Origin of the sequence: Chryseosolibacter histidinae, assembly GCF_018598225.1 — a bacterium.
Lineage (GTDB): Bacteria > Bacteroidota > Bacteroidia > Cytophagales > Cyclobacteriaceae > Chryseosolibacter > Chryseosolibacter histidini.
This window is the reverse complement of sequence record NZ_JAHESF010000002.1, coordinates 288,358-346,028: the sequence shown is the minus strand read 5'-3', so window position 1 is coordinate 346,028 and position 57,671 is coordinate 288,358. Positions and strand designations below refer to the sequence as shown.

Genomic DNA, 57,671 nt, shown 5'->3' with positions numbered 1-57,671 from the left:
ATCTGCCGCGAAGAGCATGTGCCGGTGCTCATGCACGTGGAAGAGATGACACAACCCCAGGGCCACTCCACTTCAGGCTCGCATGAACGTTACAAATCCAAAGAGCGGCTTGCATGGGAGGCGGCGCACGACTGCATCCGCAAGATGCGCGAATGGATCATTGACGAAGTGATGGTGCTGCCCGAAGAAGTAGACCAGGTAGAAAAAGAAGCGAAACAATCGGCCAAGCAGGCGCGCGACCGTGCGTGGAAAGCTTTTACGGAAGATATCAAAAAAGATCAGCACGCAGTAACACAGATCCTGGAGCAAGCAGAGAAGGAGAGTGCCCGCGCTTCAGAGATCGAAGAGATCCGCATCGAGCTGATCAAGTCGATCAATCCCACCCGCCTCGATACGATGAAGGCAGCGAAGAAAGCGTTGCGGGTGCTGCGCTATGAAGAGCAGCTCGAGTCACGTGCGGCACTCATTCGTTGGATAGAGAAGGCAGAGATCGACAACCACAGCCGCTACAGCTCACACCTCTACAGCGAATCCGACGAATCGGCATTGAAGGTAGAACAGATAGATCCTGTCTATTCAGAGACCTCTTCTATTGTTGATGGCCGTGAGGTATTGCAGATGTGCTTTGATGCGGCGCTCGCACGCGATCAGCGGGTGCTGGCCTTCGGCGAAGACGTGGGCAAGATCGGAGACGTGAACCAGGGATTTGCCGGGCTTCAGCAGAAATACGGAGACCTGCGCGTTACCGATACCGGTATCCGTGAGTGCACGATTATCGGGCAGGGCATCGGCCTTGCTTTGCGCGGATTGAGACCCATTGCAGAGATCCAGTATCTCGACTATTTCATTTATGCGCTTCAGACACTGTCTGACGATCTCGCATGCCTGCACTACCGCACCAAGGGAGGGCAGAAAGCTCCGCTGATCATCAGAACGCGCGGCCATCGTCTCGAAGGCGTCTGGCACGCAGGCTCGCCCATAGGCATGATACTGCACAGCCTTCGGGGCATCTATGTGCTGGTGCCGCGTAACATGACCCAGGCTGCAGGATTCTACAACACCATGCTGAAGTCGGATGATCCGGCCCTGATCATAGAATGCCTGAACGGCTACCGGCTCAAAGAAAAGCTTCCTGATAACATCGGCGAATTCACCCTTCCACTGGGTGTGCCTGAAATACTGAAAGAAGGATCGGATGTGACCATCGTAACGTATGGCTCGATGTGCCGCATTGTGATGGAAGCCGCGGAGGCGCTGGAGAATGCCGGCGTGTCGTGCGAAGTGATCGATGTGCAAACCTTGCTGCCGTTCGATATCCATCACCGCATCGTTGAGTCGGTGAAGAAAACCAGTCGTGTTGTGTTTGCGGATGAGGATGTGCCGGGAGGCACTACTTCATTCATGATGCAGCAGGTGCTGGAAGTGCAGGATGCTTACCGCTATCTCGACGCCAAACCGCTGACCATCGCCGCCAAAGAGCACCGGCCCGCCTATGCTTCTGATGGCGACTACTTCACCAAACCCAGCGCAGAAGATGTGTTCGAAGAAGTATACACCCTGATGCGCGACTGCGACCCGGAAAAATACCCGTCGCTTTATTGAAGGAGCACTGAAAGGCAAAAGTCGGAGCATAACCCCGACTTTAAACTTTAAATCTTAAACTTTAAACTTACTTCTTCCTGATCCTGGAAAGCTCGAACTCCGGGGTTTCGATCACGTTACTTTTGTTCAGCGCCTGGTCCTTGATCTGCACCCTCAGTTTTAACACCCTGGTGGAGAAGATAGACGTGAAGTCAAGGGAGTTCATGGTATAGCGGAGTGTTCCCTCCAGCGGCCCGGTGCGGTCAGACAACAGGGTGAAGCGTGCATCATAGGTCTGGCCAACGTTATTGCGCAGATCACAGCCGTCCGTTCTCCAGTCGTATTCGGCAAACCCGCTGGCGTCGGCTTTTGGATTTTGTGGATCCTTCACCAGAAAGTCAACTTCGATGTTGTAATGATCGGGGTTCACATTGAAATAAAGCGTGTCTTCGATCTCATAAAATCTTTTGCCCAAAAAGCTGATGGTATCGGTGAACTTGATGAGCGGATCGAACTTGGTAGGGTCAGTGGTGCTCCTCAGCACATTGAGGTCTTCACCTTCAATGAGGATCTTCCTGAAGTTATATACCGTGCAGGTGTAAGGAAAATTGTAGGGCGGTAAAACGGTGGAGAACCCAGCTTTTTTTCTTGTTCTCGGAAAAACCAGTTTGCCCTGGTTTGGATTGGGGATATCGATGATGTCCTGCATCTGGATCGACAGCGAGTAGGTGTTCACGGGCGTGAGCTGGCCGTTGTTTCCCAGGAAGAAGAAGGCATCGTTATAAGGAAAGCTTCTGTATTCAGGATTGCTGGCGTCCAGCCCCAGGTCACCATCTCCGTCTTTGAAATTCAGGTATAATATGAGCGAATCGCGATCGGGGAAAGGACCATCAACATATTCGATCTTCTCAAAATCGATTTCAGGTACAACGGGATATTGCGGCGGGTCGAAGCACGATCCAAAGACGACGATGCCAACAAAAAACGCTAGACCCTTTACTATCTTCATGCTCATGTATACTTAGACTGCTTAAATTACGTAACCGTTGGATACTTTTAAAAGTTTTGAGTTACAAATATACGCGGTAAACAACAGCTTTCCTGGAGGATATCGTTCCTGACGGCTCCATTTTCATACCTGCAACAATGGTGCCTCTACTTGTTTATAGCCTGAACTCTGAGGTTTCGATTATATTACTCTTATTCAGCGCCCGGTCTTTGATCTGAACCCGGAGCTTAAGCGTACTGGTAGTGAAGGTTTCCGTGAACGCAAGCGAGTTCATCACGTAGCGCAGTGTTCCTTCCAGGGGACCGTTGCGGTCAGACAGCACGGTGAAGCGTGCGTCGTAGGTCTGACCCACGTTATTACGCCGGTCGCAGCCATCCACTCTCCAGTCATACTCAACGAACCCCTCCGCATCAGCGTTCGCATGCCGCGGATCTTTAACAAGGAAATCGACTTCTATGTTGTAGTGATCAGGGTTCACCTTGAAGTAAAGGGTATCCTCGATCTCATAAAACGTTCTTCCCAGATAGCTGACGGTATCGGTAAACCTGAGCGCGGGATCAAATTGGGCGGGATCAGCCTCGCTTCTGAGCACGTTGAGGTCTTCATCTTCAATGAGGATCCTCCGGAAATTATATACGGTACAGGTGAACGGAAAATCGTAGGATGGTAAATAACCGAAATCCGCTTTTTTTGCTGTTCTCGGAAAAACTAATTTGCCCTGATTTGGATTGGGTATATCGATGATATCCTGCATCTGGGTGGACAGCGAGTAAGTGTTCACGGAAGTGAGCTGGCCTTTGTTTCCCAGGAAGAAGGAAGCGTCGTTAAAGGGAAAGCTCCTGTACTTCTCATTGCCGGCGTCGAGGCCCAGGTCACCGTCTCCGTCTTTGAAATCCAGGTACAGGATGAGCGAATCGCGTTCGGGGAATAAGCCGTCAACGTATTCGATCCTGTTAAAAGTGATTTGGGGAGCAGCGGGGTAGCGTGGCGGATCAAAGCACGATCCAAGGATGATGGTGACAACAACAAACGCTAAACCCTTTACTATACTCATATTCAGTTACTTAGACTGCTTAAATACGCAACGGTTGGATACTTTTAAAAATTTTGAGTCACGGCTATATTCGGTAAACGATAGCTCATTTGAGGATATTGCGCTGGACCTGTTCCGTTTTCAGGCCCGCAACAATGATATCTACAAGCGTTTCATAACACACCTGGGGTTACAAGCCGATAAAATTCATTCCCTGCAGTCCATTCCTTATCTGCCGATCTCGTTTTTTAAACATCATGCGGTGAAAACGGGCAGCTGGAATACGGAGACCTTGTTTGCCAGCAGCGGTACCGCCGGGGCAACCACCAGCACCCACCATATCAAAGACCTGCAATTCTACCGGAAGCATTCCGTGAAATGTTTCGAGCACTTTTTCGGTGACATCCGCGATTACCACTTCCTGGCGCTGTTGCCCTCATACCTTGAAAGAGACAATTCTTCGCTGGTGGCCATGATCGATTTTTTCATCCGCCAGAGCGGGTCGCCGCATTCGGGATTTTACCTGAACAATATCCCCGAGTTGCTCTCGGATCTTGAAAAACTGAAAAATACGGGAAGGAAGACCATTCTTTGGGGCGTTACGTTCGCCCTGCTCGACCTGGCCGAGACCATCAGGCCCGATCTGAGCCATTGTATCGTTTTTGAGACCGGGGGAATGAAAGGACGCCGCAAAGAGATCACGCGGCAGGAGCTTCACGAGGTGCTGAAGCAAGGCCTGAACGTGCCCAAAGTATATTCGGAATACGGTATGACCGAATTGCTTTCGCAATCGTATTCCAAAGGTCACGACCGGTTTTACTGTTCCCCCTGGAAAAAAATTATCGGGCGTGATCTTTCAGACCCCCTTGAAAAAGGGTTACAAAATGAAACTGCCGGGATTAATGTTGTAGACCTCGCTAACTGGCATTCTGTGGCCTTTATTGAGACAGAAGATCTTGGCAAGGTTTCTGATGATGGATCGTTTGAAGTGCTGGGAAGAATGGATAACAGCGATATCAGAGGCTGTAATCTGCTGGCTGGATAGTGAAAAAGGATTAGTTGAACAGCCAAATCAAAGGACGGACGACGGTAATTTCCGGCCAGTTTGTTTTGTAGATAAAGTATTTTATTTTTGTTGAAACACTAGCCAAACTAACCAATCCTGATAAAATGAAAAAGATCGTTGCTTTTATCGCTCTGGTCGCTTTTTTAAGCGCTTGCAGCCAGTACACTTGCCCTACTTACAGCAAGAAAGAGGCACCGAAGAAGCAAACCGCTGAAAACAGGATCTGATCTTAAGCTTTCTGATTTTCAGAGGTATTTCTCTACGTCCTGTGGCGATATCTCCTCGCCACTCATGATCACCAGACGCTCAACAACATTTCTCAGCTCCCGGATATTGCCTGTCCAATCGTGAGCCTTCAGCGCATCGATCGCTTTGGCATTGATGGCTTTCTTCTTTGCGCCGTATTCTTCGGCGATGTCGTTCAGGAATTTGTCCGTGAGCAATGAAATGTCATCTTTCCGTTCGTTGAGCGCGGGCACTTTGATCACGATCACGCTCAACCTGTGATACAGATCTTCTCTGAAGCGGTTTTCCGCGATCTCTTTCCGCAGGTCTTTATTGGTTGCCGCCACTACCCGCACATTCACCGTAATTTCCTTGTCACCACCAACCCTGGTGATCCTGCTTTCCTGTAAAGCCCTGAGCACTTTGGCTTGTGCCGACAGGCTCATGTCTCCGATCTCATCCAGGAAGAGGGTGCCGCCTTCCGCTAATTCGAATTTGCCGATGCGTTGTTTAATGGCCGAAGTGAAAGATCCTTTCTCATGTCCGAACAGCTCGCTTTCAATGAGCTCTGAAGGAATGGCAGCGCAGTTCACCTCCACCATGGGACCGTTGGCCCTTTTGCTGTTCTCATGCAGCGATTTGGCCACCAGCTCCTTTCCCGATCCATTGGGGCCGATGATCAGCACACGCGCATCCGTAGGGGCCACTTTGTCGATCATTTGACGCATCTCCATCCCAGGTTCTGATTCGCCCACCATTTCGAACTTGCGCGATATTTTTTTCTTCAGGTTCTTCGTTTCCCGGATCAGCGATGTTTTGTCAAGGGCATTGCGCAGGGTGATCTCGAGCCGGCCCAGGTCAAAAGGCTTTTGCAGGAAATCGAAAGCTCCCTTTTTCACGGCCTCCACGGCGATGTCTATATTGCCATGCGCCGAGATGATCACAAAGTTGGTGCTGATGCCTGCTTCTTTTGCCTTGTCCAGCACTTCCAGTCCGTCCATTTTCGGCATTTTGATATCGCAGATGCAAAGGTCGTAGCTTCCCTGCTCCAGCTTCTTAAAACCTTCCGCCCCGTCGCCAGCTTCATCTACTTCGTGCTGCTTATCTTGCAAGATCTCCTTAAGGATGGCGCGGATCTTGGAGTCGTCTTCTATGAGCAATATTTTTGACATGATCTGGAGGATAAATGAAGGCGTAAAATAAAGAAACCTTCCACGTTTCAAAAACCTGGAAGGTTTGTAAAAAGAAAAGCAAGTCTGTAAGCCGGGTTCTGTTCCTCCTCGGTTGAGCCGAGAGGGTCCTCATCATTTATCTGGTCCTGGTCTCACGATCAGGATCAAGCAATCTACCCACCCCGGTTATCCTGCCGAAGCAGAATAAGAAAACGAGCAGCTTCATGCCCGGGGCTTATTTGATCTTTCAACGCGTAAGGTTTACCCTGCGCCCCGCGTCGCCGCGGAACCGGTGAGCTCTTACCTCACCTTTTCACCTTTTCCCGTCCTGACAAGTCAGCACAGGTAGTTTGTTTTCTGTGGCACTTTCTGTTCCTCCGCCTAAACAGAGGCCCTTCCCGTTAGGAAGTACGATGCTCTGTGTTGCCCGGACTTTCCTCCCCATCCCGGCTGAGACGAGGCGATGAGGCAACTTGCTTTCCTCACAAAAATACGAAAATCGGTAAATCAGTAATCAGGTAATCGGTGATCAGTAATCAGTGATCGGTCAATTCAGTCTTCCGGTAGGGACGCCCTACCGATTACCGGTCACCGAATACCGATTACCATTAATGCACGTCCTGGCCGGTGAGCTTGTATTCGTAATGGTCAGCGAGCTGTGCCACCTCCTGAATCATTTCCTTCACCTGCACCTCCGAAGCCGAAGATGAAAGGCAGGAGGCCTCCACTTTTAAATAGCCGTCTTCCACCACAAACTTGCTGTAGTCGAAGTTGCCATTCTGCTCCATCAGCATCTTCAGGTCAAGGCCCGGGCTGAATTCGCAAACCTTGGACGTGAAGATCGCCTGGTCGCGGCCTGAAACAGGGCTCTTCTGTGAAATGGCCAGCACAGTCTGGAACCGGCTGGCATCAAGCGGCACCACGATCACCGATTTGGTGTGATCATAGTCGGTAAATTGTCCACCGATCTGGTCGGCGTATTGTTTAACAGTATTGATCAAATTCATGGGCAGATTGGTTTTTTGTTCATGGAAGTTAATCAAAACCCAGGGGAAGTGGGGGATGCCCGGGTAATTATTTTAGAACTGGAGGGCATGAAAAGCCACTCCTTTGCGGGAAAATTCAACAGCAGGTGCCGGGATCTTGATGGTGCTGGCAATAAAAATGAGTGTTTTCAGCACCTTTGATCGGGTTCTGATGGCGGTCAGGTCGAGGTCAATGGAAAGGTAATACTGACGATAGGCATCATAGCCCGATGCCGCGTTCTGGTCGTCCCTGGCGTACACCATGCCCTGTGCGCCGTATCCCGCGGCGAGGTTAAGCCATCGCGGAAAACGAATGAATTTATCCATATCGGCCGAAAGCCAGTAGGTCTGTCCGTTGTAATCTTTCAATATCTCACTGGTGCGACTGTCACCCAGCACTTCCGGGCGCAGCGCCGCATAACCTGTGCGCCGGAATGAGAATTTGGGAACGATCCTCACCTCATTCCACAGGCGTTGTTGCCCAAGGAAGAAAGCAGATCCTGCTGCGTCTGCCACAAGATCGCCGGTAGAGGCGCCATAGGCATCTGAAAAACCATCGAAGACCTCAACGGGCACCAGCACAAGAAAACCGGTAACTGCGCCCCACAGGTCTGCCTTTTGCGCGGGAACGTTGCTCCACTTCAGCGCCGCGGCAGTGCCATAGCTGAAATAGAATGCAGAATAGAAATGTCCCAGCTTGTCAACCTGTTTCCATTCGGCGTTATCATTGAAGAACCTGAACGATTGCTGCTTTGAATCACTGTACCAGAGGTGGTAAAGACCGGCCATGGTAAGGCCGTAGCCGGTGGCGGAGCCGATGATGAAGGTGTTGAATCTTTTTCTGTTGATCTGCAGCGTATCGCGTTGCTGTGCCAGGGTGGAAAGCGGCAGCAGCAGGAAGAGGAGCACATGAAGAACGTTTCGTTGCTTATTCGCCGCCATCGTCGTCTTCCTTGGTGGCTTCTTTGTTGTTATTGCTGCCCGCGTTGTCGTCTTTCTCTTTTTCTTTCTCTTCTTCCTTCTGTCTTCTGCTGCGGGCCGTGCGCCATAAATCTTTCAGCTCATTGAAGCTTTGGGTGTGCGTAAGGCTCACGCCTGTAGTCACGGAGTTGGCCGTGCCCATGCTGTTGAGCAGCGGGTTGATGTTGGTGCGGTTATACATTTTTACCCTGAGCTTGCCATCGGCCGTCAGCAGGTAGTCTACGGTCCAGTCGCCGGCGATGCTGTTGAGATTCTGGGTGTTCTGGCTGTTGCTGTTGCCCTGGTTGCTGTAGTAGGTGCCGTCGCGGGTTACGCGTAGCCTGCCGTTGAGGAACGAATAGGACACACGCAACTGGAAGGTATTGAACTGCTCTTCGTTCATCCGGCTGAAATCGACATCGATCTCGAGGTTCTCATCCATCTGGCTGATGAAGTTGCTCAGCTGGTTCGAGAAGAGCTCGCTCACACTGTTGATCACATCGGTGCCGCTGGTGTTGAACGATTCCGGGGGCGAGAACCTTCTGAGCATGATGAGGCTGAACACCTGGCGTTTCAATTCCTGTTCGTCAAGCTTGTTCTTGAAAGCCTGGAATTCGAAATCGAGTCGTACCGGCTGTGTTTCGCCCTCAACGATCAGGCTCGGGGGCAGATCTCTTGCCACAATATCGAATTTGATCTCTGACGAAAGCATCGGCCCTGTCACATTCAGCAGTACCTGCACCGGATATTTCCGCCGGAGCTGTGGAGCGTTCTGAAGATTCTGGTTGGTGAGGATCGGCCCGAAAAGCGCAAGCTGGTTATACGAAGCGGCGATGTCCAGGTTACCCTTGTAAGCATCTCCGTACCATGTAATGCGGCTTCCCTTTTTGATCTCGAATTCTTTGTTGATGATGTCGTAGAGTGTAAAGTTGTATCGCCCTTCCGTGAACTCGAACGGACCGAACATGTTGAACTCCCCTTTGGTATCGAGCTGCAGCTGGATCTCGCCATTGCCGCGGCCATAGATGATATCGCCTGCTTTCAGGTCGAAGATGATCTCGCAAAGAGCATCGGGTGTTACGTCGAGGTTGAAATCGAACGTGATGCCCGTCAGGTCGAGCTTCGACGATACATTCTTGGTAAGGTTGCGCTGGAAGGTGGTGTCTGAGAAGTTGACAAACTTGATGAATTCTTTTTTCTCCACTTCTGACACACCGCCGATGGGAATGGCGATCCGGGTGTTCTTGTCGGTACGCGCGTTGGCAACGAATTTTAGATTGGATACGGGCCCGATGATCTCCAGCCCGCCCGTGGCGTATCCCTGCCCATAGAAAAGGCTGTTGTCTTTCAGGGTAGTGTTCAGCACCTGGAAATTCCTGAAAGCCACATCGATGTTGAGCCGGGTGCTTTTGAAATCCTGGTGGGTGATGGTGCCATTGAGCTTCGCCTTGTTGCGCAGCACGTCGAGCATCTCGATGTCCTTGAAGTAAATGGAGTTGGGAGAAAGGCCTACAATACCCGTGAACTGATAGAGCGTTTTCAGGTAGTTCACCATGATCTGCCCGTCTGATACAGTGCCTTCCCCGAGAAGGGCGGGAGATTCTATACGGCCGGAGATACGGTAATCGCCGGTGATGGTGCCGCCGAGGTTGGAGAAGATCTCGTCGAAGAAAGGTTCGATGATCTTCAGGTTCGCTTTTTCGAGTCTGGCTGTGATGTCGAGCGGACTCGATTCGTATGACGGGTTATAAAAACCGTTCACGTTGACGATACGGCTTTCGTTGCGGTCTATAAAAAAGTTGATGAGGAACTTGTGCTCCAGCGTATCCCACTGGTTCTTACCCGTAATGTCGCCGATCAGGAACTTATCGATGGTCAGGCTGTCGATGCGCACATCGTTCTGAACGTAGGGATCCTTATAGTAGTTGGTGAGGTCGAACAGCGCTTCAAGCCTTCCGGAGATCTCCCTTCCGGTGATAGGGGTGAGGATGGAGAGGTCGAGGTTGCTCACCTGCAGCGACAGTTTCTCTTCAGGGTTTTCCGAGATCATGCCGTTGAACAGCACAGACTCCTGCTCGTGTCTGAAACGCAGGTCTTTCACACCGATGTTCTTCTTGTAGAGGGAGATCAGGTTGTTCGGATCGATGTTCCATCTTTTTTCCAGCAGGTTGATGGTGGAGGGCAGCATGCGGATCTGCGTGCTGTCTTTCAGAAAGTCCACCGCGCCCTTCAAGCGCACGTAGTTGGTCTGCTCTTCCTGGTCGGCATCGAGACCGAAGTCGATGTGGTTCTTGTTCCAGATCGCTTCCGCGATGAAGTTCTTCGTCTTCAGGTTTTTGCTGAGCAGCTGCCGCTCGGAATTGACAAAGGCCATGGCCAGCACGCTGGTACTGTCGGCGATCTTCGAAGCCGTTAATTCAGCTTCGGTATTCAGGAAAAGTGTTTTGTTGTAACCCAGCGAATCGATGGAGGAGTATGCCTGCAGAATGGTGGTGTAGCCGCTGGTGAACTTGCCTTCGATCTTTGTTTTATCTGAAACGAACAGGTCTGCCTTCATCAGGTCTATAAGCGGCGCCACGTGTTTCAGGTTTACCGTGAATACCGCCTGATACGACTTCGGCCTGTAGTTCTTCGTTCTGTAATATTCGTTGATGGCCTGCTTATCGTTCTTGATGTTCAGCATGATTTCCTGAACCAGCTTTTGAACGTCTTTCGAAATGTCTGACAGCAGAAAATCGCCGTGGGCTTCGGCATCTATCAGCGTTGATTGAATGTTGATCGACCGCTGCGCCTTGTTTTTGTCGGCTGCCAGGTGAATGTTTGACAGTGTGAGTCGCTGGTCGTCATAATGAATGGTGAAATCCTGTAGGTCGGCTGTTCCCATGAGGCTGTCGATGTCAAGCCCTTTGGTATTGATATCGAGCCGGGAGTGCAGAAATACGTTGTGGTCGGTAAAGTGAAGCTTATGGAGGTACGCCGTGTCAACTTGTGCCTGCACCTTAATGATGTCGGCGCCTTTTCTCAGGTCAACAGAACCCTTAGCGGAGAACTGCAGGTTTGGATCGTCTATCTTAAAAAAGCCGTTGAAGAGCTCCGAAGCAAACCGGGCGTTGGTTTCGATGTTGGTGTAATCATAGCCGCGGATGCCGATGGACCTGACCTTTCCGTTGAGGGTGAAATCGGCGGTCTGAAGCGTGAGGCCAGACCCCTTCACCTTGCCATCGAGGTTTACCTTCTGAAAATTGGTGGTGTCTTTCAAGTATAACCCCAGGTCGAAATCCTTGAGTGCCAGCGCGCCGCTGTAAACAGACCTGTCGAAGTCTTTTTCGTTCACCTTAAAGTTGATATCGGAGGTGATATTGCCCAGGTTGCCGGAGAAATTGCCCTTGGCAACAAAGTCGTTGGGGTAGCCCAGGAACTGCCCGTCGAGCGAAACACGGCCGATGGGGGTAAGCCGGCTCATAAAATCGCGGTTGATGGCAAAGCCCAGGTCGTTGAACTCGAGCCTTGAATTTTTCAGGTCGAGGATAATAAAGGTTTCGCTCAGGTCGGGCAGGCCTTCCATGTCAAGCGATCCGCGCAGCACTGTATTGCCGGCGGCCACTTCCATGTCTGTGAACTTGAAGTTGTTCACCCGGCCGTTGAAGATGCCATTGAGCGTGATGGGCTGCGTCATCCTGGCGGCCTCCGGTGCAAAGAGCGCGAGGTCTTCCGGCTGAAGGATGGTGTTCTCGAGCCGGGCATGGATGTTTACTTTGTCGATGAAGTCGCTGAGCTCGCCCTGTCCGTTGAAGGTGAAGATGATCGAATCGGTGATGATGCTGTTATTGGCCTTCAGCTTGAGGTCGGTAAATTCCATCCGCTGCTGCGAGATCAGGAAGAAGGTGGAAAGCTCCTTCAGGGCAAGTTTGCTCTGCTGGTCGGTTGCCAGCATGGTGGTCACGTTGAACTGAATGGTGTCGCCCAGGATCAGGAAGTTCTGGAGCTGGCTTTCGTCGATATCCAGGGTGAACTGATTGTAGTTGAATCCGGTTTTGATGGAATCGCGGAATTGGTCCACGTAGCTGAAGAGGCTTTTGTTCAGCACGGTCTCGCCGATGTTGATCCTTGGGCTCCGGCCCGGGGTGGTTGATTGGGATGCGAAATGTTCGTTGATGCGGTTTACAAAAACATTGATGTTCAGGTTCTGCGAAGTATCGCTCCCTTCGGGGATCTTGGTGAAGAGCACGTGGGCATTTTCGAGGTAAACACCGTCGATGTTCACATCTTGTTGCTGCAGGAGCTGGGTGAGCCTGAAGTTAATGACGATCTTTTGGGCGGCGATCATCTGGTTGCCGGCGGGGTCAAAAACAGTGACTTCTTCCAGCTCGAGCCGGTCGAACCACAAAAGCCTGAAATTCTTGATGGTGGAGGTAAATCCGGTGATCCGGGAGAAGCTGCCCAGGTATTTGTCGATCAGGGCATCCTGCACGGCTGGGATCTGGAGCGTCAGAAAAGCGGATATGACCAGAAACACCAGTCCCGTGATGGTATAGGCAGATATTTTCCGAATCCTATTTTTAATAACTTGCCGGTTCATTTTTAACTCATGCGTCCCGTCATCCTTGCCATTGAGTCATCATGCGATGAGACTTCCGCCTCTGTGATCAGAAACGGCAAGGTACTCAATAATATTATTGCCTCACAGGCAGTTCACCAAAAATACGGTGGTGTGGTGCCTGAGCTGGCGAGCCGTGCACATCAGCAAAATATTGTGATGGTGGTAGACCAGGCCATGCAGGAAGCCGGGGTCCAGTCTACCGACCTCGATGCCATAGCGTTCACCCGCGGGCCTGGTCTCATCGGATCGTTGCTGGTGGGCGTATCGTTTGCCAAGGGTATGGCCCTGGCCCTCGACATCCCACTCATCGAAGTGAACCACATGCAGGCCCACGTGCTGGCACACTTCATCGAAGATCCTAAACCCGGGTTTCCATTCCTCTGCCTCACCGTAAGCGGTGGCCACACCCAGATCGTGAAGGTCACCGATCCCTACACCATGGAAGTGATCGGCCAGACCCAGGACGACGCCGTGGGGGAAGCCTTCGACAAAGCTGCCAAGATCATGGACCTTCCTTATCCCGGTGGACCACTGATCGACAAGTACGCACAGCAGGGAAACCCCAGGGCATTCAGGTTCTCACAGACCTCCATGCCGGGCCTGGACTTTTCGTTCAGTGGCATCAAAACAGCGTTCCTGTATTTTCTGCGCGACGCCGTGAAGACAAACCCTGATTTCATCAAACAAAACCTCGCTGATATCTGCGCCAGCCTGCAGCATCACCTCGTGTTTATGCTGCTGACCAGGCTGGAACAGGCCAGTGCGCAGACCTCTATCAAAAACATTGCCATTGCTGGCGGCGTATCGGCCAATTCGGGGCTTCGGAAAAGTTTACAAGAATTGGGTGAAAAACGAGGATGGAGTGTCTTCATCCCCAGGTTCGAATACTGCACCGATAACGCCGCCATGATCGCCATGGCCGCACACTTTAAATTTCTGAAAAAAGATTTCTGTACATTAGAGGTTACACCCCTGGCAAGAATGCCGGTCTGATCTGTCTGTTAAACGGTGTTATATCCATGAAAGATATCTTCAAGGCTGGCGATGTCAAGCAATACCGCAAAGTGGTGCAGACCAGCGATGTTGCAGCGTTTCATGGTGAAGTGGTGCATCCGGTATGCTCCACCTTTACACTGGCTCGTGAGATGGAATGGACAACCCGCCAATTCGTGATCGACCTACGCGACGCCGACGAAGAAGGGGTGGGCACGTACATCAGCATCGAACATAAAAGTCCGGCTTTTGTCGGCGAAGAAATTATATTTACGGGCAGAATAGAACAACTCAGCGGCCATGAGCTGATCTGCAGCTGCGATGCGCATGTAGGCACGCGGTTGATCGCCACGGGAAGAACGGGGCAGAAGATCCTGAAAAAGGAAAAGATCGAAAAACTGTTTAACCCTGTATCCCGTTAATGGAATCCACCGTAACAGGTCAGGAGCAATTAAGAGATGAGCAAAGAACGATTTTCAAATAACATCAACATCCGGAACCGCCAGGCGGGGTTTGAGTATGAGCTGCTGGATAAATATGTGGCGGGCATCGTGCTCACGGGCACGGAGATCAAGTCGATACGCGAGGGCAAGGTGAACCTGCAGGATGGTTATTGTTACATCAACAACGGAGAGATGTTTGTGAAAGGGGTGAACATAACACCTTATGCACAGGGCACACATTACAACCATGAGGCCACGCGCGAGCGCAAGCTGCTTCTGAAAAGATCCGAGATCAGAAAAATGGAAGGCAAGATCGAGGAGAAAGGACTGACGCTGGTACCCGTAAGGTTGTTCATCAACGATCGCGGTTTCGCAAAAATGGAAATAGCGGTAGGACGTGGCAAGAAACTGCACGATAAACGCAACAGCATCAAAGAGCGCGAAGCCAAACGCGAGCTTGATAAAATGAAGTTTTAACACCAGGCAGATGGAACCAATCGAATTCGGTATTTGCCGTTTGAGCGTGGTCTCCGTCAGGAAAGAACCTGACGATCGCGCTGAACAGGTAACACAGCTGTTGTTCGGAGACCATTATGAGGGCATCGAGCTCACCAAGGACCGCAAGTGGCTGAAGATAACCATCAACTTCGATCAGTACACCGGCTGGATCGATGCGCGGCAACATCAGTCCATCTCAAAGGAGTACTACGATCACATCAACATCGCGGAGTTCAAGATCACGACCGACGTAACGGCCAGCCTGCTTTACAACAAGAGTCCGCTCATGATCCTCATGGGCAGCATCATCCCCATCTCCAGCGCGGAGCTTTTCAAGATGGAAGAACAGTTTGCCTTTAATGGCGAAGCGAAGAACCTGGGACAAAAAAGGGAGTTCGATTTCGTAAGGACGGTAGCCCAGAAGTATCTGAATGCCCCGTATCAGTGGGGAGGAAAGAGCCCTTTCGGGATAGATTGCTCGGGGTTTACCCAGATGGTGTTCAAGATCGCGGGATACAGGCTTTCACGTGATGCCTGGCAGCAGGCGACACAAGGTAAGGCCATCGGCGCATTGCACGAGGGCGGCCCGGGAGACCTGGCATTCTTCCGGAACCCTGAAGGCAGGATCGTACACACCGGCATTTTGCTCGGCCCTGACAAGATCATTCATGCTTCGGGCAAGGTGCGGATCGACCACCTTCATGAAGAGGGTATCCTGAATGCCGACACCAAAGTTTACACCCACCAGCTTTCGCACCTCAGGCGTATCCTCGCAGCGTAAATTTAAGGTGGATTCTTCGTTCAATTCGCCAAAACAAGCCCGTCAGGCCCTTTGTTAGTTCAAAGATTGGGCTTATCTTACCATCATGAATAGTAGGGTATTGGTGTTGAATCAGGATTTTAGCCCGCTGATGGTCTGTTCAGTGGAGCGGGCATTTATTCTCGTGTATCTCAAAAAGAGTGAATTGGTGCGCCCCGCTAACGGACATAAGTTGCATTCGGTAACACAAACCTATCCGATGCCTTCGGTAATACGCTTGAATCGATATGTTAACGCCCCTTACAAGGGCGTTAATCTTACCAGGCAAAATATATTCAAACGCGACAATAACGAGTGCCAGTATTGCGGCACCAAAAAAGAGCTCACCATAGATCATGTCATACCCAGGGCACGGGGCGGCAAAGATACCTGGACGAACCTTGCAACGGCCTGTAAAAAGTGCAATGCCAAGAAGGGCGACTATACACCGGACGAAGCCGGCATGCCGTTGCGAAAAAAACCTTACAAACCTTCTTATTCAATTTTTCTCAGAGACCATTTGAACGGGCAAGGCAGCGAATGGGATGCCTTTCTCAGCGATCAGGGTCATTAACAAACCACAATGTTTAGTCTTTCAAAAAAAACTGCTGTTATCACCGGAGGTGGAAGTGGAATAGGTAGGGCTGTGGCCGAAGTTTTTGCACAGCAAGGTGCTACCGTATTTGTTCTCGAATTAAATGAAGATGCTGCCAAAGAAAGCCTGAAGAGCATCAGCGCAAAAGGTGGCAAAGCCTATAGCTTCGCCTGCAATGTTGCCGATCAGTCGGCTGTAAAGAATGTGATGGCAGAGATCGTTCAGCAGACCGGGCGTGTAGACATCCTCGTGAACAGCGCCGGCATTGCCCACATCGGCAAGCTGGAGAACACCGCTGAAGCAGACCTGGAAAGGATCTTCCAGGTGAACGTAAAGGGAGTTTACAACACCATGTTCGCCGTGATCGAGCAAATGAAGAAGCAGGGGGGCGGCGTGATCCTGAACCTGTCTTCCGTTGCGGCAGCAGTGGGCATCGCAGACCGTTTTGCATATTCCATGAGCAAAGGTGCCGTGCTTACCATGACCTATTCAGTAGCCAAAGATTATATCCAGCACAACATCCGCTGCAATTGCATTTCGCCGGCCCGTGTGCATACCTCTTTCGTAGACGGCTTTCTGAAAGCCAACTATCCCGGAAAAGAACAGGAAATGTTTGAGAAGCTTTCCAAAACCCAACCCATCGGCAGAATGGGCAAGCCCGACGAGATCGCAGCACTGGCCCTGTACCTGTGCTCAGACGAGGCCTCGTTCGTGACCGGCACCAATTATCCGATCGACGGTGGATTTATTACTTTAAACACATAAACACTTGACGCTCTCCGGCAGGAGAGTTATTTCGCAGTATGAAACTTTTACGCTTTGGTGAACCCGGAAAGGAAAAACCCGGAGTCCTTGTTGACGAAAAAATCCTTGATGCCTCTTCCTTCGGTGAAGATTTTGGCGAACGCTTTTTTGAGACCGACGGATTATCACGATTGAAGAAATGGCTGGACACCAACCAGTCGACACTTCCCGTAGTGAGTGGCGTGCGTTTCGGCGCCCCTTTCACAAGACCTTCCAAGATCATTTGTGTGGGATTGAATTACTCCGATCACGCCAAGGAGACCGGTGCAACGTTACCCACGGAGCCGATCCTGTTCTTCAAGTCCACCACAGCGCTCACTGGCCCCAACGATCCCGTGGTGATACCCCGCAAAAGTCAGAAAACGGATTGGGAAGTAGAGCTTGCCGTAGTGATCGGCAAAAAGGCTACCTATGTGAGCGAGCAGCAGGCCCTGGATTATGTGGCCGGATACTGCCTGCACAATGATTACAGCGAAAGGGAATTTCAGCTCGAACGCAATGGGCAGTGGGTGAAAGGAAAAAGCTGCGACACCTTTGCGCCCATCGGACCTTACCTGGCAACGAAAGACGAAATAAAAGATCTGGATAACCTCAGGCTCTGGCTTTCAGTGAACGGCAAGAAATACCAGGACGGCAACACCGCCAACCTCGTTTTCAAAGTTCCGTTCCTGGTAAGTTACATCAGCCAGTTCATGACCCTGCTTCCGGGAGATGTGATCTCGACAGGAACACCCGCCGGTGTAGGCCTCGGCTTCAAGCCCCCGATCTACCTGAAAGCCGGAGATGTGGTGGAACTTGGCATCGACGGCCTGGGAACACAAAAGCAGATTGCGCAAAACCATTCATGATCCCATTCCACCGTTGTCAATGACCATTGATTCACATCAGCATTTCTGGAAATATAATCCTGTGAATCACGGATGGATCAATGACGAGATGCAGAACATCCGCCGCGATTTTTTGCCCGACCAGCTTGGACCATTATTGCGTGAACATCACATCGATGGCTGTGTTACCGTGCAGGTAGACCAGACCGAAGATGAAACGATGTTCATGTTGTCTCTGGCCGAACGCTATGATTTTATCAGGGGCGTGGTAGGCTGGATCGACCTCCGCTCACCAGATCTTGAAGAACGGCTGCAGCACTTCAGGCAGTTTCCCCGCCTGAAAGGATTCCGCCACATCGTTCAGGGCGAACCGAAAGGTTTTTTGGCTGATCGCAAATTCATTGAAGGAGTGAACAAGCTAGCGCGTTACAATTTTACGTACGACCTGCTCATCTATCACCATCAGCTTGAAGAAGCGCTGGCTTTCGTCAGGCAGGTACCCGATGTGAAGATCGTGGTGGATCACATCGCCAAACCATCGATCAGAACAGGAGAGAAAACACACTGGGAGCTGAATATGGCCGCGCTGGCCACTTTTAAAAATGTGTATTGCAAGGTCTCGGGTATGGTGACGGAAGCGCGCTGGAAAGACTGGAAGCAGGAAGATTTCAATCCTTACCTCGACGAGGTCTTTGAAACGTTTGGTACGTCACGGGTGATGTACGGATCAGACTGGCCCGTGTGTCTGGTGGCGGCAAGTTACGGTGAGCAGCTTGCCATTGTGCAACAATACATCGCGGCACTATCAGAGTCAGAAAAGAAATTGGTTCTTGGTGAAAATGCCAAAACATTTTATAATCTTTAATTATGGATCTGAACCTCAAAAACAAAGTTATCATTGTTACCGGTGGCGCGAAGGGGATCGGTGAAGGTATCGTAGAAGTTCTGGCTGCCGAAGGTGCTATACCGGTGGTGGTGGGAAGAAGCGAGTCTGACAACCTGAAGGCGCTGGAAAAAATTAAAGGTGAGAAGTTTCAGGTTGGCGCCGAGCTTACACGTCCTGAAGAGTGTGAGAAAGCGGTTCAGGCAGTGGTAAAGAAATTCGGGCGTATAGAAGGGCTGGTGAACAACGCAGGCGTCAATGACGGTGTGAACCTCGAACATGGCAGCTACGAAGCTTTTATGGCTTCGCTGCATAAGAACCTGGTACACTATTACCTGATGGCACACTATGCGCTGCCACAGCTCAAGGCGTCGAAAGGATCTATTGTGAATATCGGCTCCAAGACCGCAGAGACCGGGCAGGGGGGCACATCGGCATACGCTGCTGCGAACGGTGGCCGCAATGCCCTTACCCGTGAGTGGGCTGTTGAGCTGCTCAAATACGGTGTGCGTGTGAATGCGGTGATCGTGGCGGAATGTTATACGCCGTTGTATGATAAGTGGATCCAAACTTTTCCGAATCCGGAAGAGAAGCTGAAGAAGATCACGGAAAAAATTCCGCTGGGCAACCGCATGACCACGGCCGAAGAGATCGCCAACATGGTAGCCTTCCTGTTGTCAGAGCGGTCGAGCCACACTACGGGGCAGCTGATCTATGTAGACGGCGGATATGTACACCTCGACCGTGCCATCAGTAATTAATCTGTTTTTAGAAAATACTTTTCAAAATTCACTATGCCAATCGTTAACACAGAAACGCCCACCATCCCGCAAAGTGTAGGCAAGCGCTCTTACATCATCCCCTTCATGCTGGTGACCAGCCTCTTCTTCCTGTGGGGAATTGCCAACAGCTTGAACGGTACGCTGATCAAACATTTTCAAACCGCGCTCAACCTGAACCTCGGGCAGGCGGGCATCGTGGACTCCGCTTTTTACATCGGGTATTTTGTGATGGCGTTGCCCTCGGCGTTTTTGATGAACCGCATTGGCTACAAGAAAGGTATTCTCATCGGTTTGTTCCTCTATGCTGCCGGTGCGTTGCTGTTCTATCCCGCCGCTGAAATGAGGGTGTACGGCTTCTTTCTTTTTGCATTGTTTGTGATCGCCTGCGGACTGGCATTCCTCGAAACAGCCGCTAACCCGTACGTTACGGTGCTGGGCGATCAATCATCCGCCGAAAGCCGGATCAATTTCGCACAATCCTTCAACGGCCTTAGCATCATCTTTGGTCCTGTGGTAGGAAGCCTTTTCATTTTTTCAAGTGTTGAATATTCCAACGACATGCTTAATGCCATGCCGGTGGCGGAAGCTGAGGCCATCCGCATCGCTGAAGCCGAGTCGGTGCAGCTGCCCTATCTCATTATCGCGGGCGTAGTGCTGCTGGTAGCCTTTCTGTTCGCCATTACGAGAATGCCCGAGATCTCTTCGGCTTCGGAAAAAGAAGCGTCGTTCAAAGGCATCACGCGTCACCGTCACCTCATGTTCGGTGTGATGGCGCAATTCTTCTATGTGGGTGCACAAGCTTCATTGTGGGGATACTTTATCAACCTGAAACTGCACTTCGCCAAAGATCAGCACCTGACCCTTGTTCAGTGGCTGTATCCCATCGCTGAAAATATGACCCCGACGCAGATCGCAAGCTTTCACGCTTCGTTCGCCCTGGTGCTTTTTATGATCGGACGTTTTGTGGGCACGTGGCTGATGACAAAGATCAGCGCCAACAAGCTGCTCTCCGCCTATGCTGCGGCGTGCGTTGTTCTGATCACCTATGGTTTGATGAGCTCCGGACTTTCAGCCGTGATCGCCATCAGTCTGACCTACTTCTTCATGTCTATCATGTTCCCCACCATATTTGCCTTGTCCATCAAGGGTCTCGGCAGCCAGGTGAAGCTTGGTTCGGGTCTCGTGATCATGGCCATCGTGGGCGGCGCTGTGTTACCTCCGTTAACCGGATGGCTCGGTCAGGCTGGTGTTGAAAACGCGCTGATCATACCCCTGTTGTCATTCCTTGTGATCCTGTTCTTCGGAATGACAGGCTACAAAGTGAAAGGCACATGAAGCGGTATTGCCTTGCCCTCGATCTGAAAGATGATCCGGCGCTCATTGCCGAGTACGAAGCGTATCACAGAAAAGTGTGGCCTGAGATCCTGGCAAGCATCACTACCTCCGGTATCACCAGCATGGAGATCTACCGCGTGCGCAACCGCCTGTTCATGATCATGGAAGTGAACGATTCATTCTCTTTCGAAAAAAAATCGAAGGCTGATCTTGCCAACCCTAAAGTGCAGGAATGGGAACGCCTGATGTGGAACTACCAGCAAGCACTGCCATCGGCCCGCCCCGGCGAGAAATGGATGCTGATGGAAAAGATCTTTTCCCTTTAGAAATAACGGCGCTCAACAACCCTCAAAGGAGTTTGGAACCCTTTGAGGGTTGTTTTTTGTTAAAATATACCAATCGGTATATTTTGTAAAAACTTTCTATATTTGCCCCGTCATGACCAAGGCCGAGCGCACCCGTCAGTTCATCGTTGAGAAAACAGCGCCTTTGTTCAATACAAAGGGTTATGATGGTACATCCCTGGCCGATCTTACCGAGGCTACAGGCCTGACCAAAGGCGCTTTGTATGGGAATTTCGCCGATAAGGATGAGATCGCGGAAGCCGCTTTCCACTATTCCATGAAAAAAGTGAAAGCGCTGATGAAGCAGGAGATGGAGTCGGTAAAAACATATAAACAACGCCTCCAGGCCTTGCTGAGCTTTTTTGCACGCTACGTCAATAAACCTCCTGTAGCGGGTGGATGCCCTTTGTTAAACACCGCCATTGAAGCCGATGATCACCGCACCTCCATGCGCAGGGTGGTCACCAAAGAGCTGATGGCAACCATCGATTTTATTGCTTCACAGTTGGAAGGAGGGGTCAAAGCAGGGGAATTTATTTCTACCATCAAACCGCGTGAATTGGCCTATGTGTTCTTCTGCTCTGTGGAAGGAGCGTTGATGTTCTCGAGGGTTGAGCGATCGAACGAGCCGATGGAGATCGTCGTCAAACATTGCAAGAAAATTTTGGATCAAATAAGTCAATAAATTATGCAACAAAGAAGAGTAGTGGTCACCGGCCTTGGCGCCCTCACACCCCTGGGTAACAGTGTGCCTGAATTCTGGAAGAACCTGATCGACGCCAAAAGTGGTGCCGCACCCATTACTAAATTCGATACCACGAAGTTCAAGACGAAGTTCGGTTGTGAGGTTAAAGGTTTCAACGCCCTCGACCACTTTGAAAGGAACGAGGCGAAGAAGATGGACCCCTTCGCACAATATGCCATGGTATCCACAGCTGAAGCGCTGAAAGACTCGGGACTCGATCTTGATAAGGTAGACAAAACACGGGTAGGCGTCATCTGGGGATCGGGCAACGGCGGCTTTTACACCTTTCAACAGGAGATGATCGAGTATGGCAGAGGTGATGGAACTCCGCGCATCAACCCATACTTCATTCCCAAGGTGATCGTTGACATTGCTTCGGGCTGGATCTCCATCAAGTATGGTTTTATGGGACTGAACTTCACAACGGTGTCGGCGTGCGCAACATCGACCACGGCCATCATCGACGCCATGAACTACATCCGGTGGGGTAAAGCCGACGTGATCGTTACCGGTGGCTCAGAGGCAGCCATGAACGAGGCAGGCATTGGCGGCTTCGGCTCCATGAAGGCGCTGTCAACCCGCAATGACGATCCGCAGACGGCATCACGGCCGTTCGATGTTGACCGCGACGGTTTTGTGATGGGCGAAGGTGCGGGCGCCCTCATCCTGGAAGAATACGAGCATGCCAAAAGGAGAGGAGCGAAGATCTACGCCGAAGTGGCGGGTGGAGGCATGTCTGCGGATGCATATCACCTTACAGCTACCCATCCTGAGGGCGCCGGAGCGGCCCTGGGCATGAAGTGGGCGCTGGAAGATGCGAACCTCAAACCCAGTGAAGTAGACTACCTGAATCCTCACGCCACTTCCACACCGCTGGGCGACGTGAGTGAGATGAAGGCCGTCATCAAAATTTTTGGTGAAAGGCCCGATCATCTTCACATCAGCGCTACCAAGTCCGCCACCGGGCATATGCTGGGCGCGGCAGGTGCGGCGGAGGCAATCATCTGCATCAAGGCAATCGATGAAGGTATCATTCCTCCCACCATCAGCACAACCACCATCGATCCTGCAATGCCTTCAGGGCTCAACATTGTGCTGGGCAAAAAAATGAAGAAAGACGTGAAAGTGGCATTGAGCAACACCTTCGGCTTCGGCGGGCATAACGCCAGCGCGGTGTTCAGGAAGGTGGATAATTAAAAGCTTTATGATTTTTTGTGTCCTTCGTGCATTTTCGCGAAAGATCAGTTTACGTGCCACGAAGGACACAAAAAAACGAAGAAATGAGTAAGCAATAGCTTATTTACCCTCGTTGAAGGACTCCAATCCATAGATAACAGCCTGGGCTTCACTTCTTACTTCTGATCGATAGATCATGGTAGCAACAAATTGATCATCCGGGTATGTAAATGTATAACGGTCCCTTTCCAGTTGCTGGCAAGATATCAGCGGTTTGTATTTATGCCACCAGAGATCAAAAAGTCGGAGCCTTAACCCGGCCTTCCTGTCTGTATCCATCGGCACATAAACAATGATATCAGTGTTGCTGGTGAAGAAATCATCAAGTACAGCTGCAATCGTCTCTCCAATCCTGGTGTCTCCAGGGAGATTGGAGGGATCAATGTGTGCTGGGATTGTCAGGCAATCAAAACCGAAAGAAAAGACCTTTACTGTGACGCCTGGGAACGTAGGTGTTATGTCGGTAAAGTAGACTTCGTAACCAATTTGATGTGAGGTGAGGAATTTGTATCCTTTAGCTGAGGTTACCAGTTGATAAGGGGTGAGCAAATTTTATGTCTGATTTAATTTCAGAAACTTTACCTTCCCTGATTTTTTGATGAATGTGATTCTTGTCAGAAACGATTTTTTTAATTCGTCTGATAATTTCAGGATGGGTAATATTTATAATTTTCTCAGCCATTAACAGAAAACTTACTCTAAAATAATTCTTTTATCTCTTTTATAACCTCGAAGAAGAACAATAAGTTTGTCTAAAATTAAATTTCCATGTATTTCGGTTCTTCGGAATTTAATTTTGTGAAAACAGCTAATGACAGCCTTTAGCACGCTGGCAGCTATAAAATCTTCAGAACTTCATTGTGAAGACGGTCTTAACATCGGGCTCCGATTCCACGGAAAGTGAGCCGTTGTGCATCTGCATGATTTGCCGTGACAGACTCAGTCCGATGCCGGAACCTGTGCGCTTGGTAGTATAGAAGGGAACGAAGATGTGCTCCAATGCCTCTTTGATAATGCCAGGGCCGTTGTCTATTACTTCAATCTTGACGGCATTTTCGTCATAGCGACCGGTCAGCTCAAGCCGGGGGTCAGGTGTTTCATTCAGCGCCTCGATGGCATTCTTCAGCAGGTTGATGAGCACCTGCTCGATCATCTCCACGTCTGCCTGGATGGTGAGGTACTCAGAGCCCCACTCGTAGTGAAAGTCGATCTGCGTTTTGCGCAGCTCGGTTTTCATCAGCTGGGCCACCTTTTCGATCAGGTCTTTGATCCTTACCGTCGACATCTTGGGTTTCGGCAGCGAGGTGTATTCACGGTAGGCATCGATGAATTTGATGAGGCCCTTGCTCCGGTTCTCGATGGTGCTCAACCCTTCCCGCAGGTCATCGGCGCCTTCGTCTTTAAGCTCATAGTGTGTTTCTTTCCGCACCATGTCGTGGTCAAGGATCTCACGCAGTGTTGATGTGAGCGACGAGATGGGCGTGATGGAGTTCATGATCTCATGGCGCAGCACACGGGTCAGGTTCTGCCAGGCCTCCAGCTCCTGCTTCTGCAATTCAGGCTGGATGTTCTGCAGGGTGACGAGCTTCACATCGATGCCCCGGATGCGCAGCTCCGTAGACTGGATGGTGAGGTACAGCTCGTTGCTGCTTTTATATAGCTCGCTTTTGCCGGCTTCAACGCTATTGACAGCGTGATATAATTTGGGATTGATCTGGATCAGCTCCTTGATGTTCTTAATGGAAGTGATGCCCATGAAACGTTTGGCGTTGGCGTTCATAAGCTGCACGTTGCCGTCGATGTCGTACGAGAGGATACCGGTGCGCACTTGCTGTACAACGGAGTTGAGGTATTGCCAGTGCTCTTCCTTCTCTGACCTTGCCTTGCGGAAGGCTTCAAGCACTTCGTTGAAGGCCACGTTCAGGTCTTTAAAACTTTTACCGAGCTTGTTATCAGACGTGAAACCCGATATGAAGTCCGAGTATTTTACGGATTCGAGGAAGCGGGTGAGCTTGCGGTTCGTCTGGCTGATGAAACGGAAGATCTCCACCAGCTGGATGATGATGATCACGAAGGTGAGGATCGCCGCAAAAAGCATATTGGGCCTTGCGATCATATACATGAACAAGGCCATGGAAAGCCCCAAGAAAATTACCCGAAGGGTGACCCGCGTACGGAAATCGTTGAATCCGAATTTCAACCGAAGTTTGAAGTTTAAAGTTTGAAGTTTAAAGTTACGGATTCTCTGACATCCTTGGGTACGGTCCCGAACTTTAAACTTTAAACCTTAAACTTGTAACTTTTAACTTACAACCCGTACTTCTCCAGCCTGCGGTAAAGCGACGACCGGGTGAGGCCGAGCTCTGAAGCCGCCTGTGTGATGTTGCCGTTGTATTTCTTCAGCACTTTACGGATGAGGAGCTTCTCCACCTCTTCGAGGTTGTATTGTTCGAGGCTCAGTTGGCCGTCTTCTTTGCCTGACGAAGGGGTGAAATTAAAATCTTCAGGTTGGAGCACACTGCCATTGCTGAGGATCACCGCCCGCTCGATGGCATGCTGCAGCTCGCGGATGTTGCCGGGCCAGGGGTGCTTGTGCATCCGGGTAACGGCGCCATCGCTGATCTTGGACACGCTCTTTTCGTATTTCGCGGCATAATGCTTCAGAAAATGATTGGCCAGCAACGGAATATCTTCGAACCGTTCGCGCAACGGTGGTATTTCGATCTCGATGGTGTTGATCCGGTACAAAAGATCCTGCCGGAAGCGATTCTCCTTCACCATCTCATACAACGGCATGTTGGTGGCGCAGATGAGGCGGATGTCTATGGGCGTATCTTTGTTGGATCCCACGCGGCTCACTTTCCGGTTTTGCAACACCGTGAGCAACTTGGCCTGCAGGGGCATGGAAAGGTTGCCGATCTCATCGAGGAAGAGCGTACCTCCGTTGGCGAGCTCAAATCGGCCGGCGCGGTCTTCCTTGGCGTCAGTGAAGGCGCCTTTTTTATGGCCGAAGAGCTCACTTTCAAATAGGGTCTCCGTTATAGAGCCCAGGTCTACGCTGGCGAACGACTCATTCTGGCGTGAAGAGTTCCGGTGAATGGCCCGGGCGATAAGCTCCTTGCCGGTACCGTTCTCTCCCAGGATCAGCACGTTGGCATCGGTCTTCGCTACACGGTCTATGGTCTGGAAGATCTTCTGCATCGCCGCGCTCTGGCCGATGATCTCGTTGTAACGTTCATTGAGGGCCTGGTTGATCTCCTGGTTCTTGATCTTAAGGTTTTCGATCTCATCGCGTGATTCGCGAAGGCGCATGGCAGAAAACAGGGTGGCCAGCAGCTTTTCGTTCTCCCATGGCTTCAACACAAAATCAGTAGCGCCTGCCTTGATCGCTTTCACCGCCATCTGGATATCGCCGTAGGCAGTGATCAGCACTACTACGGCAGAGGGATCGAGGCCCAGGATCTTTTCCAGCCAGTAATAACCTTCACTGCCGCTGCTCACATCTTTGGTGAAGTTCATGTCGAGCAGGATGACGTCATAATCTTCATTGTTCATGAGGGCGGGAATGGCCTCGGGATTTTTTTCTATATCCACCTGAGTGAAATGCCGCTTGAGGTGCATCTTGGCGGCTTTGAGCAGGTCTTCGTTGTCGTCTACGATCAGGATTTTTCCGTGTTTGTTTTCGGCCATGGTTATAGGTTTTTGAGCATTCGGGTGCCTCGTTTTCGAAACAGGCTGTCCGCTAATGGGCAAAGGGCATACCGAAAGAGTAAAAACGGCCAATCGTCGAAAAAACGGGTTTTCAGGGCATTTTCCAATGAAATTCCATGTTCGCATCCGGACATGCTCGTTCAGATGTGAACGAGAACGGTATATCAGCCACAGCCATTATGCAGGAAAAGGGCTTTCAGTCACTTGGCACGTTTGTTGGCAATGCCGTATCGGTCGCAGTGATCATTACGTACGCGTTGCGGCAGGCACACAACCCCGATTAACTTAGAAAGAATGGACAAGCAGATCAAAAAGAAAAAGTGGACGCTTAAAAAAATTGCTACTTATGGCGGTATAGCCCTGTTCACCATATTTGTGGGCTACCAGTTTATTTTTGCCGACCGGCGTAACAAGCTCAAAATAGAAAAAGACAAGATCACCATCTCTACGGTTGAGCGCGGCATCTTCCAGGAGACCATACCGCAGACGGGCATTGTAGAACCGAGCCGTACCATTTATCTTGATGCTGTTGAAGGTGGAACGATCAAACGGGTAGTAGCCGAAAGCGGCGCTATGCTGAAAAAAGGCGATATTATTCTCGAGTTAAGCAACCTTAACCGCGAGCTCGATGTCTTAGGCAGGGAAGCTTCATTGAATGAAAGTATCAACCGCGTTCGTGAAACGCGCCTGGGCATTACCCAGAACGACCTGCAACAGCGCCAGGAGCTTGCGCAAATAGATAATATGCTGGCGATCCTCGGACCGCAGTATGCCCGGCAGAAGCAACTTTTTGAAAAGAAGCTCATCGCCAAGCAGGACTTTGAAAAGACTGAAGCGGATTATAAATATTATACTGAGCGCAGAAGGATAACCTATGAGGTTTATAGAACTGATTCGATCGACAGGTTCAGGCAGCTGACCCAGATGAACTATTCCGAGCGCAAGATGACCCAGAGCCTCGAGGGTGTGGGACGGATCCTGGATAACCTGGTGATCCGCGCTCCTATGGATGGTCAGCTTTCAAGGCCCCAGCTCGATCCTGGTCAGGCCGTCAATGCCGGCCAGCGGTTAGGACAGGTTGATGTTGTTGGCAGTTACAAGGTAAGGGTGCCCATCGATGAATTGTACCTTCCGAGGATAGCGGTGGGTCTTCAGGCAACCACAACTTTCAATAACAAGGATTACCTGCTTGAGATCGCTTATGTCTATCCGACCATTATAGGCGGGCGTTTCGATGTGGATATGAACTTTGTGGGGGAGACTCCTACAGGAATTCGCAGGGGACAGTCGCTGAGGCTGCGGATTCAGCTCAGCCAGTCTTCAGAAGAGTTGTTGCTGCCGGTTGGTGGCTTCTATAAAGATACCGGTGGAAACTGGGTGTTTGTGATGGAAGACGGTAACCGGGCGGTGAAAAGGGACGTCAAACTTGGCAGAAAGAATCCCGAGCACTTTGAAGTGCTGGAGGGCCTGAAGCCGGGTGATAAGGTGATCACTTCATCGTATGAGAATTTCGGAAACAACGAAGTATTGATCCTGAACTAGTAACCTTTTCAGGAACAGAAAGTACTACAGGAATAAAACTAATTGCATCAATTTGTAATCATTCTAATAAATCATAATCGTAAAACGCCATGATCAAACTGAAAAACCTCGAAAAAGTCTACACGACAGAAGAAGTAGAGACCACCGCCCTGAATAATATCAACCTTGAGATCAAGGATGGTGAGTTCGTAGCCATTATGGGACCTTCCGGTTGCGGAAAGTCTACGCTGCTGAACATTGTGGGCTTGCTCGACAACCCTACGAACGGCGAGTACTACTTCGGCGAGCACGAAGTGGCAAAATATTCCGAGCGACAGCGTGCCCAGCTGCGTAAAGGTTCTATCGGTTTCGTGTTCCAGAGCTTCAACCTGATCGACGAGCTTACGGTGTTCGAGAATGTTGAGCTTCCGCTGCTGTACATGAAAGTTCCTTCATCTGAGCGCAAGACCCGTGTAGAGGAAGTACTGGAGCGCATGAACATCATGCACCGCAGAAATCACTTCCCGCAGCAGTTGTCAGGTGGTCAGCAGCAACGTGTTGCGATCTCCCGTGCCATCGTAGCGAAACCTAAAGTGATCCTGGCTGACGAACCTACCGGTAACCTCGACTCGGCTAACGGCGAAGAAGTAATGAAGCTCCTTTCCCAGCTGAACGAAGAAGGTACAACCATCGTAATGGTGACCCACTCACCCTATGATGCCAACTACGCACACCGCATCGTGAACCTGTTCGACGGTAAGGTAGTAACAGAGAATATCAAGGAGCATTTCCATATCTAAGAACCGACAAAGTGAACGTCAGGCGGATTGTGGCGGTCAAGTAACGCATGACTTCCCTTTTCTTGAAGACCTTTCAGCTCAGTCTGAGAGGTCTTTTTTGTTAATATGGTTTCCCGTAGATTTCGCGGATATACGCAGATCTCTGCATTATTATTTATCTGCGTTCATCAGCGCGATCAGCGGGAAATGTATTTATGAACACTCTTTTGTTCGGTAGTGAACAACGCTTATTCATTAATTCCCTTAATCCTGCGTTTTTAGCCACGATTCCCCCATGGCATATTTCTTGGCCATAGCATGCAACCTCGATGGCAAACATTGAGTCTTAGTGGCAATTTCAAACAAACCCCTGCATGATCAAGAACTATTTACGCATCACCTGGCGCAACATGATGAAGAACAAGCTGTTCATTTTCATCAATGTGCTTGGCCTCTCAGTAGGTATTGCCAGCTGTATTGTTGCTTACTTTAACTGGGAATTTGACGCCAAATTCGACACGCATCACGCGCATTATAACAACATTTACCGCGTGTCTTCCATCCGGGAATTTGACGGACGCACCACCCTCTATGGATTTGCGCCAACGCCTATGGGACCGGTAATAAGGGCCAATGTGCCTGATGCCGATAAGGTGGTGAGGTTCTCGCCCGTATCTTCCAATGTAAAGCGCGAGGATGATCTTTTCAGGATAGACATCGGACACACGGATGAGGGATTCTTCGATATTTTCACCTTCGAATTTATCAACGGCCAACCTGCTGCCTTAAAGGAGAAGTCGAAGATCCTGCTAAGCGATGAAATGGCCATCAAACTTTTTGGCACAACCGATGTTGTCGGGAAGCAGCTCACACAGATGATCGGAACCAACACCCGTGAGATCGAGATCGGAGCCGTGTTCAAAAAGCAGCCCTCGAACTCCAGCTTCATGAACGATGCCTTCATGCATTATGACAATTATTTCGACCTGCTGCCCAATGTGAAAGAAGACGATTGGAAGAGCCGCAATACGGTGTTTGTGCTTGTCAACGATCCTTCGCGGGTAAACGCCATCGTAAAACAGATCCAGGTGTACAAGGAGAACAACAACAAGGTGCGTGAAGATTTTCAGATCAGGGAGTTTGTGCTGGATCCTTTTGCGGGCATGGCACAACGTGATTCTGCTAACGACACATGGTCGCAGACGCGGGAAGGAAATCCAACCGCCGCCGTTATTGCTCCCGGCATCATGGCCATTATGGTGTTGCTCATCGCCTGCTTCAACATGACCAACACAGCTATTGCCATTTCTTCCAGGAGACTGAAAGAGATCGGTCTGCGTAAAGTAATGGGAAGCATGCGCAGCCAGCTGATCATACAGTTCATCGGTGAAATGGTTTTCATTTGTTTCATCGCGCTGGTGATCGGGCTGGTGTTGGGTGAAGTGCTGCTCGCATCATGGAACGCACTGTGGACGGAGATGAAGCTCACGTCGCATTATATTGACGATCCCGGTTTCCTGATCTTCATCATCAGCATGTTGGTGTTCACGGCGTTGCTTGCCGGCAGCTATCCCGCATTCTACATCAGTGGTTTTGAGCCCGTGAGCATCCTGAAGGGCAAGCTGAAATTCGGCGGTACCAATTATTTTACACGAACACTGCTAGCGCTGCAGTATACGATCTCTCTCATCGGCATCATCAGTGCCTTCGCATTTTACCAGAATTCAATTTACCAGCGCGATTTTGATATCGGTGTCGATCAGAACGGCATCATCACGGCTTATGTCAGCAACCAGGGCGAATTTGAAACTTATCGCAATGCCCTGTCACAGAACAAGGACATCATCTCCATCGCAGGTTCGAAGCACAGCATCTGGTCGTCGTGGTACAACGATCCGGTGAAACATGAATCGAAGCAGCTCGAAGTGGATATTATTGAGGTGGGTGATGACTATCTGAAGACGATGGGAATGGAGTTGACGGAGGGTCGCGACTTCCGCAAGGATTCAGAAACAGACCGGAAAGAATCGATCATCATCTCGCAGAAATTTGCTGAAGAGCTTGGCTGGACGCAGTCGGTAGGCAAGGAAGTGATCTGGATGGATACGGTGAAATTTTATGTGATCGGTGTCGTGAAAAATGTGTATACCAATGGCCTGTGGCGTGAGATGCAGCCGCTCATGATCCGGTATACAACACCCGACCAATATACACACGTGATCGTCAACGCTCCGGCGCTGAAAATAACGGATGTGAACAAGTTCATGGAAAGCGAATGGAAGAAGATCTTTCCCAACCAGCTTTACAACGGTTGGTATCTCAACAGTGGCATGGCGGAGGCGGTTCAGGTAAATACCAACATCGTGAAAATGTTCGTGTTCCTGGGCCTGGTAGCGCTGGTTTTGTCGGCCACGGGATTATTCACACTCGTGTCGCTGAACATCATCAAACGCATGAAAGAGATCGGTGTGCGCAAGGTGCTGGGGGCATCCATCGGCAACATCACGCGCATCATCAATACGGAATTTGCCATCATCCTGCTGGTGTCTTCCATTCTCGGATCGGTGGCCAGTTATTATATGGTAGATCTGCTGATGGACAGCATCTGGGATTATTATCAATCCACCACTTCCGTTACTTTTGCGTTCTCCGTGTTCCTTATGTTCCTGATCTCGGGCATTGCCATCGGGTACAAAGTGTTCACTGCGGCGTCTATGAACCCCGTTAATACGTTGCGTAACGAGTAATATTAGTATAAAAATTATAATCAGTAATCAGGTAGCCATGCTGAAAAACTATTTTAAAGTTGCCATTCGCAACATCCTGAAGTATAAATTCTTCTCGTTGATCAATATCCTGGGAATGACCATCGGCATTGCGGCCTGCCTTCTCATTGTATTGTATGTTACCGATGAGCTGAGCTACGACCGTTTTCACGCCAAGGCTGAGAACATTTACCAGGTGGGGTTGCATGGCAGGATCGGTGGCCAGGACATACGCACTACCACTACCGCTCCACCCATGGCCGAAGCGTTGGTGAGGGAAGTGCCGGGTGTTGCCGAGGCTACCCGTATCGCCAATTACTGGGGCGCTTCCGTAGTGAAGTATGAGGATAAAGCCTTTACAGAACAGAAGCTGTTCTATGCCGACTCCAATTTTTTCAGCTTCTTCAGTTTCAGGATCCTGGAAGGCGATCCGAAAACGGCGCTGCTGGAGCCTAACTCGGTGGTGATCACCAAAAGTATGGCCACAAAATATTTTGGAGAACAGTCCGCCCTCGGTAAAATGCTGACCATCGGTAACGAAAACCAGGCTTACAAGGTAACAGGCATTACCGAAGATTCGCCGCTGAATTCTCATTTCAGATACAATTTACTTTTGTCATCAGCCTCAGGCAAACACCTGAAGAGCACAGAATGGCTGAACAACTACCTGTATACCTATTTTGTGCTCGATCATGGAGCTTCGCTTCCGGCGGTGCACGAAAAATTTGGCGAGCTTGTAATGAAATATGTAGGACCCGAAGTAGAGCGATTTATGGGCGTATCCATCAAACAATTGAGGGAGAAAGGAGATGACTTCGGCTACTACAGCACAGCCCTCACGGACATTCACCTCAGGTCAACTTCGCGTGATGAGCTTGAGCCGGGTGGCGATATTATGTCGGTTTATTACCTGGGAGCTATTGGCATTTTTATCATCGTCATTGCCTGCATCAACTTCATGAATTTATCTACCGCGCGTTCTGCGGGACGGGCTAAAGAAGTGGGGCTTCGCAAAACGCTGGGCTCGCTGCGGGGCCAGATGGTGGGACAGTTCCTGGCCGAGTCCACGTTGTACAGTTTTGTTACGGTGATACTGGCGGTGGTGGCGTGTTACTTTCTGCTTCCATATTTCAATCTGTTGTCGGGCAAACAGCTTGGCATGTCGGCATTTGCCAGTGCACGTTTCATTCTATTGTTAGCGGGCCTGGTTGTTTTTGTTGGATTAGTAGCCGGAAGTTATCCCGCCTTTTACCTCACTTCGTTCAATGCGGTTGAAGTACTGAAAGGTAAAGTTCGCTCTGGCATGAAGAGCAAAGGTGTGAGAAGCACGCTGGTGATATTTCAGTTCGCGCTTTCCATTTTCCTCATCATTTTCACAGCTGTGGTGTATCAGCAGATCACTTATATGCAGCAGCGAAACCTGGGCATCGATAAACACAACGTGCTGATCGTCTCAAGTACGGGCCGTCTGGGGAATAATGAAGAGGCCTTCAAAAATGCGCTGGCATCACAGACGGGCATCGTCAGCTCAAGCTATACCAACAACAGTTTTCCTGGCGTGAACAGCACAACTGTTGCAAAATCCACCAATTCAGACCAGGACCATATGATTGGGGTTTATTATGCCGATCATGATCATCAGGAGGTGATGAAGTTCAGGATGAAAGCAGGCCGTTACTTCTCGGAGGATTTTCCCTCGGACTCGTCAGCCATTGTGCTGAACGAAGCCGCTGTTAGAGACTTCGGCTACACCAATCCCCTGGAAGAGTATGTGACCTTCTCCGATGACGGCAAGCCGCGTAAACTGCGGATCGTGGGCGTATTTCAGGACTTCAATTTCGAATCGATGAAGCAAAAAGTTCGGCCATTAGCCATACGGTTAACCACGAAGTCGTACCAGATGATGATCCGTTACGAGGGAAGCTCGCAGCAGGCGGTGGCTTCTGTAGAAAAGCTCTGGAAACAATATGCGCCGAACGAGCCGTTGGACTACAGTTTCCTGGATCAGAATTTTGACGAGCTGTTCCGTGCCGAGCAACGCCTGGGGGTACTGTTCAGTGTGTTCGCAGGGCTTGCCATCTTCATCGCCTGCCTCGGATTGTTTGCGCTGGCGGCCTTCACGGCTGAACAACGCACCAAAGAGATCGGTATCCGCAAGGCAATGGGTGCTACGACTACAGGACTCACCATACTGTTGTCGAAAGAATTCACCAGGCTTGTACTGATCGCGTTTGTGCCCGCGGCGGCATTTGGTTGGTACATGGTGGATTACTGGTTGGGCAATTTCGCTTACCGGGTAGACATTAGTCCGTTGATCTTTATCGGCAGCGGCGTGGTGGCCATTGTGATCGCGTGGCTTACGGTGAGTTTCCAATCGATCAAGGCTGCGGCGGCTAACCCGGTGAATTCCCTCCGATACGAGTGATTTCGTAGAAATACATTTTCATATAAAGAAAGGCGCTTTTTGGCGTCTTTTTCATTGTTTTTCAGGCGCAATATTAAGTTTTTGTTAACGGCTTAATCTTCCGCTAACATTTTTTACATTCGTAGATAACCACTACTTTATGGAAAAGATCAAAGTATCCAAAAAGGCATTGAAAAGCCTGTTGAGCGATTCAATGCGCACTGCGATAAGCCACCTGGAGTTGCCCAAGCCGACCAAAAAAGTGGAAAAGCTGCTCGACAAAAGCTCCAAAAAACTGGCGTCTGAATTTGTCCACATCCTTAAAAAGCAAGACCGTAAAACCCGGAAGTCTGAAAAAGACCTCACTTATGTGGAGGATGTGCTGAAAGGTAAAAAGAGCAAGAAGAGCAAGGCATTGGCCACCGTCTAAAAAGGGATCTTATATCGAATAACATACAAGCTTCCGGCGCCCCGGAAGCTTATTTATTTCTAACCGCTTCGCTTGCGTTGAAACACCACCCTGCCGTGGACTGTGGTCTGTCGACTGTGGACTATTTATTCTCTACACGTTTCTCTGCTTCTTCTGCAATACCGATGCTCATCAGCACCAGGAGCATTCCATACACCGCATCTTCAATGGGCACGGTGCCGATCCTGATGCCGAGGTTATGGTTATCGTTGTACCATACCACAGGCTCATCAATGAACGACCCCGTCAGTATGCCATTCACAATAAAGAAGGGAATGAGGATGAAGATAAACGCGAAATAAAAACGGCCCATGTACCGCGGCCTGAGCTTGATCATTTGATAGGCGAGCAGCATGCCGGTGAGCAGGAAAGTTACGCCGGTGTACCACTTGTTCATATAGTAGCCGCCGGCAATGAGCAGCACCAGGATCAGCGCGCTTGAAATGAGCTCGTGGTGAGGGAACAGGTAATCGCGCTCCACGAGGTAGGTAAGCGCAAAATAGGTGAACACACATGCATAGGGGATACAAAAGAAGAACAACACCTCTTCGAGCGGAAGGTTGAAAATGTAAATACCGCTCAGGTATTTCGGATTAAAACCCCAAATGCCCATTTCGGTAAAGAGCGCGTCCCAGGCGATGAACACAACGGCCGTGGCAAAGATGGCCGGAAGCACATATTTCCATTTTTTCGAGAAGTTCGCCTTGGGATAGAAGCTGAATGCAAAGGGAACGATAAACGAAGCAATGTTCAGTGTCAGGTAGAGGTATTTTGATTGCAAATTTTATTGGGTTTGTGATCTTTCCTTCTTTAAAACAAAGTTCTTCGGTTCATACTTTTTGGGCGCGTAAAGAAACCCGAACGCCTCACAACCTTCTTTCGAATGCCTGCTATGATGAACGTAATGTGCATTGATCATACGGTGTAAATACTTGCTTCTTTTTGCGGGACGCCATCTGATCCGCTGATGAACAATAATATCATGGAAAATAAAGTAAAAAACGCCATAACAAAAAATGCCCATGCCCACGGCGAGCATGTATGGATTGTAAGTGACCTGTGAATAGTAATAAAAAATGCCGATGGAGGGGATGCTGAAGACCAGCGCAAAGAGATCGTTTCGTTCCAGCGTATGCGAATGTACTGTGTGGTGCGACCTGTGCCACGACCAAAGGAACCCATGCATCACATACTTGTGCGTGAACCACGCCACAAACTCCCAGAACAGAAATGTTCCGAGAACGATAAGCGGACAGAGAATGATTGGCAACCAGTTCATTGTATGTTATTAAGCTTGAGTTTCATATAAAAGTAGTTGACAGTTGACAACAGGGCAATTGACAATGTATGGAGTCAGCTAGCCGGCGTCTGTGTCAAATTCGAATTGAAACATAAACATGAGTCCTGCACTTAGTTTTTGTCAATTGTTCCGTTGTCTCCCGATAGCTATCGGGATGTCAATTGTTTAAAGCAGCCGCATACTGTTTGAGCGCCCTCTCCCTCGCCTCGGCATGTGCTACCATGGGCTTTGGATAATCGGGCGTGTCGAGCTCCGGTATCCACCCGCGAATATATTTCAATTCCGGATCAAACTTTTGTGCCTGCAGCGCGGGGTTAAAGACCCGGAAATAAGGTGCGGTATCACAACCAGAACCAGCCGCCCATTGCCAGCCTCCGTTGTTCGCGGCCAGGTCATAATCGAGCAGCTTGCTGGCAAAGTAGGCTTCACCCCACCGCCAGTCGATGAGCAGGTGCTTGGTGAGAAAACTGGCTACGATCATGCGCACGCGGTTATGCATAAAGCCTGTGGCATTCAGCTCACGCATGCCCGCATCCACAATCGGGTATCCCGTCTGCCCGCTGCACCAGGCTTCGAACTCATGAACATCGTTACGCCATCGCATACGGTCGTAAGCCGGCTTGAAAGCGCCGTGCTCCACGCGTGGAAAATGCCAGAGGATCATCTGGTAAAATTCACGCCAGATCAGCTCGTTCAGCCACGTTTCATTATTCGCGTAAGCGATCTGCACAAGCCTGCGAATGCTCACCGTGCCAAAGCGCAGGTGAACGCTCAGCCGCGAAGTACCCTGCACAGCCGGAAAATCCCTCGTGCGATGATAGTTCCGGATCACCGGTAATTTTATAGTGCGCTCAGCTATGCCGTTATCTGTCTCTTCGAAGCCGATGTCTTTCGCTGTCGGAAAGGGCAGGGGATCTCGTTTGCTCAGATGGTGCAGGTATTTCGTTACAGCATAACCCTTGAGATCACTTTTGTTGACCGATGCCTTCCATTTCCGGCTATAAGGCGTGAAAACAGTATAAGGCTCACCGTCACTCTTGACCACCTCACTCTTTTCGAAGATCACCTGGTCTTTGTACGTTCTGAGTACCGAGCCCTTATCCGATAAGGTCTTGGTGACGTTTTCATCGCGCTGCCGGGCGTAAGGCTCATAATCATGGTTGGTGTAAACTGCGTGGGGCCGTACGCTTTTGAAGAAATCAACAGGATCGGCATGTACTACCAGCAACGTGCTGCCGGCGTCTTCGAGCTGCTGTTTCAAAGTGCGAAGGGCAGAAAGAATAAATCCTATTCTCCGGTCTGTCTTATTTTCAAGCTTGTTCAGGATCACCGTGTCGAAAATAAAAACGGAAAGCACGTCTTCGTTTTCCCTGAGCGCATGGTAAAGGCCAGCGTTATCGTTCAGGCGCAGATCCCTGCGGAACCAGAAGAGGGTTGTCTTCCGGTCTACCCGATTCTTCGCAGACGTTATGGTGAAAAGTTTCATGACCAGTTGACAATTGACAATGGAACAATTGACCCGCCTACGTGTGAGCTTCGGCGGGCAAGCAAAACTTAATGCAAGACTTCACGTTTATGTTTCAATTCGAATTGGAAACAGTGCCCTGGAAGCCGGCTGTGTACGTCAATTGCCATGTTGTCAACTGTCAATTGTTTTGTTTGTCAACTGATCTATGATCAATCTGAACCAGTACGTATAGTGATCGGGATTGTGCCTGATATCTTTTTTCAGCCACTCCGTACTCACAAATTTCCAGTCTTCCACTTCGCTGCTATTGATATCCGGTGTTCCGTTGAACGTACCGACGAAGACGTGATCATATTCATGTTCGATCAGGTTCTGGTCGAGGTCGGTTCTGTAAATAAACTTGTAGGCGAACCGTGGCTGAAGGTCAATGCCCATTTCTTCTCTCAGCCTTCTTCGTGCAGCATCTTCTGTTTTTTCGCCGGGCAGGGGATGACTGCAGCAGGCGTTGGTCCATAGGCCACCGCTATGATACTTGCTGCTGGCCCGTTTCTGCAGGAGCATTTCTCCCTTTGAATTATAGATCATCACGGAAATGGCACGGTGCAGCTCACCTTTTCTGTGCGCTTCCATTTTTTCCATGGTGCCTATCGGGTTGTCGTTCTGATCGACGAGAATAACCATTTCCATCAGATCATGTTTAACTGATGCTTCACAAAAGAGTACGCCAATAAGGTGGCCTTATGCCGGTTCCGGATCCTGATGCGCTGCTGCATCACAAGGCTGGACGGTGCGTTCCTGATCTTGTTGAACAGCGCCCGGTAATACACATAAGCAACGTAGACCCCGAACTGCGACGACCGTGGAAGTTTTCTGATGCCTTTAAAAGCTTCGTCAAAATCCTCGGCGATGTTCTGCTCGATGATCTTCTTTTCCTTTTCATCAAATTGGCTCAGGTCAACGTCCGGAAAATAAGACCTGCCCAGGCTTATATGATCGGCTTTAAGGTCTCTCAGGAAGTTCACTTTCTGGAACGCTGCACCCAGGCGCATGGCATGTGGCTTCAGATCATCGTACAGTTGCCGGTCACCCTTGCTGAACACGCGCAGGCACATCAGGCCCACCACTTCGGCAGAACCGAGGATGTACTCGTTGAACGCTTCGGTATTGTATGCCCGTTGTGTCAGGTCCATTTCCATACTTTTTATAAACTGCGCAATGAGGCTGTGCTCTATGCCGAACCGGTTTACGGTTTCCTGAAAACTGTTCAATATAGGGTTCAGGCTGATCTTTTCTTCTATGCTTTTGTAAGTTTCTGCTTCAAATCTTTTCAGCAGGCTTTCTTTGTTAAATCCATGAAAGCTGTCGACAATCTCGTCGGCAAAACGGACAAATCCGTAGATGGCATAGACCGGGTCGCGCAGCTCTTCTGAGAGGCAGCGGATGCCCAGCGAGAACGAGGTGCTGTACGCCCGGGTGATGAGGCGGCTGCAGCGGATGGAAACGGAATCGAATAATGCTTTCATGGCGGTTTAATTACGAACACGATGTCTTCTGACCAGCTCCCTGGCCACCACCTGGCCCGAAATGAGCGATGGCGGAACTCCGGGCCCTGGCACCGTGAGCTGTCCTGTATAAAAAAGGTTTTTGATTTTCCTGCTGACGATAGCCGGTTTTAAATGCGCGGTCTGCCCGAGCGTGTTGGCAAGCCCATAGGCGTTTCCCCGGAATGCATGATAGTCTGTTATAAAATCCTGGTGCGCATAAGATCTTTTAAAAACAATATGTTTGCTGATGTTCTCACCTAGCAGGTGTTCGAGCCGTTGCATCACCATGTTGAAATACTTTTCACGCTGGGCTTCGTCGTCTTTCAATCCTGGTGCTACCGGGATGAGTATGAAAAGATTCTCGCATCCTTCTGGTGCCACGGTGGCGTCTGTCTTTGAAGGACAGCAAACATAGAACTGCGGCGCTGTAGGCCATTGTGGTGTCTCGTAAATTTCTCTGGCGTGTGCTGAAAAATCTTCATCGAAGAACAAGTTGTGATGTCTGAGGTTGTTGACCCGTTTGCTCACTCCGAGGTAAAACACGAGTGCCGAGGGTGCCATCACGCGGCGCTGCCAGTAGGCCTCCGGGTAGCTCCTGAATTTTTCGGGAACAAGGTTCTGCTCAACATGATGGTAGTCTGCGCTGGCCACGATGTAGTCCGCGTTGTACCGGCGATCATTGCTCCAGACACCGGTTGCCAGGGAGCCATTCATCTCCATACGCTGAACGGTGTTGTTCAGCTGAAAGTTGACGCCCTGCGCGTTGGCAAGCTGCACCATAGCTTCTACGATCTTGTACATACCGCCCATGGGGTACCACGTGCCCAGGGCCATGTCTGCATAGTTCATCAGGCTGTAGAGTGCCGGCGTTCTTTCAGGTGTGGCGCCCAGGAAAAGAACAGGAAACTCCAGCAACCTGATGAGGCGTGGCTCGCGAAAGAACTTGCGGATGTAAGTAGCCATCGACTGAAAAACGTGAAGCCTGAACATGCCTTTGAGCAACGCAGCATCCGCCAGCTCAAGCAGGGAAAGTCCCGGTTTATACACCAGCCTGTTGATGCCGGTCTCGTATTTGTATTTGCCTTCTTCCAGGAACCGGAGCAGGTACCGGCTGCTTCCCGCTTCAAGGCTATCGAACAATTTGCATAAACCCTCTATCCCGGAAGGAACATCGGCCAGATCATTTTTTCCAAACCACACCCTGTATGAGGGATCGAGACGAACCAGGTCATAATAGTCGCGGGTGCTTTTGCCAAAATGATTGAAGTACTTTTCAAACACATCGGGCATCCAGTACCAGCTTGGCCCCATATCGAACACAAAACCATGGACCTCGAATTTCCGGGCGCGCCCGCCAGCCGTCGCGTTCTTTTCGAGTACGGTAACGTCAAATCCTTCCCCGGCCAGCACCGTTGCAGCGGCGAGCCCTGAAAATCCTGATCCGATCACCGATACTTTTTTCATAGAGAAAACTGTTGAGAAAGCTGCTTAATATCCGGTCAACTTTTTTTGAATTTCTTGCCGTGCCTGGAAGATCCGATTTTTGACTGTGCCTATCGGCAGGTGAAGCTGTTCGGCGATCTCGTAATATTTATAACCGTTAATGTGCATTCTGAAAGGGATTAAAAGTACTTCGCGCAGGGCGTTCACATGTTGCCAGATGTCTTTGTATTCGCACCGCGAGTCCGGCAGATTGAGCGTATGGTTATCTTCAACGTTCAGAAAATACAGGTCTTTCGTACGGTCACGCGATACCCTTGCGCGCTGATGCTTGCGATAGTTGTTAATAAAAGTGTTCCGCATGATAGTGAACAGCCAGCCCTTCAGGTTGGTATCAGGCTTGAACTTGTCCTGGTGCATGAGCGCTTTCAGCAGCGTATCCTGAACCAGGTCAGATGATTCTTCGCGATCTGCCGTGAACCGCCGGGTGAAAACCTTCAGCGTTTGCCGGAGCCCGATGATCTGTTCGCTTACCGCAATAGAAGCCATATTGTTTATTGTTATTCATTAAAAATTAAACAATAATAGGTAAATAACGGATCAAGTGAACGTTTTGTTTAATTATTTTATAAAAATATTAAACAAACTAAAATCAGTGCGATGGATATTTTCCGGTACACTTACGGAAATGCCGAACTCAGCGGATCCGGAGATCAGATAAGTAGATCAAGCCCGGCAATGCTTGTGAGCACGTGAACATGCTGATGATGAGGCTTGTATTGCTGCACCTGAAAACCGGTGAGCACAATGGTGCTGTTGCTGAAGTCGGCCGCAAGACTGTTGATATAACGCTTCAGCGATTCTCCGGTCATGGCAGAAACGAAGGCCGTGACGAGCATATCAGGCTTATGCACTTTATAAATACTTTTCAGATCGCCATAGGGCACGGCCTGGCCCAAATAGAACGTACGCCAGCCGGCCTTGCGAATCCGGTAATGGGCGAACAGCAGGCCGATCTCGTGAAGCTCATGATCGGGCAGGAATAGCAACGCACGCCTGGCGGTGATGGGCGCAATGGGCAGTGCGTCGATGGCTACGATCATTTTTTGCCTGATCAGGTTAGAGATAAAATGCTCCTGGGCGGGGGTGATGTGCTGCGTTTGCCAGAGGATGCCGATTTTTTCAAGGAAAGGATAGATGATAGAAGTGACCGTCTGCTCGAATCCAAACCGGAGCACGAACCCTGAGAGTGTTCTTTCAAATTTCTCTTCATCAAGCTCCACCATGCCGGCCACAAGGTCGTTGATATGGACCTCGGCTTCGTTTTGCGTTCTGCTCAGCTCGGTGATCTTCTGCCTGATCTCTTCGTCAGACATACCGGCGATGCGGGAGATTTTCATACCACTGGCGTTCAGCATCGACACGTTTATGATCTTTTTCAGATCATTGTCAGAATAAGAGCGTATGTTGGTGCTGCTGCGCTGGGGCTCGATCAGGCGGTGACGCTTTTCCCAGATGCGGATGGTGTGCGCCTTTATCCCCGAAAGTTTTTCAAGATCTTTGATCGAGTAGTTTCCCATTGACGGCAATAATCAGAAGCTATAACAAGCGAACATCAGAAATGTTTTTTCCTTACGGGGAGATTGATACCTTTAAATTCATGACATACGATCGGCTAAAGTTAGGAAAAGATTGGTTCGATAAAATGGGGTGGAAACCTTTCGCCTTTCAGCTGCAAGCATGGGAAGCTTATCTCGATGGGCAAAGCGGGTTGGTAAATGCACCCACGGGCAGTGGCAAAACCTATTCTTTACTGGTGCCGATGGGGCTGGAGTTCGTCAGGGATCATGCACAGCTGAAGCTGGATTCCGATACGGGGTTACAAGCCATCTGGATCACACCCATCCGCGCCCTGGCCAAAGAGATCGAGCTCTCGGCAACACGGCTTGTAGAGGGAATGGGATTGCCATGGAAAGTGGGGGTTCGTTCGGGCGATACCAAGCTGAGCGAACGTATGAAGCAGAAGACCAAACCGCCTCAACTGCTGATCACCACACCTGAAAGCCTGCACCTGCTGCTGGCGCAGAAGAATTATCCCGACTTTTTCAAAGGATTGAAAGTGGTTGTTGCAGACGAATGGCATGAGCTGATGGGTTCCAAACGTGGTGTACAGGTGGAGCTCGCCCTCTCGCGACTGAAGGCTGTTGTGCCATCCCTGAAAGTGTGGGGCATCTCGGCCACCATCGGCAACATGGAGCAGGCCATGGAAGCGTTGCTGGGAAATTATTTTAAACCCGGTAAGTACACAGTAGTTCGTGCAGACCTCAGGAAAAGCGTGGAGGTGGAGTCAGTAATGCCCGATTCTGTAGAACGGATGCCCTGGTCGGGTCACCTGGGTATTCATCTGCTGGAGAAAGTGATCGGTATCGTTAAGAAAAGCAACACTACACTCATCTTCACCAACACCCGGTCTTTTGCAGAGATCTGGTATCAACGCATGCTGGAACAGGCGCCGGAGCTTTCGGGACTGATCGCCATGCACCACGGATCCATCAGCCAGGAGCTGCGCAGCTGGGTTGAAGACCAGCTTCACGAAGGACGGCTGAAAGCTGTTGTCTGTACCTCGAGTCTTGACCTGGGTGTTGACTTCAGGCCAGTGGAAACGGTGATCCAGGTGGGAAGCCCCAAAGGTGTGGCGCGTTTCCTGCAACGTGCCGGGCGAAGCGGCCATCAGCCTGGTGCCGTTAGCAAGATTCATTTTGTACCCACCCACTCACTTGAGCTGATCGAAGCGGCAGGGCTGCGTGAAGCCATTCGCAGAAATGTTGTGGAAGACCGCCTTCCCTACATCCGCTCGTTCGATGTGCTGATGCAGTACCTCATCACATTGGCCGTGTCTGATGGATTCAAACCCGACCAGATCCTGAAAGAGATCAGGGGCACGTTCAGCTTTAGCAGTGTGAGCGATGATGAATGGAGCTGGTTGCTGAATTTTATTACCACCGGTGGCGATTCGTTGCAGGCTTACGATGAATATCGCAAGGTTGTGATCCACAACGGACTTTATAAAGTGGAAAACCGTGTGATCGCGATGCGGCACAGGCTGTCGATCGGTACCATCGTAGGCGACAGCTCGTTGCACATCCGGTATGTTACGGGCAAATATCTCGGCACCATCGAAGAGTATTTTATTGCCCGCCTCAACCCCGGCGATGTGTTCTGGTTCGCAGGCAGGAACCTCGAGCTGGTGCGCATCAAAGATATGGAGGTGCAGGTACGCAAGACCAACCGTAAGTCGGGCGCTGTGCCGTCATGGCAGGGGGGAAGGATGCCCCTTTCATCGCAGATGAGCGAGATGATCAGGCTGAAGATCAACGAGGTGGTTGAGGGCCGCGGGCAGGATAGCGAGCTTCTGTTTCTCGAACCTTTGTTCAAGCTTCAGCAAAAGCGGTCTTTTCTCCCTGGTGCGGGCGACTTCCTCATCGAATATTTCAAATCCACCGAAGGATATCATGTGCTGATGTATCCCTTCGAGGGCAGGTTCGTGCACGAGGGCATGGCTGCATTGGTGGCCTATCGCATCGCGCAGATCCAGCCCATCAGCTTCTCCATCGCCATGAACGACTACGGTTTTGAGCTGTTGTCGGATCAGCCCATTCCCATAGAAGAAGCGGTGGAGACCAACATGCTGGGAACGGACAATCTGCTGAAAGACATTCAGGCCAGCATCAACTCCATCGAGATGGCGCGCAGAAAGTTCAGGGACATCGCTGCCATCTCGGGCCTTGTGTTCAAAGGATATCCCGGCAAACCTATTAAAGATCGGCACCTCCAATCCTCCTCACAACTTTTCTTCAACGTGTTCAACGACTACGAAGCACACAACCTGCTGCTGCGGCAGGCCTATGAAGAAGTGATGGATTTTCAGCTCGAAGAGATCCGCCTGCGCCGCGCCCTCGAGCGCATCTCGAAACAGAAGATCGTCATCACTACCCCCGACAAGCCGACGCCCTTCGCCTTCCCCATCATGGTCGACAGGCTTCGTGAAAAGCTGACGAGCGAGAAGCTGGAAGATCGGATCAGGAAGATGGTGCTGCAATACAGTCCTTGACAGTCCACGGTCGACGGTCCACAGACCACAGACTACCATCAGGTGCGTAGACCATCACGCAGATGAAGCATGTGCGAGCGAAGAGTCCCGGAATCTCTGCGTATACTTTGTTCAGAAAGGTGGTCTAAAGCGCTTGGTGATCTGCCGTGGACTGTCGACTGTGGACGGTGGACTCTTCGTTGGCACACTCTTTATACCTCCCATATCATCAAAACATCAAGTACGAACCGTACAAAACAATCAATCAAAAAATATGAAAGGAATTTACAGGGAGATCCTGCAACCCGGCCATGTGATCAAAGTGATCAAACGTGATGAAGAGAGCATCTCTTACGAAGATGGCGGGAGAATTGTGTGTACCAAACGAATCAAAAGCTTCGATCGGAAATTCAGAAAAGATGACGCAGCTACGTTGGCAGAGCTGGCAGCCGACTATGTCAGTCCATAGTCGATGGTCGATAGTCCATGGCCATGCTCCCCGAAAAATGGCATCCGCTCTTACAGCGAATGAAAGCATACCTTCATCATGGTGATGGCCTCTGAGCCTGATGGTCGGCTGTAGACCATGGACCATAGACTATGGATTCTTACTGTCCTCCGTAACATGGGAAGTCTTGCCTTCGCTTAGAATATCGACCTGAACAACAGGAACAACGTTCCAGCCATGATCATCACTACCGGTAGCGTGAGCAACCAGGCCATGAGGATATTCCTGACGGTTTCAGGTTGAAGATTTTTAATGCCTTTGTTGGCTACCATGCTTCCGGCGATACCTGACGATAAAACGTGCGTGGTGCTCACGGGCAGCCCGAGGTTGGTAGACAGGCCGATGGTGCTGGCGGCAACGAGCTCGGCAGAGGCGCCCTGGGCATAGCTCAGGTGTTCTTTACCGATCTTTTCACCTACTGTTTTTACAATACGTTTCCACCCGATCATGGTACCGAATCCGAGTGAAAGCGAGATCATCAGCACAACCCAGCGCGGTGAATAGTCAGTGATCTTCCGGATGGTCTTGGCTTGATCTTTCAGGGTTGCCTTCTCTACATCGCTCAGCCGCAGCTCGCCTTTTGAAAGCAGGTCTTTGATGTTCCGGTCCATCACCATAATGTCTTTGCGCACTACAAAACGTTCCTGTTTGGCAATGGCATCAACACTTCCGGTAGCGGATAATTTTGCAATGAGTCGCTGGCTGATCTCTCGGGTGTCGGCAAACTTCTTCTGGTCGGGATGTGACAGCGGTGCGGGGTCGGCCGTGCTTAAAACAAGCTCGATCTTCTTCAGCGGATCGGTGAGTGATGAGGGCGCAACGCGGTTATCGAGTGCAAAGTAGACCGGTACGATACCGATCAGGATCAGCATCACCAGTCCTACACCTTTTTGTCCATCGTTGGAGCCGTGGTAGAAGCTTACACTGGTACAGGTCAGGATCAAAATGGCCCTGATCCAGGTTGGCGGAGGTGAGTTCTTTTTCGGTTCCTTGAAAAGACTTTCTCCATATGATGTTTTTTTCGTGAATCTTCGCAACAGGAACATGAGCACAATGGTCATGGAGAACCCGAACAGCGGAGAGATGAGCAGCGACATGCCGATCTTTCTGGCCTGGCTCCAGTCTACCGCCGCTTCGCTCACGCCCGGCAGCAGGGAATACGCAAGTCCAACACCCAGGATCGAGCCGATCAGTGTATGCGAGCTGGAGCAGGGGATACCCAGGTACCAGGTGAGCAGGTTCCAGGCAATGGCGCTCAGCAGCAAGGCCATGACCATGGAGAGGCTGTGGGCTATGTTTTGATCGATGAGTGATTCAACAGGTAACAGGTTAACGATGCCCATGGCCACACCTACACCACCCAATAGCACACCGAGAAAATTCCAGACGCCAGACCAGATCACGGCATGCCAGGGCTTAAGCGAATTGGTATAAATAACCGTGGCCACGGCATTGGCTGTGTCATGGAAACCGTTAACAAATTCAAATCCGCAGGCTGCAATAAGACAAAGAATAAGAAGAACGGAGTAGGACAGGTCTAATTCGAACATACTGGAGTTTATTCTGCCGCAAATCTAACCTGAAATAGCCGCCCCATTGTTAAGGCAATGCTATCTTTTTTGCCGTAAGGTTAAATTCTGACCTGTACCGTGTTGAATGTCAGTCTCTTAGTTTGGAGCTCGGCGCATCTATTTTTTGATTGAACAACCAGGGCAGCAAATGGGGCTCCTGGTAGGCCTGGATCCAGCTGGTATGAGCAATATCGGGATATTCCGTATAGCCTGGTGCTGCCCCCACGTTTTGAAGGGCTTTGATCATGGCGCGCGATTGTTTTGGGGCCACGATGGTGTCTTTGGCACCGTGGAATGCCCAGACGGGAATGTGTTTGATCCTGGAGGCAGTTTGTTCGTCGCCGCCACCACACACCGGAACCGCAGCTGCGAATTTGTGGGGATACCTCGCTATGAGGTCCCAGGTGCCATATCCGCCCATGGAGAGGCCTGTGATGTAGATCCGGGAAGGGTCTATCGGAAACTCGCTGGTAACGCTGTCGATCAGCGTGATCAGGAGCTTCATGGGGGTTGTTGGCTCTTTGCTGATGGAGCCGTCACGGTTTTGCTGTGCCCACAGCTGGCCTTTGGGGCATTGGGGCGCCAGCACATAACACGGATATTTTCCCCGGTATTTGGGGTCGAGAAACAGATTGGCGATGTGTTTCAGCTGGGCTTCATTATCGGAGCCCCGTTCGCCTGAGCCGTGCAGGAAGATCACCAGCGGAAAAAGCTCTTTTGCCCCCGGGTTCACGGGTTTGAGCAAACGGTAAGGCAGTGAGTCCTTCCGGTCGGTGTATATTAGCTTATCGAACAATGTTGAATTTTGTGCCCTGAGTGAAGTTAAAAATAAAAAAAAGCAGAGCGGTGTTAACAGAAACTGACGCATGGATTAAACTGTTATCTTGACATTTTTTGATCATAAAAATTGCGTTCCCGCGCCGTATGGATATCGAGATCTTTGGTGAGCCGATGAGGTTGTTCCCGCAGAAAGCCGTGTTGCTGAAGAAAGAAAAGGCTTTGCTCATCGCCGATCTGCACCTGGGCAAGATCAATCATTTTCGCAAGTCGGGCATCGCTGTGCCTTCCAAAGCCAATGACCACAACCTGGAGCTTTTGATGGAAGTGGTGAGCCTGGCCCGGCCGCAAAGGATCATCTGTTTGGGCGACCTCTTTCACAGTCATTACAATACGGAATGGGAAGTGTTCGGCGAGGTGGTGAAGCACTATGCGGGCATCACGTTCGAGCTGGTGCTGGGCAACCACGATATCATGAGCGAGCACCAATATGAGCGCAAAGGCATTCATGTGTATGATGACCTGGTGCTGGGACCGTTCCTTTTTACACATCACCCTGTGGAGGAGGAGCTGCCGGACGGCCAGTACAACATCGCAGGCCACATTCATCCCGGCGTTCACCTCGTAGGCAAAGGAAGGCAGTCTGTCGTGCTGCCCTGCTTTTATTTCGGAGCACGTCAGGCCTATCTCCCGGCTTTTGGTAAGTTTACAGGATTGGCCCGCATTGCACCGAGGAAAGAAGATAAGGTCTTTGTAGTAGCCGATAACAAAGTAATGTCAGTTTCATGAAGAAAACACTCGCATCGCTCCTGATCCTAGCAGGCATCATTGTTCCGTCATGCGCACAGGATACCACCCGGCTTTCGCTGCTTTTTCTCGGAGACATCATGCAGCACGATTCCCAGATCTCCGACGCGTGGAACAAGACACTGAAAAAGTACGACTATAATCCCTGCTTTCAGTTCATTAAACCGTATACACAGGCGGCAGACCTCGCCATCGGCAACCTGGAGCTTACGCTGGCGGGCCCTCCTTATAAGGGATATCCGCAGTTCAGCGCGCCCGACGAGCTGCTCCTGGCGCTCAAGGCCATGGGCATGGATGTGCTGGTAACGGCCAATAACCACTGCGTTGATACCGGTAAGAAGGGATTGGAGCGGACCGTATTGATGCTGGACAGCCTGCATATTCCGCACACGGGCACTTTCGTGGATGAGGTTGCAAAACTGAATGAACATCCGTTGCTGGTGGAGAAGAACGGCTTCAGCCTGGCGATCTTGAACTACACGTATGGAACCAATGGCCTGCCCGTTACCAAACCCAACATTGTGAATACGATCGATACGGCCGCCATTCGCGCTGACCTGAAGAAGGCGAAAGCGCTCAAGCCAGACGTTATCATCGCGTTCATGCACTGGGGCTCAGAATACCAGAGCCTGCCTTCCAAGTGGCAGAAAGATGTGGCGGAGCATTGTTTCAAACACGGCGCGAAGCTGGTGATCGGTGCCCACCCGCATGTGCTTCAGCCCATGGAATGGAGAAAGGACAAGGATCAGCTGGTAGCATACTCACTCGGTAATTTTGTGTCAGGACAGCGCAAGCGTTACACCGATGGCGGCGCCCTGGTCACGCTGGAGCTGGAGAAGATCGCCTACGGAACTGACAGTGCCATCACACGCATCGACACGGCCAACTACATTCTGGAGTGGGTGTACCGTACCGCCGATGCTGAAAAGAACTACCATGTGCTTCCTGTGACCGCCTTCGAAAAAGATCCGAAAGGTTTTATCAAAGACTCTGAATCGAAAGCAGCTCTCAAAGTATTTGCTGACGACTCAAGAGCGCTCTACAAAAAGCACAATGTGAACATTGTAGAATCACAGTATCTTCCATCGGATACACTCACAATCTACAGGATTCTGCTTCCGACTGCCCCGACACCGGAAGGAACTTCATCATCAGCACAATCACACCATCTGCCATACGGCACAGAAACCGAAACCGACTCCGCCGGAAATGTACTGTTATATTCAGGGAACTTTAGCCGGAAACAAGATGCGGAACGATACAGGAATAAGGTGATTCAGTTGGGATACTCAGACGCACGGGTTGTGATGTTTGTGAACGGAGTAAAGGTCGAATAAGGTACGAGATACGAGGGACGAGGTACGGTTTGGCGTCTCCACTGATTGTCGGATAATCTACTCGGGTACGAAGTACAATTAATGAAGTACGAAGCTTGGTCTTCGATCGAAGTCTCGCCCGTACCTCGTATTTCGTACCTCGTACCTTACCAGTCGCTGCTGATCACCTGATCCACCGTCAATGTGAAGCTGTCTTTAAAGCTGAAGTGCAGGATGTCGAGATTTTTAAGACGGTTTTTTCTGAAGCCGTTACGAAGATCGTTGAGCACAAACTCATTCAGCGTGCCGGAGACGTCGTGCTGTTCTATGGTGGCTTTGCCCGAGCCGGTGGCCGACTGTTTCGCTTCGTACGTGAGGCCATAGAGGATCACGCGGTACTTTCCTTCTTTGAAGCTGATGCGTACTTTGCCGGCCCACTTTCCCGTTCTGATGATCATGGAAGTGTTCATGAACTTGCCGCCGTAACGTTTGTAATCGGGCCGGTACTGCACCAGGTCTGCAATGATGTCCGTTCCCTCATAGTGAATGTCTGTGATCCACACTTTGCGTTTCAGGTGCTCAAAAAGCCTGGCCGACTGTGTGGCTACGGGCTCTTCAAAATGATAGACCTGTGCCCACACTACTTCCTTGTTGTCGATGGCAAACGACTGGTACTTAACAATGCCCTGTTGCGCTGTGGCCTGCTGTACGATGAAGAGCAGGAGAAAAAGACGGGAAGATCGGAGTATACTTTTCATTCGGCTCACTATCGTCTTCTTCTGCCACCCGGTTTTTTCCTGGGGCCACCACCGCCGCCGGAATTGAACAGCAGCCCGATTGAAAATTCGAGACCTGTGAAATCGAGCTTGGCCTCAGGCTCATCAAGCGGATACGTTTCAATGGAAGACTGCCCGCCAACGTAGGAACCCTTCAGCGGAAACTTAGCCGAGCCTACGAAGTAATTGGTCTCCAACGACACACCCACCTGGCTGGTGAAATATAGGGTGAGCTCAGCGCCACCGTGGTAACCGAAGCCTGGGCTGTTATCGAAAGTGACATTGGCATTGGCAACGGTCCAGTCGGGATGAAGGCTTTTGATGATGGCGCGGTCAAGGTTTCCGTAGTTGATCTTGTTGCCGAAGCCGTAGAAGAAAAAACCACCGCCCTTGATATCAAATTGTACAACGCTGCCCCTGAGCTGAAACACGAGCTCGGCAGGAATGAGCAAGGTAAAATTAGGACCCACCAGCGGCTCTTTGCTGTTAATGGAAAGATCTTTGAGGTTCAGCCCCGACATCCTGTAAAGCGATGCGCCCGTTTCAAGCGCCACAAAACGGTTCAGGTCAACCCCCAGCCCACGGATAGAGAAAGGGCTGATCGGTGTGGAAAAATATCCATTCTTCGGCAGGAAGTAAGAGAAGGAAAGTCCAAACTCCTGCGCCTGCGCGACGGAACAGAGGGTGAAGAGCGTTGCTGTTATGAGGAAAGATCTGATCTGTTTCATGTAACCGGTGCCGTTCAAGTTAGAGGTTTCAAGTTAGAAGTTTAAAGTTACAAATTAGTTACCGGTTGCCAGTTGCCGGATAGCCAGTTAGGAAGGGGCACGGCCTTCACTTGAACGATTCCAATTTGCGCGCCAAAGATTATTAACACAGAAGTTAACCGGTAACTGGCAACCGGTAACCGGCAACCAAACTTCATCTGTTTTGAAACGCCAGCCTTGAAATCTCAGAGTCATTTCAAATTGTAATCAAGAAAAAGCTTCTGCTGGTACGCCTTGCTGATGTTGACGTCTTCTTCCGTTGCGCCCACGGTTTCCAGGAACTGGCGACCTGTGTTGTCGTAAAGGATGTATTTGCCGGGCGCGACAAAACCATAACCATTGTTGAAGAAGTACGCAGAGAAAGAGCGGGCCGCAGGAGAGAGCAGGTTTTTGCTGAACGTGAACGCATCACTAGGTTTATCGAGCTGGCCCAGCAGCGTGTTGGCAATGTCGGTCTGGTTTCCGTAGAGATGCACCACCGAATCTTTTTTGATCGCTCCCCCAGTCATCAGCAAGGGGATCCTGAACCGTTCTTTGGCCTGCAGCGCTTTGTTGCCCGGGTGACGGTGGCCGTGGTCTGCTACAAATATCACCACCGTATTCTTCCACCAGGGTTTCTGCTTCGCCTGGCTGATGAACTCACCTACACTTTTGTCGGTGTAGTGGCATGCGTTGAGGAACAATGATTCCTGGTCCTGTCCTTCGATGTAAGGTGTCATGGGAACATCGAAGGGCTCGTGGCTGCTCAGCGAAAGGATCACCTTGAAAAACGGTGATGAAGCGGTGTCGCATTCCTGCAGCGCCCTGTTAAAAACGATGTGGTCATGCACACCCCATTTGCTGTTGTTGTCGTCACCTGAAAAATCTTCGTCTGCCGTAATGTGGTCGAACCGGCAGGTGGTGAGGTACGATCTGAAATTGGCAAAGTCGATGTCGCCGCCATAGACGAACGAAGTCCTGTATCCCAGCTCCCGCATAAAATGATTGAGGTAGGGAAGCTTCTGTGCTTTCGATGTATACTTGATGATGCTGCCTTGTGGTTGCGCGGGATAGCCGCTGAGAACCGACACGATACCCTTATCGGTGCGGTCACCACTGGAGTAGATGCTGTCGAAGAGGATACCTTCGGCGCAGAGCTGGTTGAGATTGGGTGTAATGCCTTTTAAACCTCCCAGTGGTTCAATAACATCGGCGGTAAAGCTTTCCATGATAAACAGCACCACGTTGGGGCGCGCTTCCGTGAATACATGAACCGTTGAGTCGTCGTTCGGATACAGCGCAGCGAAGTATTCTTCCGTAAGCTTGTTGTCGTAAAAGTTTTTTGGATATCCCCGTTCCTTGCTTCGTTGCAGGCTGTAGATGAAATTCCAGACGGTGTTCAGGGCTGCATGGTTTGCGTATGGCTTGGTGTTGTGAAAGTAAACGAAGCCGGGGTTCATCGGTGCCACCGTAAAGCTGCCGCGGATGGGGATGAACATCAGGCCGGTGGCGATGACAAAAACGAGAAATGCTTTCTTCTCCGCGGGTGGCCTCAGCGTTGACAGCAGGCGCCCCAGCCATACCGAATAAACGAAGATGGCGAGGGTTGCCAGCGCGATCAGGATCAGGAACAGCTCGATCACTACAGACACTGCCACACTTCCCATGGCTTCCGTTTCGGCGCCCGCCATATAAAAAAGCGGTGTGGTATCGAGGCGAAAACCCCAGTGGCGGTACAGCTCAATGTCAACAACAACAATGATGGCGCTGATCACGATCATAAAAATGGAAATGCTGTTCAGCACCAGGAAAAGCCATCGCGATTGCGTGAACACGGAGATAGTAAGGATCAGGCTGGTGAGTGCCAGGAAGTAACCGCTCATGCTCAGGTCCATCTTCAGCCCGTGAAGAAACACCTGCACGATCTCGCCGGCCGAGAGCTGCGCTGACAGGTCATGGTTGTAAAGCATGAATACAGCCCTGATCACGATCATGAAGGTGATCCAGAAAATGGCGTAATAAGCCAGAAGTCTGAGGCGTTGACGCATTTGGCAGCTGTTTTTTGCCGCAAAGATAACAGGCCGTTGATTCCAATGAAATAATCAGTAAAATTGGTGAACGGTAAAACGGTAATCGGTAATCGGTTTGACTGGTAATCGGTGCCTCTGTATTAACCGAATACTGATTACCGAATACTGATTACCAATGAAACTCAATACATGACCTCTATTAAGCAACTTCTCGTATTACCACTACTGCTCCTGTTCATGATAAGCTGTGGCACCAAAAAAGAACCCGCAGACCTCGTGGTGCTGGGTGGAAAGATCTACACCGTAGATGCAGCCCGGCCGGTGGTGGAGGCCGTGGTGGTGAACGGAGACCGGATCAGTTTTGCCGGTACGGAACAGGAAGCCCGCGCTTTTATCGGTGAAAAAACAGACGTGATAGACCTGCAGGGAAAGATCATGACACCGGGTTTTATAGAAGGCCATGGGCACATCATGGGGGTTGGTTATAATGAGCTCAACCTCGACCTCATGTCAGTGAAGAGTTACGACGAGCTCGTGCAGAAAGTGAAAGAGGCGGTGAGCAAGGCACAGCCAGGGCAATGGATCCTGGGCCGCGGCTGGCACCAGGACAAGTGGGATAAAAAACCTGAAAAGCTGGTGAAGGGATTCCAGACCCATCAGCTGCTGAGTGAGATATCGCCCAACAACCCGGTGTTTCTCCGGCATGCGAGTGGCCATGCGGCGCTGGCCAACGCCAAGGCCATGGAGATCGCAGGTGTAAACCCGTTATCAACTGAAAGGCTGCAGCGCAATCTCACGCAGGAGGGAGGCGAGGTGATCGTAGACGAGCTCGGAAACCCCACTGGCATTTTTAACGAACGCGCCATGGGTCTCGTATCACGTCACATTCCCGAGAGCACAGCCGAAACCGATGCACAGGCGCTCGAGCTTGCCATCAAAGCATGTCAACGCAACGGCATCACCGGTTTTCACGATGCCGGTGCGAGTCGCGAGAATATTGGATTGTTCCATCAGTTTAAAAATGAAGGGAAGCTGGGCGTGCGGTTATACGTCATGATCACCGGCTTCGACCGTGACCTGGTTTATGAGTGGATGAAGAAGGGACCCGAGATCGACTCATTGGGGTTATTGACTGTGCGTTCCATCAAGCTGAACTGCGACGGCGCGCTGGGATCACGGGGTGCATGGCTGCTCGAGCCTTACGCAGACCGGAAAGATTTTTATGGCATGGCAACCCTTCCAATGGATACGGTGCTGAAAACCGCGCGTGAAGCGTTGAAGTCGGGTTTCCAGGTATGCTCGCATGCCATTGGCGACAGGGCCAACCGCGAGATCCTCGACCGTTATGAAACCGCTTTCCGCGAAAATCCCGATGCCGCCAAAGATCACCGCTTCAGGATGGAGCACGCACAGCATATTCACCCTGATGATCTTCCCCGGTTTGCAAAACTGGGCGTGATCCCCGCCATGCAGGCTATTCACATGTCTTCAGACAGGCCCTGGGCTATCGACAGGCTGGGCGAGAAACGGATCAAGGAAGGAGCTTATATGTGGCAGACATTATTGAAGTCGGGTGCCAGGATCGTGAACGGCACCGATGCGCCGGTGGAGCCCGTTACACCCATACCCTGCTTCTATGCTTCCGTTACCCGTAAAACACTGAAGGGAGAGCCCGAAGGCGGATACGAGCCGGAAGAGAAAATGACGCGCGAGCAGGCGCTGAGATCCTATACGCTGGATGCGGCGTATGGCGCGTTCCAGGAAAAGATCACGGGAAGCATCGAGGTGGGTAAACTTGCCGACTTCACCATCTTCACACAAGACCTGATGAGCATCCCCGAAAAAGATATCCTGAGCACCGAAGTTGCCGCGACCATCATGGGCGGCAAGGTGGTCTATAAAAAATAAAAGGGAAGAGCTTTTGCTCTTCCCCCTGATATGGTGATCACCGGAAAATCCTCGATTACTTCACGAGGAACTTCTCGGCTTTTTTCTTGATCATGTCGCGGTCTGCTGTGATGGAGGGATCGCTGTACACGTGTTGTGAGATCTCTGCCACTACTGACTTTTTGTATCCAAGCTTCTCGGCGATCTGCTCGCAGAATACCACTTCGCTTCTGAACACCTGGCCATCCATTTTCATGAGCTGGATCAGGTAGTACAGGTGCGTGAACTTTTCGTCTTCGGTAAGGGAAGAAACATTGCTGATCGGCTTGGGGTTCTTCAGCATCTGGTTGATCTCTTCAGTAGAAATACCGTTAGCTTTGCCAATGGAATGGATCAGTTTGGATTCCTTTTCAGCCACGTTTTTATCACTGGCCGCCAGGTTTATCAGAACGTTGAGTTCAGCTTTTTTGTCAAAAATCATATAGCCGTATTAGTTTGAGGATGCAAATCTTTAAAAATATATCTTGAAAATTAGTGAAAAATACGGTGTTTTAGTACATCGAAAAAAAAAATGTGGGGATGCAACCGTTATATTTAGGCCCTGTCTTTAGGGCAAAACAGAGTATCATATGAAGAAGTTTGTCTTTGTAGTATTGGCTTGTTCCGTTGTCATGGCCTATGGTCAGCAGACAGAAACCCGCAAAGTTGAGCCGTTTACCGGGGTAAAGACACAAGAGGGTGTTGATGTCTATCTAAAAAAGGGAGATAAGGAGAGCGTCAGGGTAGAGGTTACGGGCACGAGTCCCGATAACGTGATCACAGAAGTTTCAGGATCTTACCTCAAGGTGCACATGAAAGAGGGAGTTGGAAGATTTACCCGTGTCGATGCCAAAGTATATGTGACCTATGTTAATGTGAACAAACTTTCCGCGAGCTCGGCCGGAAGCATTTTTTCGGAAGGCACGCTCAAGGCGAATAATATGGAGATCAGTGCTTCGAGCGCTGGATCGATCGAGGTGAACGTGGAGGCCCATTCGATCGAATCGAGTGCCTCCAGCGCAGGCGATGTGGAGCTGAAAGGAAAAACCCAGTCTCTCAGCGTGGATGCCAGCAGCGCAGGTGAGATCGATGCTTATGATCTCGAGGCCGAGAACGTAGAAGCGGAGGCCAGCAGCGGCGCCTCGGTTAAGATCAGCGTAAGCAAAGCACTGTCAGCACGGGCCAGCAGCGGTGGCGATATCCGCTACCGGGGCAATCCGGATAAACAGGTGACCAATTCCAGCAGTGGCGGTTCCGTGAGGAAATCGAATTAGATTTGAGATATGAGATTTGAGACAATCCCGCGCCAACGTGGCTCAGATCCCGGTTAAAAGGATGACATCGTTTCTACAGAAATGTCATCCTTTTTTATTTGTGACGTCTCACGTCTAGAATCTCATATCTTATGTGTCATAAGAAGGCTAAAAAATAACCCATTGCAAACGTATTCTTAATAAAAAATTAAAATTCAGGTATAAATTTTACCCTGCCAGCAAAAAATCCCATATTTTTGGCGCTCTACTAAACAACAACAACCAAAATTATGGCGCAACTACGATTCGAAGCTCTGAAGAAACTGAGCGATCGCCCTCGTGTTCATGTTGACCTGCCGTCGCCTTTCGTCTCCAAGATCTTTGGAGAAAACGTTTATGGTATCGAGCAGATGCGTGCTACACTGGCCCCGGCAGTTTTCAAAAAAGTAAGCCAGGCAATCAAGAACCACGAAAAGATCGATGAGGCTACAGCCGACGCTGTTGCTTCTGCGGCCAAATCGTGGGCCATGGCAAAAGGTGCTACCCACTTTACACACTGGTTCCAGCCGATGACCGGCGGAACGGCTGAAAAGCACGATTCATTCTTCGATGCACTCGCAGGCATTGAACGTTTCAAAGGCAGCGAGCTGGTGCAGCAGGAACCTGATGCTTCTTCGTTCCCCAGTGGTGGTATTCGCAGCACTTTCGAAGCTCGTGGTTACACAGCATGGGATCCTACATCGCCCATGTTCCTCTATGGAAAAACACTTTCAATTCCTACCATATTTGTATCGTACACAGGAGAGACCCTCGATACAAAAGCGCCTTTGCTGAAAGCGCTGAAAGCAGTAGACATCGCCGCCACACAGGTATGTCAGCTCTTCGATAAAGACATCCAGCACGTAGTTGCCTCACTGGGGCCTGAACAGGAATATTTTGTTGTTGATAAAGCATTGTTCCAGGCACGTCCTGACCTGGTTATGGCAGGCCGCAGCGTATTTGGTCACTCACCTGCGCGCGGTCAGCAATTGGAAGATCACTACTTCGGATCGATCCCCGGCCGTGTGTATGATTTCATGAAGGAGTTCGAGATCGAATGCTGGAAGCTCGGCATCCCGGTACGCACCCGTCACAACGAAGTAGCTCCGAGCCAGTTTGAAGTGGCTCCGCTCTTCGAGGAAGTGAACGTTGCCAACGACCACAACCAGCTGATGATGGATGTGATGGGCCGCGTGGCTGAGAAGCACAACCTGAAAGCACTCTTCCATGAGAAACCTTTCGCAGGATTGAATGGAACCGGTAAGCACAATAACTGGTCGCTGATCACTGACACTGGTGTGAACCTTTACGCACCTACCAGCAGCGCCCGTGATAACCTCCTCTTCCTTACGTTCTTCATCACTACCATCAAGGCGGTGCATGAGTATGCAGACCTGCTGCGCGCGAGCATCGCTACCCAGGCCAACGACTTCCGCCTCGGTGCCAACGAAGCTCCTCCGGCCATCATGTCGGTGT

The 57,671-nt window shown here is 50.5% G+C and carries 51 protein-coding genes and 1 other RNA gene (2 of these 52 only partly in view); 28 read left to right on the top strand and 24 right to left on the bottom strand.

The annotated features are described in order from the left end of the window. Positions 1-1,602: the 3' portion of an alpha-ketoacid dehydrogenase subunit alpha/beta gene (locus KK083_RS03070; RefSeq protein ID WP_254160582.1), read on the top strand. Its footprint begins 813 nt before the window's first position; the window shows 1,602 of its 2,415 coding nt (coding positions 814-2,415); the start codon falls outside the window, past its left edge; it ends in the stop codon at positions 1,600-1,602. A 67-nt stretch (positions 1,603-1,669) separates the two neighbouring features. Here the strand turns inward: KK083_RS03070 and KK083_RS03065 are convergent, their stop codons facing one another. Beyond that, complete coding sequence (locus KK083_RS03065) at positions 1,670-2,590, bottom strand: hypothetical protein (protein WP_254160580.1); 921 nt, start codon at positions 2,588-2,590, stop codon at positions 1,670-1,672. A gap of 154 nt (positions 2,591-2,744) precedes the next feature. Next, positions 2,745-3,644: a hypothetical protein gene (locus KK083_RS03060; protein ID WP_254160570.1), complete on the bottom strand. Its 900-nt coding sequence runs from the start codon at positions 3,642-3,644 to the stop codon at positions 2,745-2,747. 34 nt (positions 3,645-3,678) lie between these two features. On the opposite strand from KK083_RS03060, the gene KK083_RS03055 reads away from it, so the two are divergent. Then, positions 3,679-4,668 carry an acyl transferase gene (locus KK083_RS03055; protein ID WP_254160568.1) on the top strand — a complete coding sequence of 330 codons (990 nt, stop codon included), beginning with the start codon at positions 3,679-3,681 and terminating at the stop codon, positions 4,666-4,668. Between the two features lie 266 nt (positions 4,669-4,934). Here KK083_RS03055 and KK083_RS03050 read toward each other — a convergent pair whose 3' ends face one another. From KK083_RS03050 to KK083_RS03030, 5 genes are all read right to left on the bottom strand, one after another. Further along, complete coding sequence (locus tag KK083_RS03050) at positions 4,935-6,086, bottom strand: sigma-54-dependent transcriptional regulator (RefSeq protein WP_254160566.1); 1,152 nt, start codon at positions 6,084-6,086, stop codon at positions 4,935-4,937. Positions 6,087-6,157: 71 nt separating this feature from the next. Then, positions 6,158-6,566: RNase P RNA component class A (rnpB, locus tag KK083_RS03045), an RNA gene on the bottom strand. A gap of 128 nt (positions 6,567-6,694) precedes the next feature. Beyond that, positions 6,695-7,093, bottom strand: coding sequence for a hypothetical protein (locus tag KK083_RS03040; RefSeq protein WP_254160564.1), 399 nt, complete (start codon positions 7,091-7,093; stop codon positions 6,695-6,697). A gap of 72 nt (positions 7,094-7,165) precedes the next feature. Further along, on the bottom strand, positions 7,166-8,020 hold the full coding sequence (locus KK083_RS03035) for a DUF2279 domain-containing protein (RefSeq protein ID WP_254160562.1): 855 nt from the start codon (positions 8,018-8,020) through the stop codon (positions 7,166-7,168). Between the two features lie 19 nt (positions 8,021-8,039). Continuing rightward, a complete protein-coding gene (locus KK083_RS03030) occupies positions 8,040-12,650 on the bottom strand; it encodes a translocation/assembly module TamB domain-containing protein (protein WP_254160560.1) in 4,611 nt (1,536 codons plus the stop codon). A 9-nt stretch (positions 12,651-12,659) separates the two neighbouring features. Here KK083_RS03030 and tsaD point away from each other — a divergent pair, with 9 nt between their 5' ends. From tsaD to fabF, 13 genes are all read left to right on the top strand, one after another. Next, entirely contained in the window at positions 12,660-13,664 is a 1,005-nt protein-coding gene (tsaD, locus tag KK083_RS03025) for a tRNA (adenosine(37)-N6)-threonylcarbamoyltransferase complex transferase subunit TsaD (RefSeq protein WP_254160558.1), read from the top strand. Positions 13,665-13,690: 26 nt separating this feature from the next. Further along, complete coding sequence (locus tag KK083_RS03020; RefSeq protein ID WP_254160556.1) at positions 13,691-14,086, top strand: thioesterase family protein; 396 nt, start codon at positions 13,691-13,693, stop codon at positions 14,084-14,086. A 36-nt stretch (positions 14,087-14,122) separates the two neighbouring features. Then, entirely contained in the window at positions 14,123-14,584 is a 462-nt protein-coding gene (gene smpB / locus KK083_RS03015; protein ID WP_254160554.1) for an SsrA-binding protein SmpB, read from the top strand. A 10-nt stretch (positions 14,585-14,594) separates the two neighbouring features. Continuing rightward, positions 14,595-15,386 (top strand): C40 family peptidase, encoded by a 792-nt coding sequence (locus tag KK083_RS03010; protein ID WP_254160551.1) that lies wholly within the window; start codon positions 14,595-14,597, stop codon positions 15,384-15,386. 85 nt (positions 15,387-15,471) lie between these two features. Further along, entirely contained in the window at positions 15,472-15,978 is a 507-nt protein-coding gene (locus KK083_RS03005; protein ID WP_254160550.1) for an HNH endonuclease, read from the top strand. A 9-nt stretch (positions 15,979-15,987) separates the two neighbouring features. Beyond that, the gene (locus tag KK083_RS03000) at positions 15,988-16,764 is read left to right on the top strand and encodes an SDR family NAD(P)-dependent oxidoreductase (protein ID WP_254160547.1); all 777 of its coding nucleotides are present in this window, start codon (positions 15,988-15,990) and stop codon (positions 16,762-16,764) included. A gap of 38 nt (positions 16,765-16,802) precedes the next feature. After that, entirely contained in the window at positions 16,803-17,651 is an 849-nt protein-coding gene (locus tag KK083_RS02995) for a fumarylacetoacetate hydrolase family protein (RefSeq protein WP_254160545.1), read from the top strand. Further along, a complete protein-coding gene (locus tag KK083_RS02990) occupies positions 17,632-18,495 on the top strand; it encodes an amidohydrolase family protein (protein ID WP_254160543.1) in 864 nt (287 codons plus the stop codon). The genes KK083_RS02995 and KK083_RS02990 overlap by 20 nt, the downstream gene beginning before the upstream one ends. Positions 18,496-18,497: 2 nt before the next feature. Next, complete coding sequence (locus KK083_RS02985; protein WP_254160541.1) at positions 18,498-19,274, top strand: L-fucose dehydrogenase; 777 nt, start codon at positions 18,498-18,500, stop codon at positions 19,272-19,274. A 33-nt stretch (positions 19,275-19,307) separates the two neighbouring features. Beyond that, complete coding sequence (gene fucP, locus KK083_RS02980; RefSeq protein ID WP_254160539.1) at positions 19,308-20,630, top strand: L-fucose:H+ symporter permease; 1,323 nt, start codon at positions 19,308-19,310, stop codon at positions 20,628-20,630. Further along, positions 20,627-20,956, top strand: coding sequence for an L-rhamnose mutarotase (locus KK083_RS02975; RefSeq protein ID WP_254160537.1), 330 nt, complete (start codon positions 20,627-20,629; stop codon positions 20,954-20,956). Before fucP ends, KK083_RS02975 begins: the two co-directional genes overlap by 4 nt. Before the next feature lie 112 nt (positions 20,957-21,068). After that, positions 21,069-21,659 carry a TetR/AcrR family transcriptional regulator gene (locus KK083_RS02970; RefSeq protein WP_254160535.1) on the top strand — a complete coding sequence of 197 codons (591 nt, stop codon included), beginning with the start codon at positions 21,069-21,071 and terminating at the stop codon, positions 21,657-21,659. A gap of 3 nt (positions 21,660-21,662) precedes the next feature. Further along, a complete protein-coding gene (gene fabF / locus KK083_RS02965) occupies positions 21,663-22,916 on the top strand; it encodes a beta-ketoacyl-ACP synthase II (protein ID WP_254160533.1) in 1,254 nt (417 codons plus the stop codon). Positions 22,917-23,015: 99 nt separating this feature from the next. Here the strand turns inward: fabF and KK083_RS02960 are convergent, their stop codons facing one another. The 3 genes from KK083_RS02960 to KK083_RS02950 form a co-directional block, all read right to left on the bottom strand. Continuing rightward, complete coding sequence (locus KK083_RS02960; protein WP_254160531.1) at positions 23,016-23,504, bottom strand: DUF6169 family protein; 489 nt, start codon at positions 23,502-23,504, stop codon at positions 23,016-23,018. A 298-nt stretch (positions 23,505-23,802) separates the two neighbouring features. Then, on the bottom strand, positions 23,803-25,155 hold the full coding sequence (locus tag KK083_RS02955; RefSeq protein WP_254160529.1) for a sensor histidine kinase: 1,353 nt from the start codon (positions 25,153-25,155) through the stop codon (positions 23,803-23,805). Between the two features lie 107 nt (positions 25,156-25,262). Continuing rightward, the gene (locus tag KK083_RS02950; protein WP_254160527.1) at positions 25,263-26,645 is read right to left on the bottom strand and encodes a sigma-54-dependent transcriptional regulator; all 1,383 of its coding nucleotides are present in this window, start codon (positions 26,643-26,645) and stop codon (positions 25,263-25,265) included. Positions 26,646-26,782: 137 nt separating this feature from the next. Between KK083_RS02950 and KK083_RS02945 the strand changes: the two genes are divergently transcribed. The 6 genes from KK083_RS02945 to KK083_RS02920 all read left to right on the top strand — a co-directional run bounded on the left by KK083_RS02945 (position 26,783) and on the right by KK083_RS02920 (position 34,565). Next, positions 26,783-26,950 (top strand): hypothetical protein, encoded by a 168-nt coding sequence (locus KK083_RS02945; protein WP_254160525.1) that lies wholly within the window; start codon positions 26,783-26,785, stop codon positions 26,948-26,950. 10 nt (positions 26,951-26,960) lie between these two features. Then, complete coding sequence (locus KK083_RS02940) at positions 26,961-28,208, top strand: efflux RND transporter periplasmic adaptor subunit (RefSeq protein ID WP_254160523.1); 1,248 nt, start codon at positions 26,961-26,963, stop codon at positions 28,206-28,208. Between the two features lie 89 nt (positions 28,209-28,297). Further along, positions 28,298-28,987 carry an ABC transporter ATP-binding protein gene (locus KK083_RS02935; protein ID WP_254160521.1) on the top strand — a complete coding sequence of 230 codons (690 nt, stop codon included), beginning with the start codon at positions 28,298-28,300 and terminating at the stop codon, positions 28,985-28,987. A gap of 353 nt (positions 28,988-29,340) precedes the next feature. After that, entirely contained in the window at positions 29,341-31,713 is a 2,373-nt protein-coding gene (locus tag KK083_RS02930) for an ABC transporter permease (RefSeq protein WP_254160519.1), read from the top strand. Positions 31,714-31,750: 37 nt separating this feature from the next. Continuing rightward, positions 31,751-34,156: an ABC transporter permease gene (locus tag KK083_RS02925; protein WP_254160517.1), complete on the top strand. Its 2,406-nt coding sequence runs from the start codon at positions 31,751-31,753 to the stop codon at positions 34,154-34,156. Positions 34,157-34,295: 139 nt separating this feature from the next. Continuing rightward, positions 34,296-34,565 carry a hypothetical protein gene (locus tag KK083_RS02920; protein ID WP_254160515.1) on the top strand — a complete coding sequence of 90 codons (270 nt, stop codon included), beginning with the start codon at positions 34,296-34,298 and terminating at the stop codon, positions 34,563-34,565. Positions 34,566-34,686: 121 nt separating this feature from the next. Here the strand turns inward: KK083_RS02920 and KK083_RS02915 are convergent, their stop codons facing one another. The 8 genes from KK083_RS02915 to KK083_RS02880 all read right to left on the bottom strand — a co-directional run bounded on the left by KK083_RS02915 (position 34,687) and on the right by KK083_RS02880 (position 41,936). Beyond that, positions 34,687-35,385 carry a lycopene cyclase domain-containing protein gene (locus KK083_RS02915; RefSeq protein WP_254160513.1) on the bottom strand — a complete coding sequence of 233 codons (699 nt, stop codon included), beginning with the start codon at positions 35,383-35,385 and terminating at the stop codon, positions 34,687-34,689. Positions 35,386-35,388: 3 nt separating this feature from the next. Beyond that, positions 35,389-35,883, bottom strand: a complete 495-nt coding sequence (locus tag KK083_RS02910) for a sterol desaturase family protein (RefSeq protein ID WP_254160511.1) — start codon at positions 35,881-35,883, stop codon at positions 35,389-35,391. Between the two features lie 178 nt (positions 35,884-36,061). After that, positions 36,062-37,390: a cryptochrome/photolyase family protein gene (locus tag KK083_RS02905; RefSeq protein ID WP_254160501.1), complete on the bottom strand. Its 1,329-nt coding sequence runs from the start codon at positions 37,388-37,390 to the stop codon at positions 36,062-36,064. Between the two features lie 153 nt (positions 37,391-37,543). Then, on the bottom strand, positions 37,544-38,059 hold the full coding sequence (gene idi / locus KK083_RS02900; RefSeq protein ID WP_254160499.1) for an isopentenyl-diphosphate Delta-isomerase: 516 nt from the start codon (positions 38,057-38,059) through the stop codon (positions 37,544-37,546). Further along, entirely contained in the window at positions 38,059-38,895 is an 837-nt protein-coding gene (locus KK083_RS02895) for a phytoene/squalene synthase family protein (protein WP_254160497.1), read from the bottom strand. The genes idi and KK083_RS02895 overlap by 1 nt, the downstream gene beginning before the upstream one ends. Before the next feature lie 6 nt (positions 38,896-38,901). After that, a complete protein-coding gene (crtID, locus tag KK083_RS02890) occupies positions 38,902-40,380 on the bottom strand; it encodes a bifunctional phytoene desaturase/3,4-desaturase (protein ID WP_254160495.1) in 1,479 nt (492 codons plus the stop codon). 24 nt (positions 40,381-40,404) lie between these two features. Continuing rightward, positions 40,405-40,905 carry a sigma-70 family RNA polymerase sigma factor gene (locus KK083_RS02885; protein ID WP_254160493.1) on the bottom strand — a complete coding sequence of 167 codons (501 nt, stop codon included), beginning with the start codon at positions 40,903-40,905 and terminating at the stop codon, positions 40,405-40,407. Positions 40,906-41,069: 164 nt separating this feature from the next. Next, positions 41,070-41,936: a MerR family transcriptional regulator gene (locus KK083_RS02880; protein WP_254160491.1), complete on the bottom strand. Its 867-nt coding sequence runs from the start codon at positions 41,934-41,936 to the stop codon at positions 41,070-41,072. Between the two features lie 80 nt (positions 41,937-42,016). On the opposite strand from KK083_RS02880, the gene KK083_RS02875 reads away from it, so the two are divergent. Together KK083_RS02875 and KK083_RS02870 are read left to right on the top strand one after the other, a co-directional pair. Next, complete coding sequence (locus KK083_RS02875) at positions 42,017-44,467, top strand: ligase-associated DNA damage response DEXH box helicase (protein ID WP_254160489.1); 2,451 nt, start codon at positions 42,017-42,019, stop codon at positions 44,465-44,467. 253 nt (positions 44,468-44,720) lie between these two features. After that, positions 44,721-44,915 carry a hypothetical protein gene (locus KK083_RS02870; RefSeq protein WP_254160487.1) on the top strand — a complete coding sequence of 65 codons (195 nt, stop codon included), beginning with the start codon at positions 44,721-44,723 and terminating at the stop codon, positions 44,913-44,915. Between the two features lie 176 nt (positions 44,916-45,091). Here KK083_RS02870 and KK083_RS02865 read toward each other — a convergent pair whose 3' ends face one another. Together KK083_RS02865 and KK083_RS02860 are read right to left on the bottom strand one after the other, a co-directional pair. After that, complete coding sequence (locus KK083_RS02865) at positions 45,092-46,504, bottom strand: inorganic phosphate transporter (RefSeq protein WP_254160485.1); 1,413 nt, start codon at positions 46,502-46,504, stop codon at positions 45,092-45,094. A 109-nt stretch (positions 46,505-46,613) separates the two neighbouring features. Then, positions 46,614-47,393 (bottom strand): carboxylesterase family protein, encoded by a 780-nt coding sequence (locus tag KK083_RS02860; RefSeq protein ID WP_254160483.1) that lies wholly within the window; start codon positions 47,391-47,393, stop codon positions 46,614-46,616. Positions 47,394-47,419: 26 nt separating this feature from the next. Here KK083_RS02860 and pdeM point away from each other — a divergent pair, with 26 nt between their 5' ends. Together pdeM and KK083_RS02850 are read left to right on the top strand one after the other, a co-directional pair. Then, positions 47,420-48,091 carry a ligase-associated DNA damage response endonuclease PdeM gene (gene pdeM / locus KK083_RS02855; protein ID WP_254160481.1) on the top strand — a complete coding sequence of 224 codons (672 nt, stop codon included), beginning with the start codon at positions 47,420-47,422 and terminating at the stop codon, positions 48,089-48,091. Next, entirely contained in the window at positions 48,088-49,446 is a 1,359-nt protein-coding gene (locus tag KK083_RS02850) for a CapA family protein (protein WP_254160479.1), read from the top strand. Before pdeM ends, KK083_RS02850 begins: the two co-directional genes overlap by 4 nt. 146 nt (positions 49,447-49,592) lie before the next feature. Here KK083_RS02850 and KK083_RS02845 read toward each other — a convergent pair whose 3' ends face one another. The 3 genes from KK083_RS02845 to KK083_RS02835 form a co-directional block, all read right to left on the bottom strand. Beyond that, positions 49,593-50,183: a hypothetical protein gene (locus KK083_RS02845; RefSeq protein WP_254160478.1), complete on the bottom strand. Its 591-nt coding sequence runs from the start codon at positions 50,181-50,183 to the stop codon at positions 49,593-49,595. Positions 50,184-50,191: 8 nt separating this feature from the next. Beyond that, complete coding sequence (locus tag KK083_RS02840; RefSeq protein WP_254160477.1) at positions 50,192-50,929, bottom strand: hypothetical protein; 738 nt, start codon at positions 50,927-50,929, stop codon at positions 50,192-50,194. A gap of 230 nt (positions 50,930-51,159) precedes the next feature. Continuing rightward, positions 51,160-52,995, bottom strand: a complete 1,836-nt coding sequence (locus tag KK083_RS02835) for an LTA synthase family protein (protein ID WP_254160476.1) — start codon at positions 52,993-52,995, stop codon at positions 51,160-51,162. A gap of 171 nt (positions 52,996-53,166) precedes the next feature. Here KK083_RS02835 and KK083_RS02830 point away from each other — a divergent pair, with 171 nt between their 5' ends. Beyond that, on the top strand, positions 53,167-54,885 hold the full coding sequence (locus KK083_RS02830; protein ID WP_254160475.1) for an amidohydrolase: 1,719 nt from the start codon (positions 53,167-53,169) through the stop codon (positions 54,883-54,885). 55 nt (positions 54,886-54,940) lie between these two features. Here the strand turns inward: KK083_RS02830 and KK083_RS02825 are convergent, their stop codons facing one another. Further along, positions 54,941-55,345, bottom strand: a complete 405-nt coding sequence (locus KK083_RS02825) for a tellurite resistance TerB family protein (RefSeq protein ID WP_254160474.1) — start codon at positions 55,343-55,345, stop codon at positions 54,941-54,943. A 148-nt stretch (positions 55,346-55,493) separates the two neighbouring features. Between KK083_RS02825 and KK083_RS02820 the strand changes: the two genes are divergently transcribed. Then, positions 55,494-56,177, top strand: coding sequence for a head GIN domain-containing protein (locus KK083_RS02820; RefSeq protein WP_254160473.1), 684 nt, complete (start codon positions 55,494-55,496; stop codon positions 56,175-56,177). Between the two features lie 269 nt (positions 56,178-56,446). Further along, positions 56,447-57,671 carry the 5' portion of a glutamine synthetase III family protein gene (locus KK083_RS02815; protein ID WP_254160472.1) on the top strand. Its footprint extends 938 nt past the window's final position, so 1,225 of the gene's 2,163 nt are visible here — the first part of the coding sequence; its start codon is at positions 56,447-56,449; the stop codon falls past the right edge of the window.

What these genes read in the sequence shown, in the direction of transcription:
- KK083_RS02975 (WP_254160537.1), top strand. Translation starts at nt 20,627, where the DNA reads ATGAAGCGGTATTGCCTTGCCCTCGATCTGAAAGATGATCCGGCGCTC.
- KK083_RS02825 (WP_254160474.1), bottom strand. Translation starts at nt 55,345, where the DNA reads ATGATTTTTGACAAAAAAGCTGAACTCAACGTTCTGATAAACCTGGCG.
- KK083_RS02860 (WP_254160483.1), bottom strand. Translation starts at nt 47,393, where the DNA reads ATGCGTCAGTTTCTGTTAACACCGCTCTGCTTTTTTTTATTTTTAACT.
- KK083_RS02970 (WP_254160535.1), top strand. Translation starts at nt 21,069, where the DNA reads ATGACCAAGGCCGAGCGCACCCGTCAGTTCATCGTTGAGAAAACAGCG.
- KK083_RS02950 (WP_254160527.1), bottom strand. Translation starts at nt 26,645, where the DNA reads ATGGCCGAAAACAAACACGGAAAAATCCTGATCGTAGACGACAACGAA.
- tsaD (WP_254160558.1), top strand. Translation starts at nt 12,660, where the DNA reads ATGCGTCCCGTCATCCTTGCCATTGAGTCATCATGCGATGAGACTTCC.
- KK083_RS02905 (WP_254160501.1), bottom strand. Translation starts at nt 37,390, where the DNA reads ATGAAACTTTTCACCATAACGTCTGCGAAGAATCGGGTAGACCGGAAG.
- KK083_RS03060 (WP_254160570.1), bottom strand. Translation starts at nt 3,644, where the DNA reads ATGAGTATAGTAAAGGGTTTAGCGTTTGTTGTTGTCACCATCATCCTT.
- crtID (WP_254160495.1), bottom strand. Translation starts at nt 40,380, where the DNA reads ATGAAAAAAGTATCGGTGATCGGATCAGGATTTTCAGGGCTCGCCGCT.
- KK083_RS02985 (WP_254160541.1), top strand. Translation starts at nt 18,498, where the DNA reads ATGGATCTGAACCTCAAAAACAAAGTTATCATTGTTACCGGTGGCGCG.
- fucP (WP_254160539.1), top strand. Translation starts at nt 19,308, where the DNA reads ATGCCAATCGTTAACACAGAAACGCCCACCATCCCGCAAAGTGTAGGC.
- KK083_RS02880 (WP_254160491.1), bottom strand. Translation starts at nt 41,936, where the DNA reads ATGGGAAACTACTCGATCAAAGATCTTGAAAAACTTTCGGGGATAAAG.
- KK083_RS02840 (WP_254160477.1), bottom strand. Translation starts at nt 50,929, where the DNA reads ATGAAACAGATCAGATCTTTCCTCATAACAGCAACGCTCTTCACCCTC.
- KK083_RS03030 (WP_254160560.1), bottom strand. Translation starts at nt 12,650, where the DNA reads ATGAACCGGCAAGTTATTAAAAATAGGATTCGGAAAATATCTGCCTAT.
- KK083_RS02945 (WP_254160525.1), top strand. Translation starts at nt 26,783, where the DNA reads ATGTTCGCATCCGGACATGCTCGTTCAGATGTGAACGAGAACGGTATA.
- KK083_RS03065 (WP_254160580.1), bottom strand. Translation starts at nt 2,590, where the DNA reads ATGAAGATAGTAAAGGGTCTAGCGTTTTTTGTTGGCATCGTCGTCTTT.
- KK083_RS03005 (WP_254160550.1), top strand. Translation starts at nt 15,472, where the DNA reads ATGAATAGTAGGGTATTGGTGTTGAATCAGGATTTTAGCCCGCTGATG.
- KK083_RS03020 (WP_254160556.1), top strand. Translation starts at nt 13,691, where the DNA reads ATGAAAGATATCTTCAAGGCTGGCGATGTCAAGCAATACCGCAAAGTG.
- KK083_RS02920 (WP_254160515.1), top strand. Translation starts at nt 34,296, where the DNA reads ATGGAAAAGATCAAAGTATCCAAAAAGGCATTGAAAAGCCTGTTGAGC.
- KK083_RS02885 (WP_254160493.1), bottom strand. Translation starts at nt 40,905, where the DNA reads ATGGCTTCTATTGCGGTAAGCGAACAGATCATCGGGCTCCGGCAAACG.
- KK083_RS03050 (WP_254160566.1), bottom strand. Translation starts at nt 6,086, where the DNA reads ATGTCAAAAATATTGCTCATAGAAGACGACTCCAAGATCCGCGCCATC.
- KK083_RS02820 (WP_254160473.1), top strand. Translation starts at nt 55,494, where the DNA reads ATGAAGAAGTTTGTCTTTGTAGTATTGGCTTGTTCCGTTGTCATGGCC.
- KK083_RS02940 (WP_254160523.1), top strand. Translation starts at nt 26,961, where the DNA reads ATGGACAAGCAGATCAAAAAGAAAAAGTGGACGCTTAAAAAAATTGCT.
- KK083_RS02870 (WP_254160487.1), top strand. Translation starts at nt 44,721, where the DNA reads ATGAAAGGAATTTACAGGGAGATCCTGCAACCCGGCCATGTGATCAAA.
- smpB (WP_254160554.1), top strand. Translation starts at nt 14,123, where the DNA reads ATGAGCAAAGAACGATTTTCAAATAACATCAACATCCGGAACCGCCAG.
- KK083_RS02895 (WP_254160497.1), bottom strand. Translation starts at nt 38,895, where the DNA reads ATGAAAGCATTATTCGATTCCGTTTCCATCCGCTGCAGCCGCCTCATC.
- KK083_RS02910 (WP_254160511.1), bottom strand. Translation starts at nt 35,883, where the DNA reads ATGAACTGGTTGCCAATCATTCTCTGTCCGCTTATCGTTCTCGGAACA.
- KK083_RS03010 (WP_254160551.1), top strand. Translation starts at nt 14,595, where the DNA reads ATGGAACCAATCGAATTCGGTATTTGCCGTTTGAGCGTGGTCTCCGTC.
- fabF (WP_254160533.1), top strand. Translation starts at nt 21,663, where the DNA reads ATGCAACAAAGAAGAGTAGTGGTCACCGGCCTTGGCGCCCTCACACCC.
- idi (WP_254160499.1), bottom strand. Translation starts at nt 38,059, where the DNA reads ATGGAAATGGTTATTCTCGTCGATCAGAACGACAACCCGATAGGCACC.
- KK083_RS02875 (WP_254160489.1), top strand. Translation starts at nt 42,017, where the DNA reads ATGACATACGATCGGCTAAAGTTAGGAAAAGATTGGTTCGATAAAATG.
- KK083_RS02830 (WP_254160475.1), top strand. Translation starts at nt 53,167, where the DNA reads ATGACCTCTATTAAGCAACTTCTCGTATTACCACTACTGCTCCTGTTC.
- KK083_RS02835 (WP_254160476.1), bottom strand. Translation starts at nt 52,995, where the DNA reads ATGCGTCAACGCCTCAGACTTCTGGCTTATTACGCCATTTTCTGGATC.
- KK083_RS02925 (WP_254160517.1), top strand. Translation starts at nt 31,751, where the DNA reads ATGCTGAAAAACTATTTTAAAGTTGCCATTCGCAACATCCTGAAGTAT.
- KK083_RS03040 (WP_254160564.1), bottom strand. Translation starts at nt 7,093, where the DNA reads ATGAATTTGATCAATACTGTTAAACAATACGCCGACCAGATCGGTGGA.
- KK083_RS02845 (WP_254160478.1), bottom strand. Translation starts at nt 50,183, where the DNA reads ATGAAAAGTATACTCCGATCTTCCCGTCTTTTTCTCCTGCTCTTCATC.
- KK083_RS02865 (WP_254160485.1), bottom strand. Translation starts at nt 46,504, where the DNA reads ATGTTCGAATTAGACCTGTCCTACTCCGTTCTTCTTATTCTTTGTCTT.
- KK083_RS02850 (WP_254160479.1), top strand. Translation starts at nt 48,088, where the DNA reads ATGAAGAAAACACTCGCATCGCTCCTGATCCTAGCAGGCATCATTGTT.
- KK083_RS02935 (WP_254160521.1), top strand. Translation starts at nt 28,298, where the DNA reads ATGATCAAACTGAAAAACCTCGAAAAAGTCTACACGACAGAAGAAGTA.
- KK083_RS03000 (WP_254160547.1), top strand. Translation starts at nt 15,988, where the DNA reads ATGTTTAGTCTTTCAAAAAAAACTGCTGTTATCACCGGAGGTGGAAGT.
- KK083_RS02995 (WP_254160545.1), top strand. Translation starts at nt 16,803, where the DNA reads ATGAAACTTTTACGCTTTGGTGAACCCGGAAAGGAAAAACCCGGAGTC.
- KK083_RS02930 (WP_254160519.1), top strand. Translation starts at nt 29,341, where the DNA reads ATGATCAAGAACTATTTACGCATCACCTGGCGCAACATGATGAAGAAC.